Source organism: Micromonospora salmantinae (genome assembly GCF_022230905.1).
Lineage (GTDB): Bacteria > Actinomycetota > Actinomycetes > Mycobacteriales > Micromonosporaceae > Micromonospora > Micromonospora salmantinae.
In genome coordinates this window covers 171,991-217,141 of the sequence record NZ_JAKKFG010000040.1, presented here as the reverse complement: position 1 = coordinate 217,141, position 45,151 = coordinate 171,991, and the positions used below count along the sequence as shown (strand labels likewise).

Below are 45,151 nucleotides of genomic sequence, written 5' to 3'. Positions count from 1 at the left end.
CGCCACCGCGGCGATCACGGCTCCGCCGACCGTCAGGATGGCTCGCCCCCGACGCCACGGCCCGCGCCTCATCCGCGCCACCGAATCGCCGGTCGGCTCGGTGCCGGCCTCCTCGGTGCCGGCCTCCTCGGTGCCGGCCTCCTCGGTGCCGGCCTCCTCGGTGCCGGCCTCCTCGGTGCCGGCCTCCTCGGTACCGGCCGGCTTGGGGCCAGTCGGCTCGGGGCCGGCGTGCTCGGCGACGTTTGCCGCCGAGGCAGCGGCACCGGCAGCCGCCTCGGGGGCGGCCCCGCTGGCGACGGCGAGCAATATGCGGGCCGCGTCGGCGGCCGACGGCCGGTCGGCGGGGTCGCCGGCCAGGCACCAGCGGTAGAGCCGGTGCACCTCGGGCGGTATACCGTCGATCGGGGGCAGCGGGTCCGGTTCGACGTGCGTGTGCGCGCGGAGCATCCCGGTCTGCGCCTCGGCGGGCCACGGCAACCGGCCGGTGAGCACCCGGTACAGCAGCAGGCCGAGGGCGTACACGTCGCTGGCGGGCAGCACCTCGCCGGCCTGCAGCCGTTCCGGCGCCAGGTACGCCGGCGTGCCCAGCAGCCGCCCCTCGAAGTCGATCTCTGGCGCGCCGGCGGCTGCCGCGATGCCAAAGTCGAGCACCTTCGCGCCGGACGGCGTGAGCATCACGTTGCTCGGCTTGATGTCGCGGTGCACCAACCCCTGCCCGTGCGCGACGGTGAGGGCCGAGGCCACCTCGGCGCACACCCGCAGACCGGCGCGCGGCGGCAACGGCCCGGCCACCAACCGGTGTTCGAGGGTGTGACCGCCGAGCAACTCCATCACCACGAACGGGACCTGGGCTCCGTCCAGCGCCGACTCGCCGTAGTCGTAGACGCTTGTGACGTGGGGATGCGACAACCGAGCCGCGGCCTTGGCCTCGCCTCGGATCCGCTGTCGGGCGTTGGTGTCCGAGGCGACGAGCACCTTCACCGCCACGTCCCGCTCGAGCACCTCGTCGTACGCCCGATACACCTCCGACATGCCGCCACTGCCGAGGCGCTCCAGGAGCCGGTAGCGGCCCGCGAGCAACTGATCACGCTGCACGACGGACAGCCTGCCGTACCGGCCTGAGAACCGGATACCCGGGATCGAAATCTCGCAATGAGTGGGACCGGCTTCAGCTAGCGTCCGCTCAGATCCGGGTGGTCCCGCAGCAATGCCTCGCCCCCGGCGGGCTTCTCGGAGCAGCAGCCTGACGAACCAACCGCCGGCGGTGCGACCAGACGCGGTCAGTGTTCGGTCGGTGGCCGCCAGGCGAAGCGGGGCTGTCGGCGTTCGGTCATCGCCGCTACCCCCTCCCTGGCCTCGCCGGTCGTCGTCACCTTCCGGTGCCACCAGGCGATCCGTGCGGGCTCGGCCCGCTCGTCGATGATCTCCTTCGCGGCGGCGATGCTCAGCGGCGAACGCTGGGCGATGGTCGCGGTCAGCTCGTCCACCCGTACGGCGAGCCGGTCGGCCGGCAACACCTCGTCGACCAGGCCGATCCGCAGGGCGCGCTCGGCGTCGATCAGCTCGGCGGTGAACAGCAGATGCTTGGCGGCGGACGGGCCGATCAGCCGGGCCAGCCGGCGCGTCGTCGGTGCCGGATAGACCAGCCCGAGCCGGGCCGGCGGTACGCCGAACCGGGCGTCGTCGGCGGCGATCCGCAGATCGCAGGCGACAGCGAGCTGAGCCCCACCGCCGACGCAGGCACCCCGGATGGCCGCGACGGTCGGCTTGGCGAACCGGGCCAGCCGTTCCTCGGCGGCCACCGCGATGCTGGCGTCACCGGCGTCCAACAGCTCGGCCAGGTCACCGAGGTCGGCGCCCGCGCAGAAGGCGTCGCCGGCACCGGTGAGCACCAACGCCCGTACGTCGGGGTCGGGCTCCAGCCGGTCGAGCAGTTCGGGGAGCTGACGCCACATGGCGGCGGTCATCGCGTTACGCCGAGCCGGGTTGTGCATCACCACGGTGGCGACCGGCCCGGCCACCTCGACCGTCAACTCCGCGTCCGACACGTCCGCTCCTTCCCGCGCCCCCGAGGGGCGACGCCGCCAATCTGGTCGCCGACGTCGCGCGTCGGGTGCGGCGACCCTAGCGAAGACGATCAGTCCGGCCCGGCGCAGGCGCACTGCTGGAGCAATCTTGGACAGTTTTCGTTAGCGCAGAGGGTCCAAGATTGCCAGAACGGCGCGGACCGCTTCCGGTCGGATGGGGGGAACCATCGGTTGGGGTCGCGCGTCCGACGGAGATGAGACTCGCATCGACGACCGCCGTCACGGTCGCGTTCCTGGCCGCGCTTCTGACCGGTTGCACCAGCGTCGACCGAGCCCCCACCACCACCCCGACCCAGCCGTCGGCCACCACCGCTACCGGCCCGGCCGCCCCGGCCACCGGCACCTCGCAGCCGACGACCGCCCCCACTGTCAGCGCCGGGGCCAGCGGTGTGGCCCCCCGAGTGACGTTACGAATCTCCGGTGGCTTCGCCGGGCGCGGGGACTCCATCGTCGTCGAGCCGGATGGCCAGTGGACCGTGACGGACCGGGCCGGCAGCCGGAGCCTCGGCCGGCTCACCCCTGCCGATCAGGGCATCCTGGCGGGGCTGGCCGCCGACCCCCGGCTCGCCACCGAGGCGCGGCGGCCGACCACCGCGACCAACTGCTCGGACGCGATGAACTATCGCCTCACCGTGGCCAGCAACGACACCGGGTACGCCGACTGCCCGGCCGACGGCACCCCGCCGCCGGCCACCCAGGCGGTGGTCAAGCTGCTTCTGCGGACCACCGGCACTCACACCAGATAGTCCGAGGGCAGGCCAGTGCCCCGCAGCTCCGGCGGTAGGTGGGCCACGTCGTTGACGGCGACCAGATTCGCCGGGCCGGCCGCGCTGTACCGGATGACTGTCAGCCCCGCGTTGTGCGTGTTCAAGCCCAGCCACCGCCACTCCGGCGCGTCGAGGGCGTGCCGCACCAGCCAGGCGATCAGGAAGCTGTGCGTCACGACCAGCTCGCGGACCGGTTCGCCGCCGGCGGGCCCCTCGGCGACCGGGCCGGCGAACCGCCGCACCGCGTCCGCCGTCACCCGCGGCCCGTCGACCCGCTCGGCCGCCGAGAACTGCGTCAGGAATTCGGCGTACGCGGGCGGCAGGCCAGCCGGATCCGTGTCGTGTGGGAGGTGGTCGCCGGCCAGCTCCGTCTCGTACACCGGAACGTCGGGCAGCGACTTGGCGACCAGCTCGGCGGTCTGCGCGGCCCGGCGCAGCGGCCCGTGGTGGACGGCGGCGAACCGCCGGGCCCGCAGGCGTTCGCCCAGCAGGGTGGCCTGCCGCCGGCCGCGCTCCGACAGGCCGGTATCCGGTTCGCCTGCCTCCGATCCACTCGGCTCGGAGAGATCCTGCTCGGCGTGTCGGGTCAGGTACAGCAACCGGGTCACCATGCCCCACCTCAACACACCGGGAGGTACGAGTTCGACCCGTACCTCCCGGTCCTGCGGCCGTCGGCTCAGTCGGCCCGACCGGACGCCGCCCGCGCGAAGGTGACCGACACCCACAGCCAGCCGGCCGTCACCGCCAGGCCGAACGCCACCATCACGGCCGGTGCCGGCCGGACGATCAGCGTCACCCAGGCCGCCGCGAAGAACATCCCGGTCACCAGGCTGTACGCGGCTCGACCGCGCGCCCCCTGCCGTGCGGCCCGACGGGCTGCCACCACTGTCGCCACGATCAGCGACACGAAGGCGACCGCCGCCACCAGGAAGTGCAGGCCCCCGTGCCAACTGATCTCACCGGCGCCCCGAGGCGTACCGGCCGGGAACCCGTCGGCCGGGTCGGCGCTGAAGATCGCCGCCCCGACCAGGCCCAGGCCGTACAGCGCGAGCAGTCGGGGCAGCCGGACCGATCCGCCGCCTTCGCTGGTACGGCGGCGCAGCGCTTGGGCGGCCAGCACGCAGAGCACCCCGGTGGCCAGGAACGTGACGATCTGGATCCAACCCAGCTCTCCGGTGCTCAAGACGCTGACCGGGTGGCGACGGAAGTCGAAGCCATCCCGGGTAGCCGCCTGCGCGATCGCCGAGCCGACGAAGATCGGACCGGCGAACACCCCGCCGATCAACAGCATGCGGTCCCGACCGACGGCGGTCGGTCGTACCACGGGAAACGCCGCGGCCTGGCTCATCGCCCGCCCCCTACGCCCCGGGGAACATCTGGCCGATGCGGATCCGGTTGCCGAACGGGTCCCGGATGCCGAAGTCGATCCCGTACGGGCGCTCGGTCGGCTCGTCGGTGATCTCGACGCCCTTCGCCACCAGATCCTCGTGCGTCTTGCGGGCGTCGTCAGTGGTCATGAAGAGGTACCCGCCGAGGGCACCCTTGGTGAGCAGCTCCCGGACCTGCTCGGCGGTGGCCGGGTCCAGCGCCGGCGGGCCGGGCTTCTCCAACAGGATCTCGCGCTCCGGGTCGCCGGGCAGGTTGACAGTGAGCCACCGCATGAAGCCGAGGTCCTGGTCGGTGTTGACCTCCATGCCGAGCTTGTTGACGTAGAAGTCAAGCGCGGCGTCCTGGTCGAGGACGTAGATCTGGGAGCGGCTGATCGCGTTCATCGTCATGCCCATGACGCTAGAGGTAGGCCGTGACCTGCGGCTTATCCAAAACTGCTGGGTCGGGTCCAGGCTTTGGTGAAGCACGACGGCACGTTGGCCGGCGCCAAGCGCTGACGCCGGAAATCCGAGGGCGACTCCCCGACGATCTGCCGGAACGTCCGACTGAACGTGCCCAGGCTACCGAAGCCGACGGCGTAGCAGATGTCCGTCACGTCCCGGTTGGTCTCCACCAGCAGCGACATCGCCCGCTCCACCCGACGGCGTTGCAGATAGCGGTGCGGGGTCTCACCGAAGGTGGCCCGGAAGGTACGGATGAAGTGCGCCTGCGAGACGTGCGCGATCCGGGCCAACGCGGGAATGTCCAGAGGCTCGGCGTACGCCCGGTCCATCGCGTCCCGGGCGCGCAGCATCGCCCGGTTCGACTCCTCCACCGCCCGACTCATCTGCCCCCGTCCCGCTCCGCGCTGCTCCGGCCCCAGGTTAGCGCCGGAAACTGCGTCGTCCGGTCGGGTGGCGCGCCGCTCAATCCGGAGCAGCCGCGGTGGCTGTTTGCTGCCGCGACCAGCTCACCGCGGACGTCGGGGACGGCGCGGCAGAGGCAGAGCGGTGCCGCTCGGATAGGTCTGATGTAATTGGAGCCCCCGGCCGGGATCGAACCGGCGACATCTCGCTTACAAGGCGAGTGCTCTGGCCAGCTGAGCTACAGGGGCGCGTGCGTCGAGGTCAGCATAGCGACTGACGTCCGGTAATCCCGATCGCGATGCCTCCCGAGCACGGGAATCGTCAACAACCCGACGCAGACTCGTTTGACACCGCGTCGATTGATGTCTGACCGTGCCCGAGTGACCGGAATGCGTAGCCCGCCTGGTGGGCTGGGCGGCCCCCGCCTTGGCAGCACGGGTAAACGCGTTTACGGTTCACTGACACGGACGACGACCGGGCGCCCCCGCGACCGCGCCGCCGTCCGCTGAACCGGCACGGACACGTGCCGGTTGCTCCTTCACTCGGATCGTCCGGCACGTTCCTGCCGGTGAAAGGAAGCGCTTCACCATGGCTACTGTCACCTATTCCAAGGCGTCCCGGGTCTACCCGGGCCAAGAGCGTCCCGCCGTCAACGAGCTGGACCTCGAGATCGGCGACGGGGAGTTCCTCGTCCTGGTCGGCCCCTCCGGTTGCGGTAAGTCCACCAGCCTGCGGATGCTCGCCGGCCTGGAGGACGTGGACGCCGGTTCGATCTACATCGACCAGCGTGACGTCACCCACCTTCCCCCGAAGGCCCGCGACATCGCGATGGTCTTCCAGAACTACGCCCTCTACCCGCACATGACGGTGTACGAGAACATGGCGTTCGCCCTCAAGCTGCGCAAGACCTCCAAGTCGGAGATCGACCGGCGGGTCAAGGAGGCGGCCGGGCTGCTCCAGCTGGAGGAGTACCTCAGCCGTAAGCCGAAGGCGCTCTCCGGTGGTCAGCGTCAGCGTGTCGCAATGGGTCGGGCGATCGTCCGCGAGCCGCAGGTCTTCCTCATGGACGAGCCGCTGTCGAACCTCGACGCCAAGCTCCGCGTGCAGACCCGTACCCAGATCGCGTCCCTGCAGGCCAAGCTGGGCGTCACCACGGTCTACGTCACGCACGACCAGGTCGAGGCCATGACCATGGGTCACCGGGTCGCGGTGCTGCTCGACGGTGTCCTGCAGCAGGTGGACACCCCGCGGGCGCTCTACGACACCCCGGCCAACGTGTTCGTCGCCGGCTTCATGGGCTCGCCCGCCATGAACATCAAGACCGTTCCGCTGAACGAGCGGGGCGCCGAGTTCGCCGAGCTGCAGATCCCGCTGACCCGCGAGCAGGTCGAGGCGGCCCGCGCCGAGGGTGGCGACGGCAAGGTCACCGTGGGCTTCCGCCCGGAGGACTGCGAGCTGGTCAGCCCGACCGAGGGCGGCATGCCGGTCGTGGTCGAGCTGGTCGAGGACCTCGGCTCCGACGCCAACGTCTACGGCCACGCCGCGCTGGGTGGCAACTCGGAGCGCTTCGTCGTCCGCACCGACCGGCGCAACATGCCGAACATGGGTGACACCGTGTTCGTCAGGCCGGTTGCCGGTCGCAGCCACGTCTTCCACGCCTCCACCGGCGGCCGGATCTGACGTAACGCCGTACCGACAGGGGCGGTCCGCTTCGGCGGGCCGCCCCTTCGTCGTACCGAAACTGGCTTCTCACCCTGCCTGGGCACCTGACGACGAAGGCCCCCTCCCGCGCTCGGCGGGAGGGGGCCTTCGTTCGACGTGCGCTACAGCTCGACGGAGCGCCGGCGGGCGACCTCGGCCAGGGCGACCGCCGCCGCCACGCTGGCGTTGAGCGACTCGACCTCGGAGATCATCGGGATGCTGACGGTCAGGTCGCAGGTCTCCCCGACCAGGCGGGAAAGACCGCGCCCCTCGGAACCGACCACCACCACCAGCGGACCGACAGCGGCCTCCAGGTTGTAGAGGTCGGTGTCGCCGTCGGCATCCAGGCCGACGACCATGAAGCCGGCGTCGCGGCACGCCTTCAGCGACCGGGTCAGGTTGGTCACCTGTGCGACCGGCACCCGCGCGGCCGCGCCGGCACTGGTCCGCCAGGCGGTCGCGGTGATCCCGGCGGCACGACGCTCGGGTACGAAGACACCCTGCGCACCGAACGCGGCAGCCGACCGGATCACGGCGCCCAGGTTGCGCGGGTCGGTGACACCGTCCAGCGCGACCAGCAGCGGGGCCTGCTGCTCCAGGGCAGCGGCGACCATGTCCTCGAACGGCTGGTACGCGAAGGGCGGCACCTGCAAGCCGACGCCCTGGTGCAGCACCCCGCCGGTCATCCGGTCCAACTCGGCGCGGCTGATCTCCAGGTTGGCGATGCCCCGGTCGGCGGCGGTCCGGATGATCTCGTTGATCCGGTCGTCCATGTCGATGCCCTGGGCCGTGTAGAGCGCCGTCGCCGGCACGTTGGCGCGCAACGCCTCCAGCACCGGGTTACGCCCGACAAGCAGCTCCGGGGTGTCCTTGGACGGGTTGGACTTACGCCCCGGCGTGACCCGGGGGCCGGACCGGCCGGTGGGCTTGCCGCCCCGTCCGCCGGTGGCGGCACCCCGGCCGACCGGTACGCCCCGACCGCCACCCCGGCCCCAGGTGGTGTCCTTGCTGCCGGGCTGACCGATCTTGGGGGCGCGCCCCTCCTCGGCCGCGGCGCGGCGCTCCTTGTCCTGCTTCCAGGCGGTGCGCTGGGGCAGCTTCTCGGTGCCCGAGTAGCCCTTGTGCCACGGCCGCTCGTCCGCGGGCAGGGTGCGACCCCGCCCGGCCAACGAGTCCTTGTTCTTGCCGCCGGTGCCCTTGGGGGCGCCTGCCTTCGACGTCAGTCGCCGGCCACGGCGCTGCGAGTTGCCGGCCATCAGTCCTGCTCTCCAATAGTCCAACGGGGGCCCTGGGGGGTGTCCTCGACCACCACGCCGGCCAGCTTGAGCTGGTCACGCACGGCGTCCGCGGCGGTCCAGTCCTTGCGGCCCCGCGCCTGCGCGCGCTGCTCCAGGGCCAGCGCGATCAGGGAGTCCACCACGGCACGAAGGTCGTCCGATCGGCCGCCACCGGTCCAGGCCGGGTCGAGGGGGTCGATCCCGAGAATATCCAGCATTGCCCGCACCACGGCCAGCGTGGTGCGGACGGTCACATCATCGCCGACGCTCAGCGCGGTGTTGCCGTCCCGAATGTGCTGTTGCAGCACGGCCAGCGCGGCGGACGTGTTGAGGTCGTCGTCCATCGCCGCGACGAACCCGGTGGGCAGCTCACCGAGCTGCCCGGCGCCGACCCGCTCGGCGGCCCGCTGCACGAAACCCTCGATCCGCCGGTACGCGGTGGCCGCGTCGCGCAGCGAATCCTCCGAGTAGTCGATCACCGAGCGGTAGTGCGCGGCGGCGTAGTAGTAACGCAGCTCCACCGGCCGCACTCCGAGCGAGTCCACGTACGCCAGGCCCAGCGCGTTGCCGGCGGACTTGCCCATCTTGGCTCCGCCGATGCTCAGCAGGCCGTGGTGCACCCAGTAGCGGGCGAACGGCAACCCGGCCGCCTGGGACTGGGCGATCTCGTTCTCGTGGTGCGGGAACGTCAGATCCAGGCCACCGCCGTGGATGTCGAACTCCGGGCCGAGATAGCGCCAGCACATCGCCGAGCACTCGATGTGCCAGCCCGGACGGCCCAGCCCCCACGGCGAAGGCCAGTAGGCGTCCGCCGGCTCGTCCGGTTTGGCACCCTTCCACAGCGCGAAGTCGCGCGGATCCCGCTTGCCCCGGTCCGGGGCGTCCCCGGCGGACTGCATGGCGTCCGGAGACTGGCCCGACAGCGACCCGTACGCCGGCCAGGACGCCACGTCGAAGTAGACGTCGCCGGAGCCGTCACTCGCCGGGTACGCGTGCCCGTCGGCGATCAACTTCGTGATCAGCTCATGCATCTCGGGGATGTGCCCGGTGGCGCGCGGCTCGTAGCTGGGCGCCAGCACGTTCAACGACCGGTACGACTCGGCGAGCAGCAACTCGTTGGCGTACGCGATCGACCAGAACGGACGACCCTGCTCGCCCGCCTTGACCAGGATCTTGTCGTCGATGTCGGTCAGATTGCGAATGAAGGTGACCTCGTAGCCGGCGGCCAACAGCCAACGACGCAGGACGTCATAGTTGACGCCGGAGCGAAGGTGACCGATGTGCGGCGGGGCCTGAAGGGTGAGACCACACAGGTAGACCCCCACCTTGCCGGCTTCCCGCGGGACGAAGTCCCGCACCGATCGGGTGGCGGTGTCATACAGGCGTAGCGTCACCGTACAAGGGTAGCTGTCCGTGCCTGTCCGGGTCCGCCGGTGCCGGGTCGTACGCTGCCAGGCGTGGATGCGACCGCACGCTCCGGTGGCTCCGGTGACCCGCCAGCCAAGCCCACCACCCCCGCCGAGACGTCGCAGACGCTGGACCGGGGGTTGCGGCTGCTGCACCTGGTCGCCGACGCCTCTGGCGGTCTGACCGTCACCGAGGCCGCGAATCGGCTCGGCGTCGGCCGGGCCGCCGTCTACCGACTGGTCAGTGCGCTGACCGGGCACGGCATGCTGCGTCGGGACGGAGACGGTCGGCTGCGCCTCGGTGCCGGGTTGCTGCACCTGGCCCGGCGGGCCCAGCCGCTGCTCGCCGAGGGTGCGCTGCCCGCGCTACGCCGCCTCGCCGAGCAGGCCGGCGCGACCGCACACCTGACCGTCGTCGAAGGTGGCGAGGGCGTCGCCCTGGCCGTGGTCGAGCCGAGCTGGACGTCGTTCCACGTCGCCTACCGGTCCGGGGCACGGCATCCACTGGACCGGGGCGCGGCCGGCCGGGCGATCCTGGCCGGTCGGGCCGGGGCGGCCGAGCCGGTGAGTAGCAGCGGGGAGTTGCAGGCCGGGGCGTACGGGGTGGCGGCACCGGTGCTCGGCGTACCCGGCCTGGAGGCCAGCGTCGGCGTGGTCGCGCTCGCCCCGCTGGACGTCGACACCATCGGCCCCCAGGTGCTGGCCGCCGCCCGAGCCATCTCCACCGCCCTCAGCTGACCCCGACCGCCGCGCCCCACCTCCCGCCCCGCCTCGCGCCCCATAGCACGATCGGCCGGCGGATTCATGGTTGTCCACAGGTCCGGCGGCATGCGCGGGCCGGGTTGTCCACAGGGGTTCCGGTGGCCAGTCGGTGGTCGGCAGGCTGCCGGCATGCCCCCACGTCCGCATCGCCCCGATGCCCTGGCCTGGCAGGTCTTCCGCGGCTCCGACGCTGTCCGGGACGGCCTGCTCACCGAACATCAGTTGCGCAACTCCGCCTGGGTGCGGTTGCGCCACGACATCTACGCCGACTCACGGCTGGGCCATGATCACGGCCTCGCGTGTCGCGCCGCCCTCCTTCGGCTCCCACCCGGCGTGGTGGTCGGCGGCCCGTCGGCCGCCTACCTGCACGGCGTCCAGCACGCCGCGAGCTTTACCGACGATGTGCACGTCCTCGTGCCGCGACCGCTGCGGATCGGCCCACAGCGCGGCCTCCGCGTACACGTCAACGCCATCACCCCGCTCCGACCGCCGGACGCAGGCCGACAGTCGAGCGCTGGAAGTCCACGTGCTGCAACGCGACCTACTGGAGTGGGCCGCCCACCTGCCGGCGGAATGTCCCAACGCCCAGCACGGCACCCGGCCGCGGTGTCCGTCGGAGCGGCGGGCATGGTGGTGGCCGGTCGAGATGATCGGTGGGCGGCGGCCGTCCCGCCCAGGTCCAGTGGGCAAGACCTCCCAATCCCCCGATCCGACCCCGGACGGGCCGCCTGGGAGACGGCCGTCTGGCTCGAACCGGTCCGGGCGGTAGCCATCGTCGATTCGCTGCTCGGGCAGGGGCTGGTCGATCGCGAGACCCTGGCTGCCGTGGCTGCCCGCAATGCTGACCGGCCGGGTGCGCGACGAGCGCGCTGGGTGTTCGATCTGGCCGACGGCGGAGCCGAGTCTCCGCCGGAGTCACACCTACGCGTGCGGTTGGTGCTGGGTGGGCTGCCCTGCCCAGCGGTTCACCATCCGGTACGCCTGCCCACCGGCGTTGTTCTGCACCCCGATCTGGCCTGGCCGCAATATCGGGTGGCGGTGGAGTACGACGGGAAGTGGCACCTCGACGTAGAGCAGCTGCACCGCGACCGCCGCCGGCTGAATCAGCTGGTCGGCGCGGGTTGGCTGGTACTGCACGTGACCAGCCGCCGGCTGCACGGCGAGTTCCCGGCGGTGCTTCGAGAGGTACGCGAGGCGCTGGTCAGCCGCGGCTTGCGACAGGGATCGTCCAGATGACCAGGATCAACTCGGGTTCCTGGAAACCGCGCCATCGTTCAGGCACCAACACGGGGCATTCAAGGAAATCGAGTCGATCATGACTGGCGCCGGGCGACGGCCGGTGACGACATGCCTGGACGAGCCGAGGCCCGGTCGACGACAGGTCGACCGGGCCCCGGAGAACGGTGGCGGTTGGGCCACCGCAATGCGATGTGCGTTACGGGCGGGCGTTCGGCTTGAGCGGGGTCTTCACCGCCGCGTAGGCGTCGACGATCCCGTAGCCGTAGAAGCCGTTGAAGTTGACCCCACCGGCGCAGTACGCGTCGTAGGTCTCGTCCCGGCCCTCGTTGCGGTACTGCTGGAGGCGCGGCTCCGGGCACGCGTGCTCGGCGGCCGTGCGGTAGAGGTGCTGCTCAACCTGGTCCGGCGACATCCCGAAGCCAGTCCGACCCTGCGGCTTGCCGTGCCGGCTGACGATCAGCGCGGCGACACCGGCGGCGTGCGGGGACGCCATCGAAGTGCCCTGGAGGTACGTGTAGTAGCCGCACTCACCGTTGGCCTTGCACTGCTTGAAGACCGAGTTCTCGAAGCCGGGGACGATGTTGCCGTCGGCATCGACCGATTCTTCCTCCTGAAGCACGTGCTTCGGGTACGTGGAAAGGATCATGTTGGCGTCGGTACGGAAGGTGTCGGTGCCGAAGCCGTCCCGGAACCAGCCTCCCGGCGCGGCGACCGAGATCTGCTCGGTGCCGTAGTTGGAGAAGTCCGACTTCTTGCCGGACGGGCCAACCGACGACACGCCGATCACGTGCGGGCCCTCGGTGGGGAGGTCCCAGCAGCTCTCGTTGTCGATCGGTCGGGGGTACGGGTCGGCACCGTAGTCGGGGCTGCTGACGTCGGTGCGCGGTGCACCCAGGTCCTCGTTGTTGTTGCCGAGCGCACCGACGAGGGTCACGCCCTTGTTGTGCGCGAAGACCAGCGCCCGCTTCATCGCCTTGATGATGGCCCGCTGCTCGGCCTGGTCCTCGGGGGAGTCGGCCGGGTTGGCGGTGCAGTTGTAGAGCCACGGGTCGACATAGAACGACATGTTGACCACGTCGATCCCGGACCGGCCGGCGTGGACCAGGGCGTTGACGACCGGGTCGAGGAAGAAGTAGCCGGAGTCCTGGCCACCCTTGAGTTCGACCAGCGAGACGTTCGGGGCGACGCCGGAGAGACCGAAGCCGTTGGCTGCGGCGCCGATGGTGCCGGCCACGTGGGTGCCGTGCCCGCCGTCGTCGGTGCCGACCGGGTCGAGGCAGCTCGGCACCTCGCAGGGGCCGTCCACATCGACCAGGTCCGGCGCGAAGTTGCGCGACAGCGACCAGTTGAAGTTCGGCGCGATGTCCGGGTTGCTGGCGTCGACGCCGGTGTCCAGTACGCCGACGGTCACCCGACGGTCGCCCGGCTCGATCTTGCGGGCCTTGTCGGCCCGGATCATCTCCAGGCCCCAGAGCTTGTCATCGAGCGGATCGAGCTTGGCACCCTTCTTCGCAGCACCGGCAGCACCGGCACGAGCACCGGCGGCGGCCAGCAGGTGCTCCTGCTCGACCCGGTCCAGCTTCGGCTTGCGACCGATGGCCTTCTGCTCGGCGGCGCCGATCAGCGTCGGGGCCGCGGTCGCCCTGGCCGCGAAGTCGGCCCGATCGCTGCTGACCTGGAACATGCCGACCTCATCGGACCGGGACACCACAGTGCCGCCGGCTGCCCGGATCGCGGCGACAGCCGTGTCGGTGGCGACGCCATCCTCGGCGACGACGGTGAAGGTCCGGGAGTTGCTCGGCCCGGCGTTGGCCGGCACACCCAACCCCGTAGCCGTAAGTGCCAGCACAGCCGCGGTCGCGACCGTACGGGCGGTGAAGCGCTTGCTCAGCACATCGGATCCTCTCGTTGAGGGACGTGGCAGTCATCACACAACAACGATCCGGATTACGCCAGTTGAGCGCCCGTTATGGCCGTGAATCCCGCCAGTTCGAGCCGCACCCCGGCCGCGCACAGACACCCCGCACAGACACACGCCGCGCAGACACACGCACGACCGCCAACCCTCACCGACCGTCAAGGGCCAGCTCGGGCTCGGGCATGGCCGGCGCGGGCGTTGCGGGCGACCCGCGCAGCTCGTCGAGGCGTACCAGGGCGACGCCCGCGACGATCAGCGCACCGCCGAACAACTGCCAGCCGGTGGGCAGCTCGTTCAGGAACAGCCAGGCGATCAGCACCGCGAAGAGCACCTCGGTCAGCCCGACGAACGACGACAGGCGGGGCCCGAGGATCCGGGTGCCGGCGATGCCGGTGAGGTACGCGATGACGGCGGCCACCAGCGACAGCCCGGCGATGGGCACCAACCAGCTGGTGGGCTGCCCGGCGAAGGTGACCTCACCGAAGGTGGCGTGCAGCGGCAGCAGGCCGGTGAGCCCGATGAGGAGCAGCACGGCGGCACCGACGGCCATTCCACCGCTGGCCATGGCGACCGAGGGCAGCCGGGGGTCGACCCGGCCGGCGAGCACGAAGTATCCGGCCAGGCCGAACGCCGCGCCCAGCCCCCAGAGCACGCCCACCGGGTGGAAGTCGGCGGTGCCGGCGAGGTCGAGCACGAACGCCAACCCGGCCAGCGCGGCCACCGACCCGGCGACGGTGAGCCGGCGGGGCGGCTGCCCGTGCCGCAGCCACATCCAGACCACGACGAGGATGATGCCCAGGTATTCCAGCAGCAGCGCGACACCGACGGGCAGGTAGCGCACGGCGTTGAAGAAGCACACCTGGGCCAGCGCCACCCCGAGGAGCCCGAACAGCCCGATGGCGGTGGCGTTGCCTCGCAGCACGTCCCATTTGCCTCGCAGCGACAGCAGGGCGGGGATCGCCAGCACCAGGGCGGCCACGCCGACGCGGGCGATCACCGCGGACTCGGCTGACCAGCCGGCCTCGATGAGCGACCGCGCGAAGGTGCCGGAGGTGGCGAAGGTGACTGCGGAGAGCAGCGCAAGTCCGACGCCGGCAGCAGGTCGTGAGTGCATGTCGCGCTCCTCGCAATGGGCACCGTGTCATGAGCAAACTATCCTTGTACTGATGACGCTAGGCGGAAGCCATGACAGGAGTCAAGTTGCTATTCGCTCATGACACCGAGTGTTCGCTGATCGCCGCCGCGGCGCTGGTCAACACCGCAGGTCGAGACGGTGAGTTGCTGCCCGACATCGCTGCGCTGGACGCGTTCTACGTCCGCCACTCCTACAGCGGCCGGCACGAGCACACCGAGGCCGAGCTGCGCGCCGTACGGGAGCTGCGGCCCCAACTGCGCCGCATCTGGTACGCCGAACCACCCGAGATCGTCGCGGTGGTAAACGGCCTGCTGCTGGAACACAAGGCGCTGCCCCAGCTCATCGAGCACGACGACGAGCCGTACCACCTGCACGCCGTTCCCCGCGACGCGCCGCTGGCCACCCGGATCGCGGTCGAGGCCGCCATGGCGATGGCCGACCTCGTCCGTACCGGCGAGCTGAGCCGACTGCGGATCTGCGAATACCCGGACTGCGACAACGTCGTCGTCGACCTGTCCCGCAACCGGTCCCGGCGGTTCTGCGAGGCCGGCTGCGGCAACCGTGCCGCGGTGACCGCCTACCGCGCCCGCCGGGCCGCCGGCCGCTCCTGAGCGACGCTCGCCCACTCCTCGGCCCGCACCTCGTACTCCACCTCGCCCTGCTCGGTGCCCGGAATCGGGTCGTCCCACTGGAGGTGGAAGGTCCGCACGTAGTGCAGCCCGGCCTTCACCATCACCCGCCGGGACCGCTCGTTGACAGTCATCGTCTCGGCCCAGACCCGACGCACCCCGACGGTGTCGAAGGCGTACCGGACCAGCGCCCGCGACCCCTCGGTCGCCAGCCCGCGCCCCCACGTCGAGCGGCGCAGCCGATAGCCCAACTCGGCCTCGGTGCCGTCCGCCGACGGGTCCAGCGCGAACCAGCCCAGGAACTCGCCGGACTCCCGATCGTGCGCCGCCCACCGACCCAGCCCGGGATACCTGTCGTACTGGCCCAGCAGCCTCGGCAACTGCTCGTCACGCACGGTGGCCAGCGGGGTGGCGACGCCCCCGGTGAGGAAACGCATCACCTCGGGGTCGCTGTCCAACTCGACCAGCGCGTCCACGTCGGCCATCGTCAGTCGCCGCAACCGCAGCCGCTCGGTCCCCGCCGGCACACCCGCGCCATCGTCACCCATGGCCCGGATCATCCGCGCCGCCGAAGACCCCGTCGAGCCGTTTACCAGGGCTGGGTGCACCGAAAACCCCGACCGCCGTCGCGGGCGAGGCGGTCGGGTCAGCGCGGAGGCGCGCCCACGAAGAGCCGCCAGGAGTACGCGTCGACAACGAGCACGGGCCCGTCCGAGTCCTTGCTGTCTCGCACCCCGACCACCTCCCCAAGATTCGTCGCCACCTCGACGCAGTTGGCGTCCTGGTTGCTGCGGCTGCTCTTGCGCCATTGAGCACCGGTCAACTCCACGACTCGGCCACCTCGTTCATCAACTCGATTGACGCCTGCGGGGGCAGAGCTTCGCCCAGGGTAGCCTCCCAAACCCGCTGCAACCGCAACAGATCCTTCGGCTGGTCCAGTTCCTGGCCGCGGACCTGACAGTCCAGGTAGGCCACCTCCGTGCCGTCGGGCAGGGCTGCGAGCGCGAACTGCCCGCCGAGCCCCGGATACTCCTCGGCCGATCGCGGCACCACGTGCAGCCGGACCCGAGGATGCCCGGTGGCGATGCCGGCCAGGTGCAGCGTCTGGTCACGCATCACCTTCCGCCCGCCCACCCGTCGCCGCAGCACCGCCTCGTCCAGCACCGCCACGATCTGCGGTGCACGTTCGCTGTGCAACACATCCTGACGCTCCATCCGGGCGGCCAGTCGCCGGTCGACCTCTTCTGGGGCGAGCAGGCCTCCCGCCTCGAAGACCGCCCGCGCGTAGGCCTCCGTCTGGAACAGTCCGGGCACGTAGCGAGGCTCATACCACCGGAGTGTGCGCGCCTGCTCGAAGATCGCCTGCCAGCCGCGTAGCCAGGGCTGCGCCCGGTCCAGGCTGACCAGTTCGGTGGACATCCGACCGAAGAGGCCGCCGGTGTCCAGGGCGCGGTCGACGAGTTCCAGGTACTTGGCGGTGGGCGGCTGCTGCCCCAGCTCGACGGCGCTGACCATCGACGCCGAGTAGTTGACCGCCTTGGCCAGCTCGTCCTGACTCCAGCCGCGCCGAGCCCGCGCCCGCCGCAGCTCCGCAATCAGGAACGCCGCCGCCGTCATCTGTCCATCGGCCATACCGTGCCCGCCCTCCACCCCGCCGACGATCATCTCCAGCCGGCCGCCAGCGACGCTGCCACCCAGAACAGGGCGACTATGACGACGCGGCCAAACCCTTCCGACCGTAGTCGCCTGATCACCAGACTGTGAAGCGCGGCACCGCTCCCCGTCCCCCGGGATCTGCCGGCGCCGCACGGGACCGCCCGCTCCCCCGTGCCGGGCGGTCCCACCTCCCAGCCAGCCCGGCGGGAGTGCACCCCCGGAACAGCGGAGGTGATGCCACAAACGAGTCAGCTCCAAAGCATCCGCCCAAGACATCCTCCGACCACGCCCACCACCCCGACCCGAGACGCCCACCCCGACCCGGAACACGCCAGCCTCCCCGGACGACCGAGGCGCTGCCGGCAGCGACCTCCGCCACCGCCAGGGAGAGACCCGAGGCAAGGTCGTGCTCGATCGTGGAAACAGTCAGGCCCTGACCTGCGGAAGCCGTTACATCCAGGACAACGCCGCCGCGTTGGGCGGAACCGCTGCGACCTGACTCTGCTCCGCGATCTTGCATTCTCTGCCCCGACGCAAGGGGCATATCCACCCATGTCGACAGCAGAAACTGCAAGATCGGCGCGGTCCAGGATCGAGCGCGATCTTGGCGCGGGTCGGCGCAGCGCCCTGGCCGTGCCCGGTCGCCCGACTCACCCCGCACGACGGCCCCTACCCCGCCGCGCTCTTCGCCCGCTTCCTCGGTTGGCTAGACCACGGCACCTACCCTGACCAGGGCAGGCTGCGGCAGGGTGGGGCCGGGCAGGACGGGGGTCAGGGGTGGGTCATCCGGAGCAGGTCCAACGTCTCGTCCAGCTGGGTCTCGGTGAGCTTGCCGGAGTCGACGTGGCCCCGGGAGATGACCACCTCGCGGATCGAGGTCTGCTTGGCCAGCGCCTCCTTGGCGATCGACGCGGCCTCGTCGTACCCCAGGTAGCGGTTGAGTGGGGTGACGATCGACGGTGAGCCCTCGGCGTACGCCAGGCAGACCTCGGCGTCCGCGACCAGGCCGACCACCAGCCGGTCGGCGAAGAGCCGGCTCACCGCGGAGAGCAGCCGGATCGACTCCAGCAGGTTGCGGCCCATCACCGGGAGCATCACGTTCAGCTCGAAGTCGCCCTGGGAGCCGGCGAAGCCGACGGTCGCGTCGTTGCCGATCACCTGGGCGCAGACCTGCCGCATCGCCTCGGCGACCACAGGGTTGACCTTGCCCGGCATGATCGACGAGCCGGGCTGGAGGTCCGGGATGCGCAGCTCGCGCAGGCCGGCGCGAGGGCCGGAGCCCATCCAGCGGATGTCGTTGGCGATTTTGTAGAGGCCGATCGCCACGGTTCGCAGCTGCCCGGAGGTCTCCACCAGCGCGTCCCGCGCGCCCTGCGCCTCGAAGTGGTTACGCGCCTCGCTCAGCGGCAACCCGGTCGACTCGCGCAGCTTCTCGATCACGGCGGCGGCGAAGCCGAGCGGGGTGTTGATCCCGGTGCCGACGGCGGTGCCGCCCAGCGGCAGCTCGGCCAGTCGGGGCAGCGCGCCCTCCAGCCGTTCGACCCCGTAGCGGACCTGGGCGGCGTACCCGCCGAACTCCTGGCCGAGGGTCACCGGGGTGGCGTCCATCAGGTGGGTACGCCCGGCCTTGACCACCGTCTCGAACTCGGCGGCCTTGGCCTCCAACGCCGACGCCAGGTGGGCCAGCGACGGCAGCAGGTCTTCGACGATGAACTGGGTGGCCGCCAGATGAATCGAGGACGGGAAGACGTCGTTGCTCGACTGGGAGGCGTTGACGTGGTCGTTCGGGTGCACCGGCGAGCCAAGCTCCCGGCTGGCCAGGGTCGCGATCACCTCGTTGGTGTTCATGTTCGACGAGGTGCCGGAGCCGGTCTGGAACACGTCCACCGGGAACTGGTCGTCGTAACCACCGTCGGCAACGTGCGCGGCGGCGGCGGCTATCGCGGCGGCCACGTTGGCGTCGATCACGCCCAGCTCGCCGTTGACCTCGGCCGCCGCGCCCTTGATCTGGGCGAGGGCCTTGATCTGGGCCGGTTCGAGGCCCCGGCCGGAAATCGGGAAGTTCTGCACCGCGCGCTGGGTCTGCGCCCGCCACAGCGCCTCGGCGGGCACCTCCACCTCGCCCATCGAGTCGCGTTCGATGCGGTAACCGGTCGCCTCTGGAGTCGTCACGCGTACCATCCTGCCGCGCCCGTGGCCGACTCGCAGATGATCCGTCAGCCCAACTCGGTGAGCAGCCGTTCCACCTCGTGCTGGTCCGGCGACTCGATCTGCCGGAACAGGGCCAGCGCCCGGGTCAGGTGCGCCCGCGCCGCCGCCGGATCGGTCGCCAGCAAACAGCGGGCGATGCCCTCCAGCGCCCGACCCTGCTCGTGTAGGGAACCCAGCCCGGTGGCGTCGACGAGCACCCGACGATGCAGGTCGAGCGCGCTGCTCACATCCCCCTGATCCAGGATGGCTCGGGCCAGCAGGTTGCGCGAGCCGCACTGGCCGATGCGATCTCCCGCCTCGGTCATCGCGACCAGCGCCGCACGGTGCAGGTCAGCGGCCTCTTCCGGACGGCCGGCCTCCCGTTCCATCATCCCGATCTCGTTGAGCACCTCACCCTCACCGAACCGGGCGCCCATCTGGCGCTTGAAGCGCAGCGCCACCCGCAGCAACCGTGCGGCCGGCACCACGTCGCCCATCCGATGCCGGACCATCCCGAGGTGCCCGAGGGCATTGCCGAGCCGCCGTGTGTCGCCGACCTCGCGGGCGATCCCCAGGTGCCGCCGAGCGGTGCGCAGCGCCTCGTCGTGCCGTCCCCAGAGCAGCAGGGTGATCGTCAGGTTGTTGAGTTCGTTCGCCAGCGCCGTCGTGTCCCGCATCCGCGTCGCCAGCGCCCGAGCAGCGTCGTAGGACTCGCGAGCCCGGCGGAACTGAAAGTTGGCCGCGTACGCGGTGCCCAGGTTGCCCAGGGTGTTGCGGTATTCGTAGCGCAGACCCAGGCGGCGGAAGATGTCGAGTGATCTCTCCATCACCCGGATCGCCGTGGGGAAATCACCCAGCCGGTAATGGGCCGAGGCGAGATAGTTGAGCATCATCCCCACCGCCCTGTCGTCACCCAACTCCTCGGCGGCGCGCAGGCCGATGGTGTGTGTCTCAATCAGTTCATCCAGTCGACCGCCCTCGAACTGCGCGTGCCAGCAGGCCCTCGCCAACTGCCAGCAGTAGCGGAGAAACCCCTCGGTCTCCGCCAACCGGACCAGGGCTGTCCATGCGGCCAGGTTCTCGTCGAGCCAGGCCCGACCCTGTTCGGCGACGAGCATGACCAGGTCAGGACGGAGCGGCTCCCCCACCACGATCAGCGAGCGGAGCGCGGAGAGTTCCCTCTCGCGGGCGATCGCCGTGGCGACGTGCAGGTGGTGATCGAGCAGACGCTCGATGCCGCCCCGTCGCTCGACCGTCCGCTCCGGCTCGGCCACCAGCGTCCGCGCGTACTCCCGGACCAGGTCGTGCAACCGGTACCGGCCCGCCTCCGCCTCCTCCACCAGGTGCGCGTCGACCAACTCGTCCAGCAGGTCCTGGGCCTCGGGTAGGGACAGCTCGGCCAGTACTGCGGTGACCGAGTTGTCGAACCGTACTCCCGGGTGCAGGCCCAGCAACCGGAACGCACGCTGCGCGACCGGGGACACCTGGGCGTACGACAGGGCGAAGGCCCGACCGACCGACCGCTCCCCCGCTTCGAACTCGGCCAACGGATCCGGCCGGCTGCTCAGCCGCTCGGCCAGGTCGGCGATGCGCCAACGGGTTCGGTGCGCCAGTCGGGCACCGGCCAGCCGGATGGCCAGCGGCAGGTGTCCGCAGCGTCGGACGACCTCGGTGGCCGCCTCCGGCTCCGCCGCCACCCGGGCCACGCCGACGACCTGCCCGAGCAACTCGACCGCCTCGTCGCTGTCGAGCACGGGCAGCGACGAGGGCCGCCCCTCGTCCACCCCGACCAGCCGGCGGCGGCTGGTGATCAGGATCAGGCAGTGCGAGCCGTTGGGCAGCAGCGGTGTCACCTGGTCGGCGGTCGCCGCGTTGTCGAGCACCAGCAGGGCCCGTCGACCGGCAAGCTCGCTACGCCAGAGCGCCAACCGGTCGTCCTGGCTCGTCGGCACCCTCTCGGCGGGCACACCGAGCTGCCGCAGGAGCGTGGCGACCGCCGCGGCCGGCGTCAACGGGGTGCGCTCACTGTGCCCGTGCAGGTCGATGTAGAGCTGGGCGTCCGGGTAGTCGTCCGCGAGAGCGGTGGCGAGATGCACCGCGAGGGTGGTCTTGCCGCTGCCCGCCATGCCGTCGATGAGCTGGATCCGGGCCCCGGCCTCCACCTCCTTGACCAGGCGGGCCAGCGTCTGCTGCCGGCCGGTGAAGTCGCCGATCGCCCGGGGCAGCGAGCGGACCGGAGCGATCGGCCGCGCTTCCCGACCGGCCAGGGCCAGGTCACCGGCGAGCACCCGCTGGTGCAGCTCCTGCAACTCGGCGCCCGGCTCGATGCCCAGCTCGTCGGCGTAGGTCCGCCGGCCCTCCCGGTAGACCGCGAGCGCGTCGGCCTGCCGTCCGACCGAGGACAGTGCCAGCATCAGTTGTCCGCGCAGCCGCTCCCGCACCGGGTGCTGGTCGACGCTTTCGGCGAGTTCGCCGATCAGCTCGGCGGCCCGCCCGAGGCGCAGCTCGACGTCGACGCACTCCTCCAGGGCGGTGAGACGCTGCTCGTCGAGTGCCTGTGCCCGGCGGCGGACGCTCCGGCTCGGGATTCCACCCAGCGCCGGCCCGCGCCACAACGCCAGGGCGGCGCGGAATTCGGCACGCGCGTCGACCAGGCGACCGGCCGTGGCGGCGGCTCGCGCAGCCTCCACGCCCCGGCTGAAGACCTCGGCGTCCAGGTCGGTCGGTGCGGTACGCAGCCCGTACCCCGCCGGGTCGGTGACGATGAGGTCCGGTGCCAGCTCGAGTTCGGTGAACCGGCGACGCAGCCGCGACACGCAGGTCTGCAACTGCGCCCGGGCGGTGGCCGGCGGGCGGTCCTCCCACACCGCGTCGACCAGTTCGTCGAGCGGCACGAGCCGGCCGGCCCGCAACAAGAGCATGGCGAGCACGATCCGGTCGCGCCCGGCGGTGACAGTGGACTCGCCACCGCCCACCCGCAGGGGCCCCAGGATCCCGAACCGCATCTGCTCTCCCGCATCAGTGGTGCAACTTCCAGCAGAGTAGTCCGGCGGTAACAGACCGCCTCGGCCAGGCGATAGTGATCTGAGAGCGGATCGACAGCGGTGCGCAGCACACTCATTGCGAGTTGTCGGTGACGGCATCCGACGGGGGCGGTGCGCCCGTCCCACCCCAGGGGGCGGGCGTACCGATGTCGGCAGAGCACGGGCGACAGAGCGGGCGCCGGGCGAGTTCGCCCGGCGCCCGTTGGCGTACCTGTGGGGTCAGCGGCGGCCGACGGTGAGCACCGGCTTGGTGACCTCGGCGAAGAAGTCGTTGCCCTTGTCGTCGACCACGATGAAGGCGGGGAAGTCCTCCACCTCGATCTTCCAGACCGCCTCCATGCCCAGCTCCGCGTATTCGAGCACCTCGACGTGCTTGATGCAGTCCTGGGCGAGGCGGGCCGCGGGGCCGCCGATCGAGCCGAGGTAGAAGCCGCCGTGCTGCTGGCAGGAGCGGGTCACCTGACCCGACCGGTTGCCCTTGGCCAGCATCACCTGGGAGCCGCCGGCGGCCTGGAACTTCTCCACGTAGGCGTCCATCCGGCCGGCGGTGGTCGGGCCGAACGAGCCGGACGCGTAACCCTCGGGGGTCTTCGCCGGGCCGGCGTAGTAGACCGCGTGGTCACGCAGGTACTGCGGCATCGGCTCACCGGCGTCCAACCGCTCGGCGATCTTGGCGTGCGCGATGTCCCGGGCGACCACGAGCGGCCCGGAGAGCGAGAGGCGCGTCTTCACCGGGTACTTCGACAGCTCGGCGCGGATCTCGTCCATCGGTCGGTTCAGGTCGACCCGGACCACCAGCTCGGCGTCGAGCGAATCGTCGGTGACGTCGGGCAGGAACCGCGCCGGGTCGGTTTCGAGCCGCTCCAGCCACACGCCCGACGGGGTGATCTTCGCGACGGCCTGGCGGTCCGCAGAGCAGGAGACGGCGATCGCCACCGGGCAGGACGCACCGTGCCGGGGCAACCGCACCACCCGTACGTCGTGGCAGAAGTACCGCCCACCGAACTGCGCGCCGATGCCGAAGTTGCGGGTCAGCTCCAGCACCTCCGCCTCCAGCTCCAGGTCGCGGAAGCCGTGCGCGCTCATCGAACCGGCGGTCGGCAGCGCGTCAAGATACTTGGCGCTGGCGTACTTCGCGGTCTTCAGCGCGTACTCGGCGGAGGTGCCGCCGATGACGATGGCCAGGTGGTACGGCGGGCAGGCGGCGGTGCCGATCAGCCGCAGCTTCTCCTCCAGGAACTGCATCATCCGGGTTGGATTGAGCAGCGCCTTCGTCTCCTGGTAGAGGTACGACTTGTTTGCCGAGCCACCGCCCTTGGCCATGAAGAGGAACTTGTACGCGTCGGGGTGCCCGTCCGGGTCCTCGGCGTACAGGTCCACCTGGGCGGGCAGGTTGCTGCCGGTGTTCCGCTCGTCCCACATGGTCAACGGGGCGAGCTGGGAGTAGCGCAGATTGAGCTTGGTGTACGCCTGGTAGACGCCCCGGGAGATGGCCTCCGCGTCGGCACCGTCGGTCAGCACGTGCCGACCGCGTTTGCCCATCACGATGGCGGTGCCGGTGTCCTGGCACATTGGCAGGACACCGCCGGCGGCGATGTTGGCGTTGCGCAGCAGGTCCAGCGCGACGAACCGGTCGTTCGGCGAGGCGGCCGGGTCGTCGATGATCGCCCGGAGCTGCGCCAGGTGCGCGGGGCGCAGGAAGTGCGCGATGTCGTGCATCGCCTCGGCGGTCAGCGCGGTGAGCGCGGCCGGCTCCACGGTGAGGAACCGACGGCCTCCCGGGCCGTGTACGACGTCCACGCCCTCGTCGGTGACCAGGCGATAGTCCGTCTGGTCGGGGCCGGTCGGCAGCAGAGGGGCGTACGAGAATGCGGCGGCACTGCTCATGAGCGGCAAGCCTAGGGCAGACCGGTCGATCACTCCCACCCGCCGGGCGGGTCCTGGGACGCCGCTCTCATCCAGCGGGCGTGCCGGGCCCGGCCGCCGTCCGGATCATCGGGCGAACCCACCCGCTCAGCCGTCCTTGCCGCCGCCGGGGTCGGGGCAGAGTTCCCCCTTCGGCCCGCAGTCGCCGTCGTTCGGCCCGCCCGGGCCGGGGCCGCCCGGCCCGGGATTCCCACCGTCGCTGGGGGGTCGGGTGGGCGAGCTTCCGGACGCGCCGAAGCGGACGTACCCGATCTCCCGCCCCTCACCGATGATCATGCCCTGCGACCCGACGGCGAGGGCGTTCGCCGAGGTGCGCAGGACGGCCAACTCTCGGCCGGTGCGCGGATCCAGCGCCGCCAGCCGGGACGGCTTCTCGTCGGCCACCACCGCCGCGTACGGGGTGAGCGCGGCCCCGGCCTTGCCGCTGGCCTGTCGCGTCCAGAGCACCTTCTCGGTGCCCAGCTCACGGGCGATGACCGAGCGTTTGTCGGCGGCCCGGAACACCGCCGAACGGTCGTCCACCGCGATCAACTTTGTGCCCGGCTCACCGACCCAGAGCAGCCGGCCGTCGTACCCGTCGATGACCGCCTCGCGGCCGTCCGGGGCGACGCCGATCAGCACGTTCCGCGCACCCTGCGGGTCCTCGCGTTGCACGCAGCCGGCGGAGTCGGCGGTACGCAGGTTGATGCCGGCCCGCTGCCAGGCCTCCTGCCCGGTCGCCGAGTCCCGGGCGGAGATGGCGAAGTAACAGGTGCCGTCCTGGGATCGGGCAGCGATCCGCAGCAGCCGACCGCCCACCACGGAGAGCCGCTCCTCCCGGCCGGGCTCGACGTTCTGCAGCACCCGGCCGGTGGCGGTGTCGACCACGTGGACCCGACCGTCGACCGGGAAGCCGAGCAGCGGTGGCGCGGCCTCCGCCCCGACCACGCCGTCGTCGATCCGGGTGGCGGTGAGCCGGCGGGTGCCGCGCAGGCCGGGATTATCGGCGAGCAGGCCGCTGTGGACCCCGGGCAGGAAGGCCGTCCAGAGCGGTGCCGTGCCACGCGGGTCCCAGGCGCTCAGGGTGCAGTCGGTGGCGTCCGTGCACCTGGCGTCGAGGAGCAGGTTGCGGTACGTCCAGACGGCTACCGCGTCGTCGTCACGCCGCCGGGTCACCCCGGTCGTCGGGTCGAGCAGTTCGTACCCCTTGACCAGGAGCTTGCCCACGGCCACGACCGGGTCCCGGTCGCCGCCGGCGACCGCCGCCCAGTCGGCCTTGCGCTCCCAGAGCTGGGCGCCGGTGGCCAGGCTGCGAGCCTCGACCCGGGTGCGCTGCTCGACCACGACGGCGTCGCCGGCGATGGTCACGCTGCGCGGAGTGCCGCCGACCCGTTGCTGCCAGACCACGTCGGGCTCGGAGATGGGTTCGCTGCGGTCCACCCAGTCCCACAGGCCGGGGAACGGATTCCACACGCCGGTGGCGGCGAGCGCGACGACCACGGCGAGGCCGAGCAGCAGCCCACCACGCACGCTCCCCTTCGCCACCCGCACACCGTAGCCACGATCACGGATCTTCCGTACGCCCGCGCCGCCGTGTCGCCGCGCTTTCTGCGCTCGGAGGTGTTACAGCACTCTTCCCTCGGCCCGAACAGCGCTTCGCACCAGCGGAAGCGTGCGGTAGGGAATCTGCTCGGCCAACGCGATGATCGTCGAGGCGCGGGTGATGCCGGCGGACGAGACGATCTGGTCGATGACCCGTTGCAGGTCGGTGTTGGAACGGGCCACGATCCGGCAGAGCAGGTCGCTGGAGCCGGTGATGGTGTGCGCCTCCAACACCTCGGGGATGGCGGCGAGGTGAGCGGTGACCGGGTCGTGGCCGTGCCGCTGACTGATCTCCAGGGTGACGAAGCTGGTCACCCCGAACCCGATGGCGGCCGGCGCGATCTCGGGGCCGAAGCCCTCGATGACCCGCCGCTCGACGAGCTTGTCCAGCCTCGCCTGCACGGTGCCCCGGGCCACCCCGAGCCGCCGGGAGCACTCCAGCACCCCGATCCGCGGCTCCTCGGCGAGCAGTTCGATCAAGCGCACGTCGAGCGCGTCGAGCTGTACATTCTGCTCACCATTCATGAGTGAACACCATACCGAATGCGCAACCTGACCAGCATTTCTGCCAACAGTTGCCCACTCGATGCCGGGGCAGCGATCCTCGCCACAAGAACCGACCACGGCGGCCCACAAGGCCGGCCGGTACGCGAGGGAGCCCACCATGACCCAGGCGATCGACCGACCCCAGTCGACCGAGGACGTCGACGTCGACCGGCTCGTCGGCGCTGTCGACCACGACATCAGCCACGACCCGTTCCCGGTCCGGGGCCTCGACCACGTGCACTTCCTGGTCGGCAACGCCAAGCAGGCCGCCCACTACTACTCCACCGCCTTCGGCATGACCTGCGTGGCGTACCGCGGCCCCGAGCAGGGCTACCGGGACCACGCCCAGTACGTGCTGACCAGCGGCTCGGCCCGGTTCGTGCTGACCGGCGCGGTGCGCCCGGACGCCGACGGCGCCGAGCACGTGGCCCGGCACAGCGACGGGATCAGCGACATCGCGCTGGAGGTCCCGAACGTGGACACCGCGTACGCGCACGCCATCGCGCAGGGCGCCGCCAGCGTCGTCGAGCCGCACGAGGTGACCGACGAGCACGGCACCGTCCGGATGGCCGCCATCGCCGCGTACGGCGACACCCGGCACACGCTGGTCGACCGGTCCCGCTACAGCGGCCCGTTCCTGCCCGGCTTCGTGGCCCGGGGCCCGATCGTGGACCGGCAGCCGATGATCGACGCCGGCATCCAGCCGAAGCGCTTCTTCCAGGCCGTCGACCACGTGGTCGGCAACGTGGAGCTGGGCCGGATGGACGAGTGGGTCGAGTTCTACAAGCGGGTCATGGGCTTCTCCAACATGGCGGAGTTCGTCGGCGACGACATCGCCACCGACTACTCGGCGCTGATGAGCAAGGTCGTGGCGAACGGCACCCGCAAGGTGAAGTTCCCGCTCAACGAGCCGGCGATCGCCCGCAAGAAGTCCCAGATCGACGAGTACCTGGAGTTCTACCAGGGCCCGGGCGCGCAGCACATCGCCGTCGCCACCAACGACATCCTTGCCAGCGTCGACGCGATGCGCGCTGCCGGTCTGGAGTTCCTGGACACCCCGGACTCGTACTACGACGACCCGGAGCTGCGCGAGCGGATCGGCAAGGTGCGGGTGCCGATCGAGGAGCTGAAGGCCCGCAAGATCCTGGTCGACCGGGACGAGGACGGCTACCTGCTGCAGATCTTCACCAAGCCGGTGCAGGACCGTCCCACTGTCTTCTTCGAGCTGATCGAGCGGCACGGCTCGCTGGGCTTCGGCAAGGGCAACTTCAAGGCGCTCTTCCAGGCTATCGAGCGGGAGCAGGAAGCCCGCGGCAACCTGTAACACTTGCGAGCGTGACGCAACCTCCGTCGTACCCGACGCCGCCGGCCGGTGGGCCCCGACCCACCGCCGGCGGCTTCGCGCCGCAGCCCGGCCCACACCCCCACGGGTACGCCGCGCCGCCGCAGTACGCCCCACCCGGGTACGCCCCACCGCAGTGGCATGCTGGCCCACCCGGCCCGCTGCCCCCGCAGCTGAGCCCGAGTGGTCAGCCGCTGGCCAGCTTCACCGACCGGCTGCTGGCCTGGCTGATCGACACGGCGCTGGCGAGCGCGGTGTCGCTTGCGTTGTTCAGCCCGTTCTTCCTCATCCTCTGGTGGCGGATGTTCACCGAGATGACGCAGACCAACCCCGACGGGACTTTCGTGGAACCCGAGCCGGGCACCTTCTTCGTCGATTTCTTCCTGCCGATCCTGCTGCTCCAGCTCGGGCTCCTCGTCCTGATGCTCGGGTTCTACTGGCTTTACCACGTGGAGTACCTCAAGCGCGGCGGTCAGACGCTCGGCAAGAAGGTGATGAAGCTGCGTGTGGTGCCGTTCGATCCGACCCACACCCTGGACCGGCGGATGGCTGGCCGGCGATGGCTCGTGCAGTACCTGGCGGCTTCACTGGTACCCGGGATCAGCTACGCCGACGGGTTCTGGCAGCTCTGGGACAAGCCGTGGCAGCAGTGCCTCCATGACAAGTTCGCTGCGACGGTCGTCGTTAAGGTGTCTTCGTGAGCGTTCAACCTGGCTGGTATGTCGACCCCGCCGACACTGAGACCCGACGGTACTGGGACGGCGAGGGCTGGCTGGGTGCGCCCATTCCTGTCGACGCCACCCCTCCGGACGGCCCACCGCCGCCCGAGCCACCGCCCGCGCCGGTCACCCCGGCCGCGCCCGCGGCGTCGACGACCCCCGACTCGGCGACTGGCGCGCCGGGCTGGTCGCCCCAGCAGGGCCCACCCCCTGGGTACGGCCCGCAACCGGGACACGGCCCGGGCTGGGGACCACAGGCCGGCCCTCCCGGCTGGGGTCCGCAGGGCGGTCCGCCGGGCTGGACCCCGCCGGGTGCCCCTCCCGGCTGGGCGCCACCGGCCGGTCACCCCGGCTGGCCCGGACGACCGCTGGAGCCGCGACCGCACGGCCTCAGGCTGGCCGGCTACGGCCGCAGGTTGGTCGCCCGGCTGATCGACTTCGGCCTCGTCTTCGCACTGAACGTGGTTGTCAACGGCTGGTTCGTCTGGCGCTGGGCGCAGGAGTGGGCGCCGTACTGGCAGGAGGTCTTCCGGCGCGCGTCGCGCGGCGACACCTCCGCCGACGGCCTGCCGATCCCCAGTGAGCAGGCCAATTCCCTGCTGGTGGCGATCCTGCTGATCGCCACCGCGCTCTGGCTGGCGTACGAGGTGCCGACAATGGCCTCCGGCGGGCAGACCGTCGGCAAGCGGGTGATGCGGATCCGGGCGGTGCCGATGGCCGCCGACCAGCCGCTGGGCGTCCGCCGGGCGCTGAGCCGGTGGAGCACGCTGGGCCTGCCGACTCTGCTCTGGTACTGCGCCGGGCTCGGCCTGGTGCTGCAACTCGTCGACGCTCTCTCCCCCCTCTTCGACCACCCCCTGCGCCAGGCGCTGCACGACAAGCGCGCGCAGACGGTGGTCGTCGAAGTCCCCCACCAGACCGAAACCGCCCCCTCGAACGACCGTAACCAGCCCCCGGGAGACACCCCATGACCGACTCCGGACGTCACCAGCCGGCGCTGCGGCTGACCCGCGTCGACCTGGACGCACTGCCCAGCTACGTGCCGGGGCGCAGCCCCGCCGACCTGGCCCGGGAGTTGGGCCTGCCGGAGGCCATCAAGCTGGCCAGCAACGAGGTGCCGTACGGGCCACTGCCCGGCGTTGTGGAGGCGGTCACCGAGGCGATCACCACCTCGCACCGCTACCCGGACATGGGTGTGGTCGCGCTGCGGGACGCGCTGGCCCAGCGGTACGGGGTGGACGCCGATCGGATCGCCACCGGCTGCGGTTCGGTGGCGCTGGCCGAGCACCTCGTGCGTGCCACCTGCCTGCCCGGCGACGAGGCGCTCTACTCGTGGCGGTCCTTCGAGGCGTACCCGATCATCGTGGCGACCAGCGGCGCGACCAGCGTGCGGGTGCCCAACGACGCCGGGCACGGGCACGACCTGGCGGCGATGGCCGCGGCGGTGACCGACCGGACCCGGGTGATCTTCGTCTGCAACCCGAACAACCCCACGGGTACGGCGGTGCGCCGGGCCGAGCTGGACCGGTTCCTCGACGCGGTGCCGGACGACGTGCTGGTGGTGATCGACGAGGCGTACCGGGAGTTCGTCACCGACACGGAGGTGCCGGACGGTCTCGACTACCTGGACCGGCCGAACGTGGCGGTGTTGCGCACGCTGTCGAAGGCGTGGGGGCTCGCCGGGCTGCGGATGGGCTGGCTGGTTGCCCAGCCGGTGGTGGCGGCCGCCATCCGTAAGGTGGCGACCCCGTTCTCCAGCAGCACGGCAGCTCAGGCCGGGGCGCTCGCCGCGCTGACCCAGGTGGCGGAGATGGAGCGCCGCTGCGCCCTGGTCGTCGCCGAGCGGGACCGGGTCACCGAGGCGCTGCGCAAGTTCGTGCCCGAGGTGCCGACCAGCCAGGCCAACTTCGTCTGGCTGCCGCTGGGCGAGCGGGCGGTGGCGTTCGGCAAGGCGTGCGAGGCGCGCGGGGTGATCGTGCGGCCGTTCGCCGGGGACGGGGTCCGGGTCACCATCGGCACCCCGGCCGAGAACGACGCGTTCCTGGCGGCTGCGGAGGCGGCGCTGACCTGAGCACTGATGGATCACCTGTGACCAAGTAGTGACGGCTGCGGTCTTTGTCCGGTTTTATGCCTGATTTGCCCTATCTTTCGAAGTAGCCAGACGTGCCGAGGATCGCGTCGGCTCACTTCGAGAACGGGGTAAAACACAGTGCGTACTGCCAAGATCTGTCTTGCCGGGGCGGCCGCCGCGGCGATGGTGGGCTTCCTCGCGGCACCGGCCGCCGCCGCCCCCACGGATGACACGACGGCCACCTTCGAGGTGCTCGCCGGCACCCTCGACATCGTCGCGCCGGCCACCGCCGACCTCGGTGACGGTGCCCCCGGTAGCGTCATCACCGGCCAACTCGGCGTCGTGACGGTCACCGACTCCCGAGGTTCCGCTGACGCCTCCTGGGTCGCCTCGGTGACCGCGAGCGTCTTCCAGACCGGCGGCGGCTCACCACCCGAGACGGTCCTTCCGTCTGAGATCGACTACTGGTCCGGCCCGGCGACGGCGACCACCGGTGACGGCACCTTCACGCCGGGGCAGGCCACCGCCGGCGACGCCGACCCGCTGGACAGCGTCACCCCGCTCACCGCGTTCACCCACGCCGGCGGCACCGGCGGCAACACCGCCGCCTGGAACCCCACCCTGGACGTCAACGTCCCGCTGGACAGCATCGCGGGCGTCTACACCGGCACGGTGACACATTCGGTGGCGTAGCCCCCGGGGGCGGTCGACCATCGCGGTCGCGCTCGCCCTGTTCTGCCTCGCCGGTCCGGGTCTGTCGACCCGGGCCGGCGCGGTCGAACCGGAGGCGGGATCGGACGACGGCACCATCGGGATCCGGTTGCTGGAAGCCCCGACCGAGCGCCGCACCGACCCCAGGGCGCTGCGCTACATCGTCGACCACCTACCGCCGGGCGCCACCATCAAGCGACAACTGCTGATCGTCAACCGCACCGACCAGACCCGTCGGGTCGACGTGTACCCGGCAGCCGCAACCCTGGAGGGTGGGGCGTTCCGCTTCGGCGAGGGGCGCGCCGAGAACGAGCTGACCTCCTGGGTCAGCCTCGACGAGCGCTCCGTGGAGCTGGGACCGCGGGGCGAGGCTCGGGTCCAGGCGACCATCGCGGTGCCGCCGCCCGCCTCCCGCGGCGAGCGGTACGGGGTGGTCTGGGCGTCCACCGCGTCAACTCCCCGGGCCGGCGGCGAGATCACTCAGGTCCACCGGGTCGGGGTCCGGATATACCTTGATATCGGCCCCGGCGGCGAACCCGCCTCCGACTTCTCGATCGGCGAGGTACGCCCGGCCCGCAGCCCCGAGGGCGAACCGTCGCTGACCGTCCAGGTCACCAACACCGGAGGCCGTGCCATCGACCTGACCGGCGCGGTCAGCCTGAGCGATGGTCCGGCCGGCAGCCGGGCCGGCCCGTTTCCGGTCGGTCAGGGCGTCACACTGGCGCCGGGCGCGTCCGGGCAGGTCATCGCCCGATTCCCGGTCACGCTGCCGAACGGCCCCTGGAAGGCAGAGGTGAACCTGGAGAGCGGCCTGGTGAAGCGGAGCCTCACCGCGCAGATCACGTTCCCAGACGCTGGTCAGGTCGGGAAACGGGGCAGTGTCGTCTCCCGGATCTTCTCCGGGTGGACTGCGGCGGCGGCCGTCGCGGGCCTGCTGCTGGTGGTCGGCCTCGCCATCCTGGGCCGTCGTTCCCGCCGGTCCGGTCGACCTCCCGCCGGCCGCCCGAGGGAGCGCACCCCGGCCGGGCATTGATTCGGGCGGGGCAGTCCGACCGCCGGCTCGGGCCGGGCCCGTCAGTCCGGCCGGCTCCGGCCGGGCCCGTCAGCTCAGCCGGCGGCGGCGGACGGCGAACCACCCGGCGACGATCAGGGCTGCGCCCAGCATCGCGAGAAGCAGCGCCGACCCGCCCGACCCGGTGACCGGCAACTCACCGCCGTGACTGGGTGTGGGTTGGGGCGGTGCCGTCGGTGTGGACGTGGGCGGCGGCTGAGTCGGGGTCGGCGTCGCCGGGAGGATCTCGAACGTCACGCCGCCCGCCGACGGCTCGGCCCGGACGGCGCCGAACCCGCGCGCCGGGGCAGGGTCCGCGGCGGCCAGCACCGGCGACACCGCCAACGTCAGGCTCGCGGCGGCGGCGAGTGCGCCGCCCACGAGGTAGTTGGCTGCCGTCCTGGCCATGCGCCGACCCCTTCCACCGGAAACCTGAACCATGAAAAACGTACCCTTTTGCGACAAAGGGATTGGAATGGTTCGGCGTTCCGCTGTCGAAGACGCCACGATCAGGTGGCGGCCAGGATCACCGCCTCGCCGGTGTAGTAGTAGCGCCGGTCGTCGCCAGTCGGGTCGACCGGCTTGCGGAGCCGCTCGACCGCGACGAACCCGTCCTCGGCCGTCACCGCCCCCGGCGCCCAGCCGGTCCCGTCCGAGCCGACGTTGAGCGCGAAGCGGGACAACTGCCGCCCGGTCACCGGATCCAGCGTCACCAGGTCGTTCGTCTCGGTCAGCAGGTGCACCCGGCCAGGTTGCCCGGCCAGCACCCGGGCCGAGCCCAGGCCCGTGGACCGCCACAACTCGGTGCCCGTACGCGCCGATCGACCCACCACGACGCCGTCGAGCACGGCGACGGACTGCTCACCCACCAGCGCGGCGCCGGCCGGGTCCAACGCGGGGGCGGCGACCGGCGAGCCTGCAGTCAACAACCAACCCCGACCGCCCTCGTCACCCGGCCCGGCGGTCCGCAGCCCCAGACAGCCCGACCCGCCGGTACGACAGCCGAGCGGCGTCACCACAAACCCGTCAGGGCCGCCCGGCGGTCGCCAACGCTCCCGTACCTCGCCCGTCGCCGCGTCCCGGAACTCGACAGTGGCCGGCCCGGCGCAGGTGTCCAGACCGATCAACTGCCCGGTGGCGCTGGTGCCGACATCGCTGCGGCACCTGCCGGGCAGCTCGACCCGCCACAACTCCCGGCCGCCGCTCAGCTCGACCCCACGCGCCTGGGCATCCCCGGTCACCACCAGCACGATCCGCCCGTCGGGAAGGTCGGTGAGCTGGAGCCCTGGCGCATCCCAGACGGTCGCCGCCCAGGTACGACGCACCGGTGCCGTGCTCTCGACCGGCTCCGGGCCGTCGGTTCGCCAGAGCACCGCGCCGGTCCGGGCGTCGAGCGCGACGAGCTTCCCGTCGGACCAGCGGCTGACGACAGTGCTGCCGCTGGCCACCACCCCGGTCAGCTCCGCCGGCCACCGCCGGTACGACCAGTACGGGCTGGTCCGGTACCGGCCGTCGACCGGCCGGTCGGCATAGACCTGGCGATGTGCGGCGTACACCCGCAGTCTCCCGTCGACGATCAACGGGGCGACCGGCAACCGACCGATCACTCCGGCAGCCGGTCGGGCCGGGGCCGGATAATCTGCCCGCGCCACAGTGCTCACCTCTGCCGGTGCGAGGACCCGGTGGACGATGACCACGACGGCCGCCGTCGCGAGCAGCGCCGCGACCACGATCGCGAGCCGTCGCCGGCCTCTCGGGAACCCCATGCCGCACCTCCGCCCGGCACCCTACCCAGCGGAGGGGGCCGGACCCCGTTCAGGTCACGGCGAGGGCTGCCCGCTTGGCGCTCAGGCGGCTTCGACGGAGCCGGTGGCACCGGCCGCGACGGCGAGGTCGGCGAGATCACGCCAGAGCGCCGCCTCGACCGCCCGTGCGGCCAGCCCGCCGAGCAGCAGCGCCACCACCCGACCGTACGGGGCGGTCGGCACCGCCTCGTGAGTGACGGTGACCGCCGTGCAACCCCGACGGCGGCGGCGGACCGGCCGCAGGCTCCAGGTGATCCGGTAGTCCGCGCCGGTGCCGGACGAACACAGCACCAGTCGCTGCGGTGCGAGCACCTCGACCACCAGGAACTCCTCGGTCAGCGTGCCGCCGCCCGGCTGGACCCGTTCCTCGCGCCAGGAGGTGCCCGGCCCGAACGAACCCGGGGTGAGCACCTCGATCGGGCCGGCTGCGGTCATCCGGGCCGCGCGGCCCGGCAGGTCTGTCAGCAGACGCCAGACGTCGACAGCGTGCGCCTCGATGATCCCGGTAATCGCCACCGTCGACATGCCACCCTCCCGTGTCCCCGACGGTACGCGGAGTGAGGGCCGGACGGGGCCCCCGGAGCGGAATTTCCGCCACCCGGGAGCCACGCTGTCCGATTGGGCGGTCGCTTCGGCACCGGTCGTCGTCGACCGGCGCCGAAGCGCCGGTCAGCGCTCGAAGCGGCCGGCCCGAATCGCGCCGATGAACGCTGTCCACCCCGGCGGGCTGACCGCGAGTGTGGGACCGGCCTGGTCCTTGGAGTCGCGGACTCCGACCAGACCATGGACGTCGACCAGGTTGTCCGCCACTTCCACGCAGAGCCCCTGGTCGTTTGAGCGGCTGCTGGTACGCCAGACCGCGCCCGCAAGATCGTGCATCGTCGTTACCTCCGTGTGCGTCGGGATTGCCCCACCGCTGTGGCCGGGCAGAGCCCGGCTCGGATTGCGCGGTGTAGCAACGGAATCCGGACGATCAACGGATCAACCAGGGCCGGTGATCGCACAGCCGGTGCGATCACGGGTCCCGTGCACGAGACGGATGGCGGGTGCCCGCTCAGCGGGCCGGACGAACCGTGCCGGATACCTCACCGAGGGCGATGGTGGTGCCGTCCGGGCCGGGCGCGGTGGCCGTGATGGTCACCGTGTCGCCGTCGCTGAGGAAGGTACGGCTCTCGCCGCCCACAGTGACCGGCTCGGCCCCGCCCCAGGTCAGTTCCAGGAAGGAGCCGACCTGTCCTCGGTCCGGGCCGGAGACGGTGCCCGAGGCGTACAGGTCACCGGTCCGCAGCGAAGCCCCGTTCACGGTGAGGTGCGCCAACTGCTGGGCGGGGGTCCAGTACATGGTGGCGAACGGAGGCTCGCTGACCTGGTCGCCGTTCCACTCGACCGCCAGGCGCAGGTCAAGGCCCAGGTGCGGCACGTCCCGCAGGTAGTCCACCACCGGCGGGTCCTGGTCGGGGGCCGGCACAAAGGCGTCGGCGAGGGCGTCCAGCGGCGTCACCCAGGCCGAGACCGAGGTGGCGAACGACTTGCCGAGGAACGGGCCGAGCGGCTGATACTCCCAGGCCTGGATGTCCCGGGCCGACCAGTCGTTGACCAGCACCACCCCGAAGACGTGCTCGGCGAAGTCGTCCACGGACACCCGATCGCCCAACGCGCTGGGTACGCCCACCACGAAGCCCACCTCGGCCTCGATGTCGAGGCGTACCGATGGGCCGGTGACCGGGCCCTCGGCGGAGGCCCGCTGCCCGGTCGGCCGGGTCACCGGCGTGCCGGAGACGACCACGGTGCCGGCCCGCCCGTGGTAGCCAATCGGCAGGTGTTTCCAGTTGGGCAGCAGCGGCGGCTGGCCGGGGCGGAAGATCTGCCCGACGTTCGACGCATGGTGAACGGATGAGTAGAAGTCGACGTAGTCGGCCACCTCGACGGGGAGCAGCAGCTCCACCTCGTCGAGGGGCACCAGCAGTGGCTCCACCGCGTCCCGGTGCGCCGGGTCGGTCAGCAGCTCGCTGATCCGCTGCCGTACCGCCGTCCACTGCGGACGACCCAGGGCCATGAAGTCGTTGAGCACGGGCCGGCACAGCGTGCCGGCGGCCAGCACCAGCTCGGCGACCTCGGCCGCCGCGAGGTCGAAGACCCAGGACCCGATCCGTACGCCGATCCGCGACGGACCCCCGTTCTGCCGGAACACCCCGTACGGCAGGTTCGTCACCCCGTACGGCGAACCGTCGGCGCCGGTCACCCAGGTCATGCGTCGTAGCCCCCGTTCACCAGCCCAAGCCGGATCAGATCGGTCAGTGGTTCCAGGATGCTGCACGAGCCGAAGCCCACCCACAGGGGACGAGGCCCGTCCAGCCGCGCAGTCGTGCGCTCCACCAGGGGGCGCGGGTCGACCACGGTCAGCAGCTCGGCGACGGAGCGCACACCGTCACCGTCGGCGGCGGCCAGGGTCGCGGCCAGCACGTTGGCGTAGCCGTGGTGAGTGAACCCGGTCTCCGGGTCCAGGTGTCGGATCGCCTGGTGCAGCCCGGCGGTGAGCTTGAACGGCAGGCCCCGGTCCCGGCAGGCGCAGATCACAGTGGCCAGTTCGGTCGGGGTGGGGAAGAGTTCGGCGGCCAGGCCGCCGGTGCGGAACTTGGCAGCGATCGGCACCCCGCCGGCCCGCGCGGCGACGAGCGCGTCCAGTGCGCCCATCAGCCCGAAGGTCAGCGGCAGCTCGGCGTAGATGGCCTCCACGCCCGGTAGCGCGTCGGTCAGCCGCAGCAACTCGGCGACGCCGGGCAGCGGGTCCTCGCCGCGCTTGGCGACCGCCACCTCGATCTGACGCGCGGTGACGCCGTCGGGGGCGAGAAACGACAGCGCGAACGGCAGGTTCCCGATCCCGGTGTCACCGATCACGCCGACCACCAGGCCCTCACCCGGGTCGACGAGACCGCTCAGCTCACCGGCGGCCACGTCCGAGGCGGGGATCAGCAGCGGGCCGACCAGGTCGGCGTACCAGGCGGAACGGTGTTGGCGGTGGGCGACCAGGGCGTCGTGCAGCACTGCGCTGCCCGGCGGGAAGACGGCGGCGTCGTCCACCAGGCCGTGGAGGAGTGCTGGCACCTGCGTTGACACGGAACAAGAATGTACGGGACGCTACGAGGAACGGACAACAGTGTCCGACTATCGGACGCCTTCGGCCGGTGAACGGGACATATCGGGAGGCGAGATGCCGTACTACCGCAGCGTCGGCGAGGTGCCGCTCAAGCGCCACACCCAGTTCCGGCAGCCCGACGGCAGTCTCTACGCCGAGGAGCTGATGGGCCAGGAGGGCTTCTCCTCCGACTCGTCCCTGCTCTACCACCGGCACGCGCCCACCGCGATCCTGGCCGCCGACGAGTTCACCCCGCCCGCGTTCACCCGGGCACCGAACCTGCCGCTCAAGCCCCGCCACCTGCGCACCCACGAACTGGGCACCGGCGGTTCCGACCCCATCCTCGGCCGGCAGTACCTGCTCGCCAACGACGACGTACGGATCGGTTACGTCCTCGCCGACCGACCCTCACCGCTGTTCCGCGACGCCACCGGCGACCACTGCCTCTACGTCGAGTCGGGCAACCTGCGGGTCGAGTCCCCGTTCGGGGTGCTGGACGCGGTCGCCGGCGACTACGTCGTCATCCCCACCTCGACCATCCACCGGCTGGTGCCCACCGGCGACCAGCCCGTCCGGTTGCTCGCCGTCGAGGCGTCCGGGCACATCGGCCCACCCAAGCGCTACCTCTCCGTACGCGGCCAGTTCCTGGAGCACTCGCCGTACTGCGAGCGGGACGTCCGCGGTCCCGACGCCCCGCTGCTCGTCGACGGCGAGGAGGTCGAGGTGCTGGTGCGGCACCGGCGCGGCTGGACCCGCTACGTCTACGCCCAGCACCCGTTCGACGTGGTCGGCTGGGACGGGCACCTCTACCCGTGGGCGTTCTCCATCCACGACTTCGAGCCGATCACCGGCCGCATCCACCAGCCCCCGCCGGTGCACCAGACCTTCCAGGGGCCCAACTTCGTCATCTGCTCGTTCGTGCCGCGCAAGGTGGACTACCACCCGCAGTCGATCCCGGTGCCGTACAACCACCACAACGTCGACTCCGACGAGATGCTCTTCTACACCGGGGGCAACTACGAGGCGCGGCGCGGCTCCGGCATCGAGCAGGGCTCGATCTCCCTGCACCCGTCCGGTTTCACCCACGGCCCCCAGCCGGGGGCGGCCGAGCGTTCCATCGGCGCGGACTACTTCGACGAGCTGGCCGTCATGGTCGACACCTTCCGCCCGCTGGATCTCTGCGACGCCGCCAGCTCCTGCGAAGACGAGGCCTACGCCTGGACCTGGGCGCGTCGCGGCTAGCGGATGGCGGTTCTGGTGAATACCGCGAACTCGGCTACCGCCGTGGTGGCGATGGCCAGCACCAGGGGCCACGGGGAGCCGACCATGGCGTACACCAGCAGCAGCAGCGGCGCGGCGGCCACAGCGTAGACGGCCAGGGCCATCGCCCGGTCCGAGTGCAGCAGGGCGGGCAGGACGGTTCGGGTCAGCCCGGGCAGCCGGGCCGCGAGCTGCCAGACGATGATCCCGCCGGTCAGGGCGGCGAGCACCGCCAGGACGCGGGAGAACCCGTCACCCGCCGACGCCGCGAACGCGACAAGCACCGCCGCCACCAACGACCAGCCCGCGCCGTAGAGCACCAGGCGGTGCAGCCCGTACGCGAGGGTTCGGCGCGAGTCGATCCGGCTCGGGCTGACCGTCACCGCCTCGGCGACGTGCTCCAACGCCTCCGACCAGCGGCGCTGCTCCAGCCGCATGACACCCACGTCGTGGCCGGCCTCGCCGATCCGCGGGTCGAGCCGCAGCGCCTCCCGGTAGGCCCGCTCGGCCAGGTCGAACAGGTCCAAGCGGGCGGCGACCAGGCTGAGCACCAGGTGCGCCTGCGGCTCCTGCGGGGCCAACTCGACACCGCGCCAGGCCGCGTTCAGCGCCGGCTGACCGTTGCGGGCGCCGGCCAGGATCGCCGCGGCGCTCCGCTGGGCGTACGCGTCGGCCGGGCCGAGGGTGAGGATCCGATCGGCGGTGGCCGCCGACTCGCCGTAGCGCTCCAGGTCGGCCAGGGCCATGCCCCTGGCGACCAGCGGCGGCAGGGCCTCCGGTGCGGCGGCCACGGCCGTGTCGGCGGCGGTGAGCGCCTCGGCCGGGCGGGCGGCGGCCAGGTGCACCCGGGCCAGCATGGTGAGCGCGTCGACGTCATCCGGTTGGAGGGCCAACCCGTAGGCCAACTCCCCGGCCGCCTCGTCGTAGCGGCCGAGTTCGGCGAGGAGTTGGGCCCGCTGGACGTAGCCGTCGGCGGCGGACTGGTCGGGGGCGGGGTCGCTGGACATCGCGGCGAGCTTAGGCGGCCGGCGCGTCGTACACCAGGGCCACAGCGACCCCGGCCAAGCCTTCTTCACGGCCGGCGAAGCCGAGCCCGTCGGTGGTCGCCGCCGAGACGGTGACCGGGGCGCCGACAGCAGCGGAGAGGACCTCCTGCGCCTCCGCGCGGCGGCGGCCGATCTTGGGGCGGTTGCCGATGACCTGCACGGACACGTTGCCGATCTCCAGGCCGGCGGCGCGCACCCGACGGGCGGTCTCGGTCAGCAGAGTCACCCCGGACGCACCGGCCCACTCCGGCTGGCCCACCCCGAAGGCGGAACCGAGATCACCGAGACCGGCGGCGGAGAGCAGCGCGTTGCAGGCGGCGTGCGCTGCCACGTCGGCGTCCGAGTGCCCGGCGAGGCCGTCCTGGTCGGGCCAGAGCAGCCCGGCCACCCAGCAGGGCCGACCCGGCTCGAACGCGTGCACGTCGGTGCCGATGGCCACCCGGGGAACGATCATGATCAGAGGGTACGCGTCAACCGGCTGCGGCAAGCAGATGCTCGGCCAGAGCCAGGTCGAACGGTCGGGTGATTTTGAGTGCGTACTCCGAGCCGGGCACGCAGCTCACCGCGACGCCCTGCTTCTCGACCAGCCCGGCGTCGTCGGTGAGGGAGTCACCGGCGGCGGCGTGGGCGGCGCTGAGCACGGCCCGACGGAAACCCTGCGGGGTCTGCACCGCACGCAGGGCGGAACGGTCGACGGTGCCGAGCACCACCTCGTCGGCGTCGACTTCCTTGATCGTGTCGACGACCGGCAGGACCGGGATCACCGCGTCACGCCCGCCACGCACCGCCGCCGCGACGGATTCGACCAGCTCAGATGGGGTGAGCGCTCGGGCGGCATCGTGCACCAGGACGATCGTCGGGCCGGCGGGCACCGCGGCCAGCGCGGCGGCCACCGACGCCTGCCGTTCGGCACCGCCGGGCACCACTAGCACCGGGGCGACCGGGGCCAACAACTCGCGGACGGCCTGCACCTCGGTGGCCGGCGCGGCCACCACGATGGTGTGCACCGACGGTGCGGCGGCCAGTCGACGCACGGCGTGCACCAACAGCGGCTCACCGGCGAGCAGGCGCAGCGCCTTGGGTCGGCCGGGGCCGAGTCGTACGCCGGCACCCGCCGCAGGCACGAGGACCGCGACGTCACCGCGCGGATTGAGCTGCGCGGTCACGTCGCGGTCCTCGGTGGTTTCTTCACTACGAAGTGGGTACGACGATGCTGTGCGGACTAGGCCTCGGTGAGGACCTTGTCGAGCAGCGTCTCCGCCTCATCCTTGGTGCTCTTCTCGGCCAGCGCGACCTCGCCGACGAGAATGTCGCGGGCCTTGGCGAGCATCCGCTTCTCGCCCGCAGAGAGGCCCCGCTCCCGCTCCCGGCGCCACAGGTCACGCACGACCTCGGCGACCTTCAGCGGGTTGCCGGAAGCCAGCTTTTCCAGATTGGCCTTGTAACGCCGCGACCAGTTGGTCGGCTCCTCGGTGTGCGGAGCCCGCAGAACGTCGAAGACCTTCCCGAGGCCCTCTTCGCCGACCACCTCGCGGACGCCCACGATCTCGGCGTTCTCGGCCGGCACCCGGACCGTCAGGTCACCCTGCGCGACCCTCAGGACGAGGTATTGCTTAGGCTCGCCCTTGATGACCCGAGTCTCGATTGCCTCGATGAGTGCGGCCCCGTGGTGGGGGTAAACAACGGTCTCGCCGACACTGAAAACCATAGGTTCGAAACCCCTTTCGCTGTGTCTAGGGTAACACGCTCAGGCACCGATGTCTCACCGATGTCCTGACCGTTGGCGCAGCTCAGGGGCCCTGTGAGAGGTCTTGCTTCAGCTTGACAGGCGGTCAAACCGATGGTTCGAACACGCTCCGTAACGCGCAAATGACTGCCCGGTACGGGTGAACAGAACGTCGAGATCAAGGGCTATGCGCTCCTCCCATGGTAGCCCGGCCAGCAGGACCGCGCCCAGATGTAGCGGGAGGAGCCCCTGGTGCGGGACCCTGGAGACCGAGCCGCACTCCGCTCTCGAGACGCTTCCAGGAGGTCCGATGGGCAAGCCGGACGCAGAGGGTCACGGGCCAGCCGACGGCCTGCCCGGCCTACCGCCCGAATGGGGCCGCGTGGTGGTTCCCGACGACGCCTCCGCGCTGGCCGCCGAGGCCGCTCAGGTCCGCCGTGAGCTGCGCCGGGCCAGTGACCTCCCGGGCGGTCACCGGGCCCTGAGTCTGCCGCTGGCGGTCCTGCTGGTGGCGGTCCTCACCACGCTGGCCGGCCTGCTGGTGGTCACCTGGCCCCGCGCCAACCGCGGTGCCGACCGGCCCACTCCGGCCCCCTACGCGCCACCCGCGACCCTCGTCGGCCGGCCGCTGCCCGCACTGGACCTGGTCGACGCGGACGACGCACCCGTGCCACTGCGCGGCCTGCTACCCGCCATGATCATTCTGTTGGACGGCTGCCCCTGCCCGGACCGGGTCACCGACGCCCTGGCGGTCGCGCCCGCCGGCGTCTCCGTGGTCACCGTCACCGGCGGGCGGACGGCCCCAGCCGGGCCCACGATCGAGCGGCAGCCTCGCGCCCTGGCCGACCCCGCCGGAGGCCTGCGTTCGTTCCTGGGCCAGCCGGCCCGCCCCGGCACCGCGACAGCCCTGCTGGTCGACCGGGCCGGCACGGTGACCCGGGTGCTACCCGACCTGGGCACGATCGAGTCCTACCGGAGCGACCTGAGCGCCCTTGCCGCCTGAGCGGCCCTGCTAGCGAGGGGGCAGGGCGACGAGCTGCGCCTCGATGTCGATGGGCCGGTCGACGGCCGACAGCGACACCTGGAACGGCCCGCCACCGGGCAGCACCTCGGCATTGGCGATCATGCCGTCGCAGTCGATGCGCGGCCGGCCGACGATTCCGGCCCCGGTGCTCGTCACGACCATCGTGCCCGGGCGCGTGCACCGGTACTGGAGCAGGTAGCGCGCACCGTGGTTGCCGGCCTGCCGGGTCACTTCCTGGCCAGGGGCGAGGCCCCGCTGCTCCCGCCAGATCGTCTCCTGGAACGGGGGCAGGTCACCCCCGGAGAAGAGCACCCCGGGGTCGCCCTCGATGTCGGTGATCGAGCCCGTCGCCGGGTCGACCACGGCCAGCGGGCCGCGTCGCACCCGGAGGACCTCGCCGGTGTTCGGGTCCATCCGCACCGTCAACCGCTCATCGGGCTCCTCAGCCGCGAGGAGACGTTCCAGCGGGGTGCTGACGCTCGGCCCGACGGATGGCACCGCCGCCGCCGAAGGGACAGCCGTCCCTGCCGTCGACGTGGGCGCGGCGGCACGCCACCACCAGCCGCCGACGACCAGGACGGCCACCGCCGCGCCGAACAGCACCACCGAGCGCAGCCGGTCGTCCGCCGTCGCATCCACCCCGTGAGCGTACCGGCCGGAGCCTCAGTCCTGTCGATCGAGCAGGGCGGCGTACAGGGTGAGGCCGGGGCCGAAGGCCAGCATGACGATGCGCCGAGCCGCCGGTGTCGCCCGACCCAACCGGTCCAGGATCAGCAACACGGTCGGCGACGAGCAGTTGCCGTGCTCGTCCAGCGTCGCCCGGGACGCCGCCAGCCCCAGCGGGGGCAGCGCCAACTCCCGCTCCACCACGTTGAGGATCCGCGGCCCGCCCGGGTGCACCGCCCAACCGTCCACCTCGGAGCTGGTGACGCCGTGCCGGGCCAACAGATCGTCGACCAGCCCTCGAACGTGCCTCGACAGCACCTGCGGCACCTTGGGCGACAACCCCATCCGGAACCCGGCGTCGGTGACGTCCCAGGTCATGTGGTCGGCGGTCGAGGTGTCGGTGACGGCGGTGACCTCGCGCACCGCGTACCCCGAGCCGCCCGGCACGACCACGGCGGCGACCGCGGCGTCCGAGAAGAGCGCGTGGGAGACGATCTGCTGGGTGTCCACCCGGGCGCTGGACGGCTGGATGTGCAGGCTGGTCAGCTCCGCGCAGAGCAGCAGCGCCGGTCGCCCCCGCGCGGTGACGAAGTCACTCGCCGCGCCGAGCCCCGGCAACGCCGCGTAACAGCCCATGTGGCCGATGAACATCCGCTGGGTGTCCGCGGCCATGCCCAGGTCCCGGGCGAGCAGGATGTCCAGCCCCGGGGTGGCGTACCCGGTGCAGGAGCAGACGATGAACAGCCCGATGTCGCCGGCGCTCAGCCCGGCGGCAGTCAACGCCCTACCCACCGCCTCCTTGCCCAGCGGCAGCGCCTCCACCTGGTAGCGGCGCATCCGACGCTCGGTCGGCCAGTCCGAGACGTCCTCCAGCAGCGGATTGACAGCGGCCTGCCGCCGGGTCACCCCCGAGTTGGCGAAGATTCGCTGGGCCAACGACCGGGTGGTGCCGGAGAAGTGCCGGGAGAAGAAACCCTCCCACAACTCGTCCTGCGAAGCGGACGGCGGCTGCGCTGTCCCGAGCCCCGCGATCACTGGTACGAACACGATCCCCACCTCTCGTCAGATGCTGTCCTCCCCCTGGCCGTCCCACCAGCCACCTCGGCTGGTCGTTCCTCCGTGCGAGCCCGGTGCGGCGGGCTCACCAACGCGGTGCCGATCCGTCACGATCCGGGTCGCCGCCCAGCGCGGCGATGCCGAGCCAGTCGGCGCAGACGTCCGACGTGGCCGGGTGCAGCGAGCCGCAGCGGGCGTCGCGGTAGAGCCGCTCCAGCGGATGTCCACGGCGGGTCGCCGAGGTGCCCGCCGCCTCCAGCACCGACGCCGCCACCTCGGCGGCAGTGGTGCCGGCGAGCAGCTTCGCCCGCCACACCCAACGGTTGGTCTCCTCGTCACCGGGCGCCTCGTCCACCCGGCGGGCCGCCTCGGCCACCACCAACTGCGCGGCGGCCGTCGCCGCGTCCGCCCGACCCAGCCGGGCCCGCACCGCCGGCAGACCGGACAGGTTGCGGGCGTTGAGGTGCTCGGCCGCCGCGTCGATCGCCGCACGGGCGACCCCCACGTAGACGGCCGCGTAGCTGGCCACCAACCAGTGCGGCATCAACTGGGCGACCACCAGCGCGAGCCCCTCCACCCCACCGAGCAGCCGATCGGCGGGCACTGTGACGTCCAGGTGCAGGTCGTGGGAGGAGGTGGCGCGCATGCCGAGCGAGTCCCAGGTCGGCTCCACTGTCAGCCCGTCGCCGGCCGGCACCAGGAACTGTGAGACCACCGACTGGTCGGCCGAGCTGCGCGCCGCCACCAGGTAACCGTCCGCGTGCCCGGCGCCGGAGCAGAACGTCTTGCTGCCCTTGAGATGCCAGCCCCCGTCGGTCGGCTCGTACGCCGTGGTCAGCTGGGACAGCCGCGCGCCCGCGCCACGCTCGCTCATCGCGACCGCGTACCAGGAGCCCTGCGCCGCCGCGCTGAGCAGCCGGTCGCGGGCGGCCAGCGCCTCGTCGGGTACGCCAAGCGCCTCGGCCAACTCCTCGGTGACCGCGCCCAGCGCGCCGGTCACGGAGGCGTGCATGTTGAACACCAGGGCTGTCGCACCGTTGCCCCGGGCAAGCTCAGTGGCCACCGCTGCGTACTCGGCGAAGGTGGCGCCCAGACCGCCGAGCGCCCGGGGCACCATCAGCCCGAACAGGCCGGCCTCGCGCAGGTCGGCGAAGTCGTCCACGGGGAAGGAACCGTCCCGGTCGTGCTCGGCCGCCCGCGCGGCGAACCGCGGCGCCAACCGGCGTGCTGCCTCAAGCGCGTGCACCGTCATCTCGTTCCTCCTCGGCGTTCCATACCCCGCCACGGCCCGACTATCCTTTGCGGACCCCCCGGCCCTGGTACAGCACGGCGGTGGACCGGGTCGGCACGATGCGCGGGGCGCGGCCGGCGGGCACCGCACCGGCCGTTCGGCTCGCGCGGACGCGGCGCAGCAGCCAGGCGAGCATGCCGCCGAACTGC

Annotated in this window: 46 protein-coding genes and 1 tRNA gene (1 of these 47 cut by a window edge); 13 read left to right on the top strand and 34 right to left on the bottom strand. The window is 71.7% G+C overall.

The window, feature by feature from the left end; translation table 11 throughout:
• Both PSH03_RS23840 and PSH03_RS23835 read right to left on the bottom strand, forming a co-directional pair.
• Positions 1 to 1,095: serine/threonine-protein kinase (locus tag PSH03_RS23840; RefSeq protein ID WP_238690462.1), on the bottom strand; the 1,095-nt coding region annotated here is incomplete at its 3' end.
• Positions 1,096 to 1,280: 185 nt separating this feature from the next.
• Complete coding sequence (locus PSH03_RS23835) at positions 1,281 to 2,048, bottom strand: enoyl-CoA hydratase/isomerase family protein (RefSeq protein ID WP_308194395.1); 768 nt, start codon at positions 2,046 to 2,048, stop codon at positions 1,281 to 1,283.
• A gap of 233 nt (positions 2,049 to 2,281) precedes the next feature.
• Between PSH03_RS23835 and PSH03_RS23830 the strand changes: the two genes are divergently transcribed.
• Positions 2,282 to 2,833, top strand: a complete 552-nt coding sequence (locus PSH03_RS23830; RefSeq protein ID WP_238690461.1) for a hypothetical protein — start codon at positions 2,282 to 2,284, stop codon at positions 2,831 to 2,833.
• On the opposite strand, the gene PSH03_RS23825 is transcribed toward PSH03_RS23830, so the two are convergent.
• The 5 genes from PSH03_RS23825 to PSH03_RS23805 form a co-directional block, all read right to left on the bottom strand.
• Positions 2,821 to 3,465: a histidine phosphatase family protein gene (locus tag PSH03_RS23825; protein WP_238690460.1), complete on the bottom strand. Its 645-nt coding sequence runs from the start codon at positions 3,463 to 3,465 to the stop codon at positions 2,821 to 2,823. The two genes, PSH03_RS23830 and PSH03_RS23825, sit on opposite strands and share 13 nt — an antisense overlap.
• 65 nt (positions 3,466 to 3,530) lie before the next feature.
• Complete coding sequence (locus PSH03_RS23820) at positions 3,531 to 4,202, bottom strand: DUF998 domain-containing protein (protein WP_210780870.1); 672 nt, start codon at positions 4,200 to 4,202, stop codon at positions 3,531 to 3,533.
• Between the two features lie 10 nt (positions 4,203 to 4,212).
• A complete protein-coding gene (locus PSH03_RS23815) occupies positions 4,213 to 4,632 on the bottom strand; it encodes a VOC family protein (RefSeq protein ID WP_210780869.1) in 420 nt (139 codons plus the stop codon).
• Positions 4,633 to 4,667: 35 nt separating this feature from the next.
• A complete protein-coding gene (locus PSH03_RS23810; protein WP_210780868.1) occupies positions 4,668 to 5,069 on the bottom strand; it encodes a helix-turn-helix domain-containing protein in 402 nt (133 codons plus the stop codon).
• Between the two features lie 190 nt (positions 5,070 to 5,259).
• Positions 5,260 to 5,336, bottom strand: a tRNA-Thr gene (locus PSH03_RS23805).
• Positions 5,337 to 5,676: 340 nt separating this feature from the next.
• Between PSH03_RS23805 and PSH03_RS23800 the strand changes: the two genes are divergently transcribed.
• Positions 5,677 to 6,768 carry an ABC transporter ATP-binding protein gene (locus PSH03_RS23800; RefSeq protein WP_210780867.1) on the top strand — a complete coding sequence of 364 codons (1,092 nt, stop codon included), beginning with the start codon at positions 5,677 to 5,679 and terminating at the stop codon, positions 6,766 to 6,768.
• A gap of 143 nt (positions 6,769 to 6,911) precedes the next feature.
• On the opposite strand, the gene rlmB is transcribed toward PSH03_RS23800, so the two are convergent.
• Together rlmB and cysS are read right to left on the bottom strand one after the other, a co-directional pair.
• Positions 6,912 to 8,045, bottom strand: coding sequence for a 23S rRNA (guanosine(2251)-2'-O)-methyltransferase RlmB (rlmB, locus tag PSH03_RS23795; RefSeq protein WP_196920053.1), 1,134 nt, complete (start codon positions 8,043 to 8,045; stop codon positions 6,912 to 6,914).
• The gene (cysS, locus tag PSH03_RS23790; RefSeq protein ID WP_238690459.1) at positions 8,045 to 9,460 is read right to left on the bottom strand and encodes a cysteine--tRNA ligase; all 1,416 of its coding nucleotides are present in this window, start codon (positions 9,458 to 9,460) and stop codon (positions 8,045 to 8,047) included. Before cysS ends, rlmB begins: the two co-directional genes overlap by 1 nt.
• A gap of 63 nt (positions 9,461 to 9,523) precedes the next feature.
• Here cysS and PSH03_RS23785 point away from each other — a divergent pair, with 63 nt between their 5' ends.
• Entirely contained in the window at positions 9,524 to 10,210 is a 687-nt protein-coding gene (locus tag PSH03_RS23785) for an IclR family transcriptional regulator (RefSeq protein ID WP_210780864.1), read from the top strand.
• A 294-nt stretch (positions 10,211 to 10,504) separates the two neighbouring features.
• On the opposite strand, the gene PSH03_RS23780 is transcribed toward PSH03_RS23785, so the two are convergent.
• Positions 10,505 to 10,696, bottom strand: coding sequence for a hypothetical protein (locus tag PSH03_RS23780; protein ID WP_238690458.1), 192 nt, complete (start codon positions 10,694 to 10,696; stop codon positions 10,505 to 10,507).
• A gap of 411 nt (positions 10,697 to 11,107) precedes the next feature.
• On the opposite strand from PSH03_RS23780, the gene PSH03_RS23775 reads away from it, so the two are divergent.
• Positions 11,108 to 11,470: an endonuclease domain-containing protein gene (locus PSH03_RS23775; RefSeq protein WP_238690457.1), complete on the top strand. Its 363-nt coding sequence runs from the start codon at positions 11,108 to 11,110 to the stop codon at positions 11,468 to 11,470.
• A 199-nt stretch (positions 11,471 to 11,669) separates the two neighbouring features.
• Here PSH03_RS23775 and PSH03_RS23770 read toward each other — a convergent pair whose 3' ends face one another.
• Positions 11,670 to 13,364: a S8 family serine peptidase gene (locus PSH03_RS23770; RefSeq protein ID WP_238690467.1), complete on the bottom strand. Its 1,695-nt coding sequence runs from the start codon at positions 13,362 to 13,364 to the stop codon at positions 11,670 to 11,672.
• 175 nt (positions 13,365 to 13,539) lie between these two features.
• Positions 13,540 to 14,505, bottom strand: coding sequence for an EamA family transporter (locus PSH03_RS23765; protein WP_210780862.1), 966 nt, complete (start codon positions 14,503 to 14,505; stop codon positions 13,540 to 13,542).
• Between the two features lie 86 nt (positions 14,506 to 14,591).
• Here PSH03_RS23765 and PSH03_RS23760 point away from each other — a divergent pair, with 86 nt between their 5' ends.
• Positions 14,592 to 15,137 (top strand): CGNR zinc finger domain-containing protein, encoded by a 546-nt coding sequence (locus tag PSH03_RS23760; protein WP_238690456.1) that lies wholly within the window; start codon positions 14,592 to 14,594, stop codon positions 15,135 to 15,137.
• Here the strand turns inward: PSH03_RS23760 and PSH03_RS23755 are convergent.
• The 8 genes from PSH03_RS23755 to PSH03_RS23720 form a co-directional block, all read right to left on the bottom strand.
• A complete protein-coding gene (locus PSH03_RS23755; protein WP_210780860.1) occupies positions 15,104 to 15,703 on the bottom strand; it encodes a GNAT family N-acetyltransferase in 600 nt (199 codons plus the stop codon). The genes PSH03_RS23760 and PSH03_RS23755 overlap by 34 nt on opposite strands.
• Before the next feature lie 98 nt (positions 15,704 to 15,801).
• Positions 15,802 to 15,984, bottom strand: coding sequence for a DUF397 domain-containing protein (locus tag PSH03_RS23750; protein WP_238690455.1), 183 nt, complete (start codon positions 15,982 to 15,984; stop codon positions 15,802 to 15,804).
• Positions 15,975 to 16,787, bottom strand: a complete 813-nt coding sequence (locus PSH03_RS23745; RefSeq protein WP_238690454.1) for a helix-turn-helix domain-containing protein — start codon at positions 16,785 to 16,787, stop codon at positions 15,975 to 15,977. Before PSH03_RS23745 ends, PSH03_RS23750 begins: the two co-directional genes overlap by 10 nt.
• A gap of 795 nt (positions 16,788 to 17,582) precedes the next feature.
• Complete coding sequence (locus tag PSH03_RS23740; protein WP_210780858.1) at positions 17,583 to 18,992, bottom strand: class II fumarate hydratase; 1,410 nt, start codon at positions 18,990 to 18,992, stop codon at positions 17,583 to 17,585.
• 35 nt (positions 18,993 to 19,027) lie between these two features.
• Positions 19,028 to 22,006, bottom strand: a complete 2,979-nt coding sequence (locus PSH03_RS23735) for an AfsR/SARP family transcriptional regulator (protein ID WP_238690453.1) — start codon at positions 22,004 to 22,006, stop codon at positions 19,028 to 19,030.
• Positions 22,007 to 22,264: 258 nt separating this feature from the next.
• Positions 22,265 to 23,932, bottom strand: a complete 1,668-nt coding sequence (locus PSH03_RS23730) for a fumarate hydratase (RefSeq protein WP_091403108.1) — start codon at positions 23,930 to 23,932, stop codon at positions 22,265 to 22,267.
• Positions 23,933 to 24,058: 126 nt separating this feature from the next.
• Entirely contained in the window at positions 24,059 to 25,501 is a 1,443-nt protein-coding gene (locus PSH03_RS23725) for an outer membrane protein assembly factor BamB family protein (protein ID WP_372494847.1), read from the bottom strand.
• Positions 25,502 to 25,573: 72 nt separating this feature from the next.
• Positions 25,574 to 26,077 (bottom strand): Lrp/AsnC family transcriptional regulator, encoded by a 504-nt coding sequence (locus PSH03_RS23720; RefSeq protein ID WP_091403110.1) that lies wholly within the window; start codon positions 26,075 to 26,077, stop codon positions 25,574 to 25,576.
• A gap of 139 nt (positions 26,078 to 26,216) precedes the next feature.
• On the opposite strand from PSH03_RS23720, the gene hppD reads away from it, so the two are divergent.
• The 6 genes from hppD to PSH03_RS23690 all read left to right on the top strand — a co-directional run bounded on the left by hppD (position 26,217) and on the right by PSH03_RS23690 (position 31,974).
• Positions 26,217 to 27,422: a 4-hydroxyphenylpyruvate dioxygenase gene (gene hppD / locus PSH03_RS23715; RefSeq protein ID WP_210780854.1), complete on the top strand. Its 1,206-nt coding sequence runs from the start codon at positions 26,217 to 26,219 to the stop codon at positions 27,420 to 27,422.
• 11 nt (positions 27,423 to 27,433) lie between these two features.
• The gene (locus PSH03_RS23710) at positions 27,434 to 28,141 is read left to right on the top strand and encodes an RDD family protein (RefSeq protein ID WP_238690452.1); all 708 of its coding nucleotides are present in this window, start codon (positions 27,434 to 27,436) and stop codon (positions 28,139 to 28,141) included.
• A complete protein-coding gene (locus tag PSH03_RS23705; protein ID WP_238690451.1) occupies positions 28,138 to 29,130 on the top strand; it encodes an RDD family protein in 993 nt (330 codons plus the stop codon). Before PSH03_RS23710 ends, PSH03_RS23705 begins: the two co-directional genes overlap by 4 nt.
• Positions 29,127 to 30,230: a histidinol-phosphate transaminase gene (gene hisC / locus PSH03_RS23700; RefSeq protein WP_238690450.1), complete on the top strand. Its 1,104-nt coding sequence runs from the start codon at positions 29,127 to 29,129 to the stop codon at positions 30,228 to 30,230. Before PSH03_RS23705 ends, hisC begins: the two co-directional genes overlap by 4 nt.
• Before the next feature lie 138 nt (positions 30,231 to 30,368).
• A complete protein-coding gene (locus PSH03_RS23695) occupies positions 30,369 to 30,923 on the top strand; it encodes a hypothetical protein (protein WP_238690449.1) in 555 nt (184 codons plus the stop codon).
• Between the two features lie 127 nt (positions 30,924 to 31,050).
• A complete protein-coding gene (locus PSH03_RS23690) occupies positions 31,051 to 31,974 on the top strand; it encodes a DUF916 domain-containing protein (protein ID WP_238690448.1) in 924 nt (307 codons plus the stop codon).
• A gap of 69 nt (positions 31,975 to 32,043) precedes the next feature.
• Here PSH03_RS23690 and PSH03_RS23685 read toward each other — a convergent pair whose 3' ends face one another.
• From PSH03_RS23685 to PSH03_RS23660, 6 genes are all read right to left on the bottom strand, one after another.
• Complete coding sequence (locus PSH03_RS23685; protein ID WP_238690447.1) at positions 32,044 to 32,400, bottom strand: LPXTG cell wall anchor domain-containing protein; 357 nt, start codon at positions 32,398 to 32,400, stop codon at positions 32,044 to 32,046.
• Between the two features lie 101 nt (positions 32,401 to 32,501).
• Complete coding sequence (locus PSH03_RS23680; protein WP_238690446.1) at positions 32,502 to 33,758, bottom strand: outer membrane protein assembly factor BamB family protein; 1,257 nt, start codon at positions 33,756 to 33,758, stop codon at positions 32,502 to 32,504.
• An 81-nt stretch (positions 33,759 to 33,839) separates the two neighbouring features.
• Positions 33,840 to 34,322: an SRPBCC family protein gene (locus PSH03_RS23675; protein WP_210780847.1), complete on the bottom strand. Its 483-nt coding sequence runs from the start codon at positions 34,320 to 34,322 to the stop codon at positions 33,840 to 33,842.
• Positions 34,323 to 34,466: 144 nt separating this feature from the next.
• A complete protein-coding gene (locus PSH03_RS23670) occupies positions 34,467 to 34,676 on the bottom strand; it encodes a DUF397 domain-containing protein (protein ID WP_030327888.1) in 210 nt (69 codons plus the stop codon).
• 175 nt (positions 34,677 to 34,851) lie between these two features.
• A complete protein-coding gene (gene fahA / locus PSH03_RS23665; protein ID WP_238690445.1) occupies positions 34,852 to 36,048 on the bottom strand; it encodes a fumarylacetoacetase in 1,197 nt (398 codons plus the stop codon).
• Positions 36,045 to 36,914: a hypothetical protein gene (locus PSH03_RS23660; RefSeq protein WP_238690444.1), complete on the bottom strand. Its 870-nt coding sequence runs from the start codon at positions 36,912 to 36,914 to the stop codon at positions 36,045 to 36,047. The genes fahA and PSH03_RS23660 overlap by 4 nt, the downstream gene beginning before the upstream one ends.
• 94 nt (positions 36,915 to 37,008) lie before the next feature.
• Here PSH03_RS23660 and PSH03_RS23655 point away from each other — a divergent pair, with 94 nt between their 5' ends.
• Positions 37,009 to 38,175, top strand: a complete 1,167-nt coding sequence (locus PSH03_RS23655) for a homogentisate 1,2-dioxygenase (RefSeq protein ID WP_238690443.1) — start codon at positions 37,009 to 37,011, stop codon at positions 38,173 to 38,175.
• Here the strand turns inward: PSH03_RS23655 and PSH03_RS23650 are convergent.
• From PSH03_RS23650 to PSH03_RS23635, 4 genes are read right to left on the bottom strand one after another with little or no spacing between them, the layout of a single operon-like run.
• Complete coding sequence (locus PSH03_RS23650; RefSeq protein WP_238690442.1) at positions 38,172 to 39,200, bottom strand: tetratricopeptide repeat protein; 1,029 nt, start codon at positions 39,198 to 39,200, stop codon at positions 38,172 to 38,174. The genes PSH03_RS23655 and PSH03_RS23650 overlap by 4 nt on opposite strands.
• 10 nt (positions 39,201 to 39,210) lie before the next feature.
• A complete protein-coding gene (gene ispF / locus PSH03_RS23645) occupies positions 39,211 to 39,696 on the bottom strand; it encodes a 2-C-methyl-D-erythritol 2,4-cyclodiphosphate synthase (RefSeq protein WP_238690466.1) in 486 nt (161 codons plus the stop codon).
• Between the two features lie 13 nt (positions 39,697 to 39,709).
• Positions 39,710 to 40,405 (bottom strand): 2-C-methyl-D-erythritol 4-phosphate cytidylyltransferase, encoded by a 696-nt coding sequence (gene ispD / locus PSH03_RS23640; RefSeq protein ID WP_238690441.1) that lies wholly within the window; start codon positions 40,403 to 40,405, stop codon positions 39,710 to 39,712.
• A gap of 56 nt (positions 40,406 to 40,461) precedes the next feature.
• Positions 40,462 to 40,947, bottom strand: coding sequence for a CarD family transcriptional regulator (locus PSH03_RS23635; RefSeq protein WP_007073334.1), 486 nt, complete (start codon positions 40,945 to 40,947; stop codon positions 40,462 to 40,464).
• A gap of 328 nt (positions 40,948 to 41,275) precedes the next feature.
• Here PSH03_RS23635 and PSH03_RS23630 point away from each other — a divergent pair, with 328 nt between their 5' ends.
• Positions 41,276 to 41,968 carry a hypothetical protein gene (locus PSH03_RS23630; protein ID WP_238690440.1) on the top strand — a complete coding sequence of 231 codons (693 nt, stop codon included), beginning with the start codon at positions 41,276 to 41,278 and terminating at the stop codon, positions 41,966 to 41,968.
• Between the two features lie 9 nt (positions 41,969 to 41,977).
• Here the strand turns inward: PSH03_RS23630 and PSH03_RS23625 are convergent, their stop codons facing one another.
• The 4 genes from PSH03_RS23625 to PSH03_RS23610 form a co-directional block, all read right to left on the bottom strand.
• Positions 41,978 to 42,628 carry a hypothetical protein gene (locus PSH03_RS23625; protein ID WP_238690439.1) on the bottom strand — a complete coding sequence of 217 codons (651 nt, stop codon included), beginning with the start codon at positions 42,626 to 42,628 and terminating at the stop codon, positions 41,978 to 41,980.
• Positions 42,629 to 42,652: 24 nt separating this feature from the next.
• Positions 42,653 to 43,711, bottom strand: coding sequence for a type III polyketide synthase (locus tag PSH03_RS23620; protein ID WP_372494846.1), 1,059 nt, complete (start codon positions 43,709 to 43,711; stop codon positions 42,653 to 42,655).
• An 85-nt stretch (positions 43,712 to 43,796) separates the two neighbouring features.
• Positions 43,797 to 44,963, bottom strand: coding sequence for an acyl-CoA dehydrogenase family protein (locus tag PSH03_RS23615; protein WP_210780838.1), 1,167 nt, complete (start codon positions 44,961 to 44,963; stop codon positions 43,797 to 43,799).
• A gap of 40 nt (positions 44,964 to 45,003) precedes the next feature.
• Positions 45,004 to 45,151, bottom strand: the 3' portion of a protein-coding gene (locus PSH03_RS23610) for a class I SAM-dependent methyltransferase (RefSeq protein ID WP_210780837.1). Its footprint extends 626 nt past the window's final position; only the last 148 of its 774 coding nucleotides appear in the window; the start codon falls outside the window, past its right edge — the gene reads right to left on this strand; its stop codon occupies positions 45,004 to 45,006.

What these genes read in the sequence shown, in the direction of transcription:
- PSH03_RS23675 (WP_210780847.1), bottom strand. Translation starts at nt 34,322, where the DNA reads ATGTCGACGGTGGCGATTACCGGGATCATCGAGGCGCACGCTGTCGAC.
- PSH03_RS23720 (WP_091403110.1), bottom strand. Translation starts at nt 26,077, where the DNA reads ATGAATGGTGAGCAGAATGTACAGCTCGACGCGCTCGACGTGCGCTTG.
- PSH03_RS23825 (WP_238690460.1), bottom strand. Translation starts at nt 3,465, where the DNA reads ATGGTGACCCGGTTGCTGTACCTGACCCGACACGCCGAGCAGGATCTC.
- PSH03_RS23615 (WP_210780838.1), bottom strand. Translation starts at nt 44,963, where the DNA reads ATGACGGTGCACGCGCTTGAGGCAGCACGCCGGTTGGCGCCGCGGTTC.
- hppD (WP_210780854.1), top strand. Translation starts at nt 26,217, where the DNA reads ATGACCCAGGCGATCGACCGACCCCAGTCGACCGAGGACGTCGACGTC.
- hisC (WP_238690450.1), top strand. Translation starts at nt 29,127, where the DNA reads ATGACCGACTCCGGACGTCACCAGCCGGCGCTGCGGCTGACCCGCGTC.
- PSH03_RS23810 (WP_210780868.1), bottom strand. Translation starts at nt 5,069, where the DNA reads ATGAGTCGGGCGGTGGAGGAGTCGAACCGGGCGATGCTGCGCGCCCGG.
- PSH03_RS23680 (WP_238690446.1), bottom strand. Translation starts at nt 33,758, where the DNA reads ATGGGGTTCCCGAGAGGCCGGCGACGGCTCGCGATCGTGGTCGCGGCG.
- PSH03_RS23740 (WP_210780858.1), bottom strand. Translation starts at nt 18,992, where the DNA reads ATGGTACGCGTGACGACTCCAGAGGCGACCGGTTACCGCATCGAACGC.
- PSH03_RS23765 (WP_210780862.1), bottom strand. Translation starts at nt 14,505, where the DNA reads ATGCACTCACGACCTGCTGCCGGCGTCGGACTTGCGCTGCTCTCCGCA.
- PSH03_RS23820 (WP_210780870.1), bottom strand. Translation starts at nt 4,202, where the DNA reads ATGAGCCAGGCCGCGGCGTTTCCCGTGGTACGACCGACCGCCGTCGGT.
- PSH03_RS23630 (WP_238690440.1), top strand. Translation starts at nt 41,276, where the DNA reads ATGGGCAAGCCGGACGCAGAGGGTCACGGGCCAGCCGACGGCCTGCCC.
- PSH03_RS23655 (WP_238690443.1), top strand. Translation starts at nt 37,009, where the DNA reads ATGCCGTACTACCGCAGCGTCGGCGAGGTGCCGCTCAAGCGCCACACC.
- PSH03_RS23745 (WP_238690454.1), bottom strand. Translation starts at nt 16,787, where the DNA reads ATGGCCGATGGACAGATGACGGCGGCGGCGTTCCTGATTGCGGAGCTG.
- PSH03_RS23650 (WP_238690442.1), bottom strand. Translation starts at nt 39,200, where the DNA reads ATGTCCAGCGACCCCGCCCCCGACCAGTCCGCCGCCGACGGCTACGTC.
- PSH03_RS23735 (WP_238690453.1), bottom strand. Translation starts at nt 22,006, where the DNA reads ATGCGGTTCGGGATCCTGGGGCCCCTGCGGGTGGGCGGTGGCGAGTCC.
- PSH03_RS23830 (WP_238690461.1), top strand. Translation starts at nt 2,282, where the DNA reads ATGAGACTCGCATCGACGACCGCCGTCACGGTCGCGTTCCTGGCCGCG.
- PSH03_RS23800 (WP_210780867.1), top strand. Translation starts at nt 5,677, where the DNA reads ATGGCTACTGTCACCTATTCCAAGGCGTCCCGGGTCTACCCGGGCCAA.
- PSH03_RS23755 (WP_210780860.1), bottom strand. Translation starts at nt 15,703, where the DNA reads ATGGGTGACGATGGCGCGGGTGTGCCGGCGGGGACCGAGCGGCTGCGG.
- PSH03_RS23635 (WP_007073334.1), bottom strand. Translation starts at nt 40,947, where the DNA reads ATGGTTTTCAGTGTCGGCGAGACCGTTGTTTACCCCCACCACGGGGCC.
- PSH03_RS23815 (WP_210780869.1), bottom strand. Translation starts at nt 4,632, where the DNA reads ATGACGATGAACGCGATCAGCCGCTCCCAGATCTACGTCCTCGACCAG.
- rlmB (WP_196920053.1), bottom strand. Translation starts at nt 8,045, where the DNA reads ATGGCCGGCAACTCGCAGCGCCGTGGCCGGCGACTGACGTCGAAGGCA.
- PSH03_RS23685 (WP_238690447.1), bottom strand. Translation starts at nt 32,400, where the DNA reads ATGGCCAGGACGGCAGCCAACTACCTCGTGGGCGGCGCACTCGCCGCC.
- PSH03_RS23730 (WP_091403108.1), bottom strand. Translation starts at nt 23,932, where the DNA reads ATGAGCAGTGCCGCCGCATTCTCGTACGCCCCTCTGCTGCCGACCGGC.
- PSH03_RS23670 (WP_030327888.1), bottom strand. Translation starts at nt 34,676, where the DNA reads ATGCACGATCTTGCGGGCGCGGTCTGGCGTACCAGCAGCCGCTCAAAC.
- fahA (WP_238690445.1), bottom strand. Translation starts at nt 36,048, where the DNA reads ATGACCTGGGTGACCGGCGCCGACGGTTCGCCGTACGGGGTGACGAAC.